Annotated in this window: 38 protein-coding genes and 2 pseudogenes; 16 read left to right on the top strand and 24 right to left on the bottom strand. The window is 67.1% G+C overall.

Annotated elements, in window-relative coordinates:
* Positions 1-786: LysR family transcriptional regulator (locus tag G3N94_RS19625; protein ID WP_205794243.1), on the bottom strand; the 786-nt coding region annotated here is incomplete at its 3' end.
* 165 nt (positions 787-951) lie between these two features.
* Here G3N94_RS19625 and gcl point away from each other — a divergent pair.
* The 4 genes from gcl to lysM all read left to right on the top strand — a co-directional run bounded on the left by gcl (position 952) and on the right by lysM (position 5,514).
* Complete coding sequence (gene gcl, locus G3N94_RS19620; RefSeq protein ID WP_205794242.1) at positions 952-2,727, top strand: glyoxylate carboligase; 1,776 nt, start codon at positions 952-954, stop codon at positions 2,725-2,727.
* Between the two features lie 45 nt (positions 2,728-2,772).
* Positions 2,773-3,582 carry a hydroxypyruvate isomerase gene (gene hyi / locus G3N94_RS19615; RefSeq protein ID WP_205794241.1) on the top strand — a complete coding sequence of 270 codons (810 nt, stop codon included), beginning with the start codon at positions 2,773-2,775 and terminating at the stop codon, positions 3,580-3,582.
* On the top strand, positions 3,470-4,540 hold the full coding sequence (locus G3N94_RS19610; RefSeq protein ID WP_277398558.1) for a 2-hydroxy-3-oxopropionate reductase: 1,071 nt from the start codon (positions 3,470-3,472) through the stop codon (positions 4,538-4,540). Before hyi ends, G3N94_RS19610 begins: the two co-directional genes overlap by 113 nt.
* Positions 4,541-5,043: 503 nt before the next feature.
* Positions 5,044-5,514 carry a peptidoglycan-binding protein LysM gene (lysM, locus tag G3N94_RS19605; protein WP_205794239.1) on the top strand — a complete coding sequence of 157 codons (471 nt, stop codon included), beginning with the start codon at positions 5,044-5,046 and terminating at the stop codon, positions 5,512-5,514.
* Between the two features lie 116 nt (positions 5,515-5,630).
* Here the strand turns inward: lysM and G3N94_RS19600 are convergent, their stop codons facing one another.
* Positions 5,631-6,659, bottom strand: a complete 1,029-nt coding sequence (locus tag G3N94_RS19600) for an asparaginase (protein ID WP_205794238.1) — start codon at positions 6,657-6,659, stop codon at positions 5,631-5,633.
* A gap of 269 nt (positions 6,660-6,928) precedes the next feature.
* Between G3N94_RS19600 and G3N94_RS19595 the strand changes: the two genes are divergently transcribed.
* The 3 genes from G3N94_RS19595 (at position 6,929) to G3N94_RS19585 (ending at position 8,702) form a co-directional block, all read left to right on the top strand.
* Entirely contained in the window at positions 6,929-7,225 is a 297-nt protein-coding gene (locus G3N94_RS19595; protein ID WP_205794237.1) for a PsiF family protein, read from the top strand.
* Positions 7,226-7,459: 234 nt separating this feature from the next.
* Positions 7,460-7,900 carry a hypothetical protein gene (locus G3N94_RS19590; RefSeq protein ID WP_205794236.1) on the top strand — a complete coding sequence of 147 codons (441 nt, stop codon included), beginning with the start codon at positions 7,460-7,462 and terminating at the stop codon, positions 7,898-7,900.
* 214 nt (positions 7,901-8,114) lie between these two features.
* Complete coding sequence (locus tag G3N94_RS19585; protein ID WP_205794235.1) at positions 8,115-8,702, top strand: YSC84-related protein; 588 nt, start codon at positions 8,115-8,117, stop codon at positions 8,700-8,702.
* Positions 8,703-8,846: 144 nt separating this feature from the next.
* Here the strand turns inward: G3N94_RS19585 and G3N94_RS19580 are convergent, their stop codons facing one another.
* From G3N94_RS19580 to mltG, 9 genes are all read right to left on the bottom strand, one after another.
* Positions 8,847-9,911 (bottom strand): glycosyltransferase family 4 protein, encoded by a 1,065-nt coding sequence (locus tag G3N94_RS19580; RefSeq protein ID WP_205794234.1) that lies wholly within the window; start codon positions 9,909-9,911, stop codon positions 8,847-8,849.
* Positions 9,912-10,142: 231 nt separating this feature from the next.
* Positions 10,143-11,321 carry an AAA family ATPase gene (locus tag G3N94_RS19575; RefSeq protein WP_205794233.1) on the bottom strand — a complete coding sequence of 393 codons (1,179 nt, stop codon included), beginning with the start codon at positions 11,319-11,321 and terminating at the stop codon, positions 10,143-10,145.
* A 13-nt stretch (positions 11,322-11,334) separates the two neighbouring features.
* Positions 11,335-12,513 (bottom strand): mechanosensitive ion channel domain-containing protein, encoded by a 1,179-nt coding sequence (locus G3N94_RS19570; protein WP_205794232.1) that lies wholly within the window; start codon positions 12,511-12,513, stop codon positions 11,335-11,337.
* 96 nt (positions 12,514-12,609) lie between these two features.
* Positions 12,610-12,966 (bottom strand): Rap1a/Tai family immunity protein, encoded by a 357-nt coding sequence (locus tag G3N94_RS19565; protein WP_205794231.1) that lies wholly within the window; start codon positions 12,964-12,966, stop codon positions 12,610-12,612.
* A 100-nt stretch (positions 12,967-13,066) separates the two neighbouring features.
* On the bottom strand, positions 13,067-13,786 hold the full coding sequence (locus G3N94_RS19560) for an ankyrin repeat domain-containing protein (protein ID WP_205794230.1): 720 nt from the start codon (positions 13,784-13,786) through the stop codon (positions 13,067-13,069).
* Between the two features lie 45 nt (positions 13,787-13,831).
* A complete protein-coding gene (locus tag G3N94_RS19555; protein WP_205794229.1) occupies positions 13,832-14,611 on the bottom strand; it encodes a TatD family hydrolase in 780 nt (259 codons plus the stop codon).
* 205 nt (positions 14,612-14,816) lie between these two features.
* The gene (locus tag G3N94_RS19550) at positions 14,817-15,845 is read right to left on the bottom strand and encodes a DNA polymerase III subunit delta' (RefSeq protein ID WP_205794228.1); all 1,029 of its coding nucleotides are present in this window, start codon (positions 15,843-15,845) and stop codon (positions 14,817-14,819) included.
* Between the two features lie 58 nt (positions 15,846-15,903).
* Entirely contained in the window at positions 15,904-16,524 is a 621-nt protein-coding gene (gene tmk / locus G3N94_RS19545) for a dTMP kinase (protein ID WP_205794227.1), read from the bottom strand.
* A complete protein-coding gene (gene mltG / locus G3N94_RS19540) occupies positions 16,525-17,544 on the bottom strand; it encodes an endolytic transglycosylase MltG (protein ID WP_205794244.1) in 1,020 nt (339 codons plus the stop codon). It abuts the gene before it with no gap.
* Positions 17,545-18,028: 484 nt separating this feature from the next.
* Here mltG and G3N94_RS19535 point away from each other — a divergent pair, with 484 nt between their 5' ends.
* Positions 18,029-19,066, top strand: coding sequence for a folate-binding protein YgfZ (locus tag G3N94_RS19535; protein ID WP_205794226.1), 1,038 nt, complete (start codon positions 18,029-18,031; stop codon positions 19,064-19,066).
* Positions 19,067-19,142: 76 nt separating this feature from the next.
* Positions 19,143-19,988, top strand: a complete 846-nt coding sequence (locus G3N94_RS19530) for an NRDE family protein (protein ID WP_205794225.1) — start codon at positions 19,143-19,145, stop codon at positions 19,986-19,988.
* A gap of 35 nt (positions 19,989-20,023) precedes the next feature.
* On the opposite strand, the gene G3N94_RS19525 is transcribed toward G3N94_RS19530, so the two are convergent.
* The 10 genes and pseudogenes from G3N94_RS19525 to G3N94_RS19485 form a co-directional block, all read right to left on the bottom strand.
* Positions 20,024-20,464 (bottom strand): GNAT family N-acetyltransferase, encoded by a 441-nt coding sequence (locus G3N94_RS19525; protein WP_205794224.1) that lies wholly within the window; start codon positions 20,462-20,464, stop codon positions 20,024-20,026.
* Positions 20,465-20,504: 40 nt separating this feature from the next.
* Entirely contained in the window at positions 20,505-21,464 is a 960-nt protein-coding gene (locus G3N94_RS19520) for an alpha/beta hydrolase (RefSeq protein WP_205794223.1), read from the bottom strand.
* Positions 21,465-21,528: 64 nt separating this feature from the next.
* Positions 21,529-21,675, bottom strand: a pseudogene (locus tag G3N94_RS42500) (NADP-dependent oxidoreductase); the annotation flags it as partial.
* A gap of 69 nt (positions 21,676-21,744) precedes the next feature.
* Positions 21,745-22,224 carry a PaaI family thioesterase gene (locus tag G3N94_RS19515; protein WP_205794222.1) on the bottom strand — a complete coding sequence of 160 codons (480 nt, stop codon included), beginning with the start codon at positions 22,222-22,224 and terminating at the stop codon, positions 21,745-21,747.
* On the bottom strand, positions 22,221-22,535 hold the full coding sequence (locus tag G3N94_RS19510) for a Dabb family protein (RefSeq protein WP_205794221.1): 315 nt from the start codon (positions 22,533-22,535) through the stop codon (positions 22,221-22,223). The genes G3N94_RS19515 and G3N94_RS19510 overlap by 4 nt, the downstream gene beginning before the upstream one ends.
* A gap of 506 nt (positions 22,536-23,041) precedes the next feature.
* The gene (locus tag G3N94_RS19505; RefSeq protein ID WP_205794220.1) at positions 23,042-24,442 is read right to left on the bottom strand and encodes a sensor domain-containing diguanylate cyclase; all 1,401 of its coding nucleotides are present in this window, start codon (positions 24,440-24,442) and stop codon (positions 23,042-23,044) included.
* A gap of 390 nt (positions 24,443-24,832) precedes the next feature.
* Complete coding sequence (locus G3N94_RS19500; RefSeq protein ID WP_205794219.1) at positions 24,833-26,011, bottom strand: acetyl-CoA C-acyltransferase; 1,179 nt, start codon at positions 26,009-26,011, stop codon at positions 24,833-24,835.
* A gap of 87 nt (positions 26,012-26,098) precedes the next feature.
* Complete coding sequence (gene pncA / locus G3N94_RS19495; protein WP_205794218.1) at positions 26,099-26,731, bottom strand: bifunctional nicotinamidase/pyrazinamidase; 633 nt, start codon at positions 26,729-26,731, stop codon at positions 26,099-26,101.
* Positions 26,732-26,827: 96 nt separating this feature from the next.
* Positions 26,828-28,912, bottom strand: a complete 2,085-nt coding sequence (locus tag G3N94_RS19490) for a 3-hydroxyacyl-CoA dehydrogenase NAD-binding domain-containing protein (RefSeq protein WP_205794217.1) — start codon at positions 28,910-28,912, stop codon at positions 26,828-26,830.
* A 196-nt stretch (positions 28,913-29,108) separates the two neighbouring features.
* Positions 29,109-30,746 carry a 3-(methylthio)propionyl-CoA ligase gene (locus G3N94_RS19485; protein WP_205794216.1) on the bottom strand — a complete coding sequence of 546 codons (1,638 nt, stop codon included), beginning with the start codon at positions 30,744-30,746 and terminating at the stop codon, positions 29,109-29,111.
* 155 nt (positions 30,747-30,901) lie between these two features.
* Here G3N94_RS19485 and G3N94_RS19480 point away from each other — a divergent pair, with 155 nt between their 5' ends.
* The 5 genes from G3N94_RS19480 to G3N94_RS19460 all read left to right on the top strand — a co-directional run bounded on the left by G3N94_RS19480 (position 30,902) and on the right by G3N94_RS19460 (position 34,716).
* The gene (locus tag G3N94_RS19480; RefSeq protein ID WP_205794215.1) at positions 30,902-32,470 is read left to right on the top strand and encodes a protein adenylyltransferase SelO; all 1,569 of its coding nucleotides are present in this window, start codon (positions 30,902-30,904) and stop codon (positions 32,468-32,470) included.
* 38 nt (positions 32,471-32,508) lie between these two features.
* On the top strand, positions 32,509-32,940 hold the full coding sequence (gene msrB, locus G3N94_RS19475; protein WP_205794214.1) for a peptide-methionine (R)-S-oxide reductase MsrB: 432 nt from the start codon (positions 32,509-32,511) through the stop codon (positions 32,938-32,940).
* Between the two features lie 134 nt (positions 32,941-33,074).
* Complete coding sequence (locus tag G3N94_RS19470) at positions 33,075-33,605, top strand: septation protein A (protein WP_205794213.1); 531 nt, start codon at positions 33,075-33,077, stop codon at positions 33,603-33,605.
* 1 nt (position 33,606) lies between these two features.
* On the top strand, positions 33,607-33,927 hold the full coding sequence (locus G3N94_RS19465) for a BolA family protein (protein WP_205794212.1): 321 nt from the start codon (positions 33,607-33,609) through the stop codon (positions 33,925-33,927).
* Between the two features lie 9 nt (positions 33,928-33,936).
* Positions 33,937-34,716 (top strand): peptidylprolyl isomerase, encoded by a 780-nt coding sequence (locus tag G3N94_RS19460; protein ID WP_205794211.1) that lies wholly within the window; start codon positions 33,937-33,939, stop codon positions 34,714-34,716.
* A 69-nt stretch (positions 34,717-34,785) separates the two neighbouring features.
* Here the strand turns inward: G3N94_RS19460 and G3N94_RS19455 are convergent, their stop codons facing one another.
* From G3N94_RS19455 to ltrA, 3 genes are all read right to left on the bottom strand, one after another.
* Positions 34,786-35,322: an N-acetyltransferase gene (locus G3N94_RS19455; RefSeq protein ID WP_205794210.1), complete on the bottom strand. Its 537-nt coding sequence runs from the start codon at positions 35,320-35,322 to the stop codon at positions 34,786-34,788.
* A gap of 4 nt (positions 35,323-35,326) precedes the next feature.
* Entirely contained in the window at positions 35,327-39,391 is a 4,065-nt protein-coding gene (gene purL / locus G3N94_RS19450) for a phosphoribosylformylglycinamidine synthase (protein WP_205794209.1), read from the bottom strand.
* A 150-nt stretch (positions 39,392-39,541) separates the two neighbouring features.
* Positions 39,542-41,242 (bottom strand): group II intron reverse transcriptase/maturase, encoded by a 1,701-nt coding sequence (gene ltrA / locus G3N94_RS19445; RefSeq protein ID WP_205794208.1) that lies wholly within the window; start codon positions 41,240-41,242, stop codon positions 39,542-39,544.
* A 1,306-nt stretch (positions 41,243-42,548) separates the two neighbouring features.
* Here ltrA and G3N94_RS19440 point away from each other — a divergent pair.
* Both G3N94_RS19440 and G3N94_RS19435 read left to right on the top strand, forming a co-directional pair.
* Positions 42,549-43,853 (top strand): FAD-dependent oxidoreductase, encoded by a 1,305-nt coding sequence (locus tag G3N94_RS19440; protein ID WP_205794207.1) that lies wholly within the window; start codon positions 42,549-42,551, stop codon positions 43,851-43,853.
* Between the two features lie 50 nt (positions 43,854-43,903).
* A pseudogene (locus G3N94_RS19435) lies at positions 43,904-44,084 on the top strand (bifunctional ADP-dependent NAD(P)H-hydrate dehydratase/NAD(P)H-hydrate epimerase); the annotation flags it as partial.

Below are 44,084 nucleotides of genomic sequence, written 5' to 3'. Positions count from 1 at the left end.
CGCGTATTCGTCGAGCACGGTCTCGAGTTCGCCCGTTTCGAGCTGCGCGGCAATTTCCCACGTCGAACGCCAGCCGAGCCCGAGACTTTCCGATACCCAGCGGTGCAGCAGTTCGCCGTCGTTGCAGTCGAGATTGCCGGTCACCCGCATCGTCGCGATCTTGCCGTGCCGCTGGAAATACCAGCCGCGGTTCTGGCCGCCCTGCAGGTTGAACGCGAGGCAGTTGTGTGTGAGCAGGTCGTCGAGTGTCTTCGGGCGGCCGTGCCGGCGGAAATACTCCGGCGTGCCGCACACGACGCGCCGGTTCGACGCGAGCTTCACCGCGACGAAGTTCGGATCGACCACGCCGCCGATCCGGATCGACAGGTCGTAGCCTTCACGCACGAGGTCGACGACGCGGTCGGTCAGGTTGAACGACAGCTGCATGTCCGGCTTGTCGGCGAGAAAGCCCGGCGCATGCGGCGCGACGTGCTTGCGGCCGAACGCGGCCGGCGCCGACACGATCAGGTGGCCGCTCACCGAGCGCCGCCCGGCGGCCAGCTCGTTCTCGGCCTGGTCCCATTCGGCGAGCAGCCCGCGGCATCGCTCGAGGAATGCCGCGCCCTCCTCGCTGACGACGAGCCTGCGCGTCGAGCGGTACATCAGCTTCACACCGAGGCGCTGTTCCAGTGCGTCGATGCGCCGGCCGAGCACGACCGGCGACACGCCCTCCTCGAGCGCCGCGGCCGCCAGGCTGCCCGCGTCCGCGACCCGCACGAAGGTCTCGATCTGCTTGAAGCGGTCCATCTCGCGTCTCCTGCATGACGGCCGGGCGACGCCCGACACACCGTCATTCAATACTTTTAGTTTCGAAAAAAGCGACTCCGGCTGATCTTATCAAACCTTTCATGCATCCCTAAAGTGTCTCCAACAGACCGATTCGCAAGATCCGCCATATTCAAGGAGACATTCATGGCCAAGATGAGAGCCGTCGACGCCGCCGTACTCGTGCTCGAGAAGGAAGGCATCCAGACCGCGTTCGGCGTGCCGGGCGCCGCGATCAACCCGTTCTACTCCGCGATGCGCAAGTCGGGCGGCATCAGCCACGTGCTGGCCCGCCACGTCGAGGGCGCGTCGCACATGGCCGAAGGCTACACGCGTGCCGCGCCGGGCAACATCGGCGTGTGCATCGGCACGTCGGGCCCCGCCGGCACCGACATGATCACCGGCCTCTACTCGGCATCGGCCGACTCGATTCCGATTCTCGCGATCACCGGCCAGGCGCCGCGCGCGCGCCTCTACAAGGAAGACTTCCAGGCAGTCGACATCGAGTCGATCGCGAAGCCGGTCACGAAGTGGGCCGTCACCGTGCGCGAACCGGCGCTCGTGCCGCGCGTGTTCCAGCAGGCGTTCCACCTGATGCGCTCGGGCCGTCCGGGCCCGGTGCTGGTCGACCTGCCGATCGACGTGCAGCTCGCCGAAATCGAATTCGACATCGACACCTACGAACCGCTGCCCGTCTACAAGCCCGCGGCGACGCGTGCGCAGATCGAGAAGGCGCTCGCGATGCTCAACGACGCGGACAAGCCGCTGATCGTGTCGGGCGGCGGCGTGCTCAACGCAGCGGCCGAGGACCTGCTCGTCACCTTCGCGGAAACGGTCGGCGTGCCGGTGATCCCGACGCTGATGTCGTGGGGCGCGATTCCGGACGATCACCCGCTGATGGCCGGCATGGTCGGCCTGCAGACGTCGCACCGCTACGGCAACGCGACGATGCTCGCGTCCGACTTCGTGCTCGGCATCGGCAACCGCTGGGCGAACCGCCACACGGGCAGCGTCGACGTCTACACGAAGGGCCGCAAGTTCGTGCACGTCGACATCGAGCCGACCCAGATCGGCCGCGTGTTCGGCCCGGATCTCGGCATCGTGTCCGACGCGAAGGCCGCGCTCGAGCTGTTCGTCGCTGTCGCCCTGGAATGGAAGGCGGCCGGCAAGCTGAAGGATCGCAGCGCGTGGGTCGCCGAATGCCAGGAACGCAAGCGCACGCTGCAGCGCAAGACGCACTTCGACAACGTGCCGGTGAAGCCGCAGCGCGTGTACGAGGAAATGAACAAGGTGTTCGGCCGCGACACGTGCTACGTGAGCACGATCGGCCTGTCGCAGATCGCGGCCGCGCAGTTCCTGCACGTGTTCAAGGCGCGCAACTGGATCAACTGCGGCCAGGCCGGCCCGCTCGGCTGGACGATCCCCGCCGCGCTCGGCGTACGTGCGGCTGATCCGCGGCGCCCGATCGTCGCGCTGTCGGGCGACTACGACTTCCAGTTCATGATCGAGGAGCTCGCCGCCGGCGCGCAGTTCAAGCTGCCGTACGTGCACGTCGTCGTGAACAACTCGTACCTCGGGCTGATCCGCCAGGCGCAGCGCGCGTTCGATATGGACTACTGCGTGCAGCTCGCGTTCGACAACGTCAACGCGCCAGAACTGAACGGCTATGGCGTCGATCACGTGGCCGTCGCAGAAGGCCTCGGCTGCAAGGCGCTGCGCGTGTTCAAGCCGGAAGAGATCGAGCCCGCGCTGAAGCAGGCGCAAGCGCTCGCGGAAGAGTTCAGCGTGCCGGTGATCGTCGAAGTGATCCTCGAGCGCGTGACCAACATCTCGATGGGTACCGAGATCGACGCGATCAACGAGTTCGAGGATCTCGCCGAGAAAGCCGAACACGCGCCGACCGCGATCTCGCTGCTCGACTGACCCGCCACCCATCCTGTCGACTGACCGACCGAAGAGGCTTAGCTCATGCCGAAGTTTGCTGCAAACCTGACCATGCTGTTCAACGAAGTGCCGTTCCTCGACCGCTTCAACGCGGCCGCGGCCGCGGGCTTCGACGCCGTCGAGTTCCTGTTCCCGTATCCGTACGCGAAGGAGGAACTCGCGGAGCGGCTCGAATCGAATCGCCTGCGCCTCGTGCTGCACAACCTGCCGGCCGGCAACTGGGACCAGGGCGAGCGCGGGGTCGCGTGCCTGCCCGATCGCGTCGGCGAGTTCCAGGAAGGCGTCGGCCGCGCGATCGAGTACGCGAAGGCGCTGAAGGTGCCGCAACTGAACTGCCTGGTCGGGATTCCGTCGGCGAGCACGCCGCGCGACACGACCTTCGTCACGATCGTCGACAACCTGCGTTTCGCCGCCGATGCGCTGAAGCGCGAAGGCATCCGCCTGCTCGTCGAGCCGTGCAACAGCTTCGACATTCCGGGCTTCGCACTGAACCGCTCGTCCGAAGGGCTCGACGTGATCCGCGCGGTCGGCTCGGACAACCTGTTCCTGCAGTACGACATCTATCACATGCAGCGCATGGAAGGCGAACTGGCCGCGACGATCGAACGTAACCTCGCGTCGATCGGCCACGTCCAGCTCGCGGACAACCCGGGCCGCAACGAGCCGGGCACCGGCGAGATCAACTACGCGTTCCTGTTCGCATTGCTCGACCGGCTCGGCTATGCCGGCTACGTCGGCTGCGAATACAAGCCTCGCACCACCACGACGGAAGGCCTCGGCTGGCTGCAGAGCGTCGCCGGCTGCGCACCGGGTTCGGCACGCCGCGCGGGCTGACACTCGGCCTTCCCGCAGCTTTCCCGCATACGCCCCTATAGGAGACTTTCACATGGCAACCATCGGTTTCATCGGCCTCGGCATCATGGGCGCGCACATGGCGCGCAACCTGCTCAAGGGCGACCATCAACTCGTCGTGAACGGCGCGTTCCCGATCCCCGACGACCTGCGCGCGAGCGCGAAGGTCGTCGCGAACTCGACTGAAGTCGCGCAGAACGCGGACATCATCATCTCGATGGTGCCGGACACGCCGGACGTACGTAACGTGCTGTTCGCAGACGACGGCGTCGCGAAGGGCCTGACGGCCGGCAAGCTCGTGATCGACATGAGCTCGATCTCGCCGCTCGACACGCAGGAATTCGCGAAGCAGATCAACGCGCTCGGCTGCGACTACCTCGACGCACCGGTGTCCGGCGGCGAAGTCGGCGCGCGCGAAGCGACGCTGACGATCATGGTCGGCGGCCCGCAGAACGCGTTCGAACGTGCGAAGCCGCTGTTCGACGCGATGGGCAAGAACATCACGCTCGTCGGCGACAACGGCGCGGGCCAGACCTGCAAGGTCGCGAACCAGATCATCGTTGCGCTGAACATCGAGGCCGTCGGCGAAGCGCTGCTGTTCGCCGCACGTTCGGGCGCGGATCCGGAGCGCGTGCGCCAGGCGCTGATGGGCGGCTTCGCGGCGTCGCGCATCCTCGAAGTGCACGGCGCGCGGATGACGAAGCGCACGTTCGATCCGGGCTTCCGCATCGAGCTGCACCAGAAGGATCTGAACCTCGCGCTCGACGGCGCGCGCAAGCTCGGCCTCGCGCTGCCGCACACCGCGAGCGCCCAGCAGCTGTTCAGCGTGTGCGCGTCGCACGGCGGCAAGGCATGGGATCACTCGGCGCTCGTGCGTGCGCTCGAGATCATGTCGAACTTCGAGATCGCGGCACCGCAGGCCGACACGAAGGCAGCGTAATCATACGAAGCGCACGCAGCGTACGTAGTCGTACGAAAGCGTCCGAACGCGCACAAAAACGCACGACCAGCCGTCCGCCTGCGCGGGCGGCACGAATCGACGATGCGCTCCGCAGCGACGGATCGCATCGATGCGCGAACGCTTCGCGCATCACGGTGGGGCGCCCCGCCGCGCCACTCATATCGGCGCGGCGGGGCGAAAAGCGCCGCTCTGGGCTGAGAGCGGCGTGGTGGGGTCCGCAGCGGCACCCGGCGACGCCGGGGAAGCCTTGGTCGGTCAGACGTCGTCGTCGGGTGTCCGTCTGTCGGATTTCGCGTCTTACACTTCTTTACCTTCACGCGCGCAATTATTCATGCAATTGACGCCGTGAACGCCTACACTTTCGCCACGCCTTTCGAGAAAACCGCCGCGCTCGCGTACGCCCTTGGCGAAACGCGCCCAGCGCGGTGTTTTTTCGCCACTTCACGGCGCGTTTTCTTTTCAACCACCTAAGGAGTGCAACGATGGGTCTTCTTTCGTTTATCAAAGAGGCGGGTGAAAAATTGCTGGGTCATGCCGACGAGCAAGCGGCAGCCGACCCGAATGCCGCGAACCAGACCGCGGCCGATGCGATCAAGAACTACATCAACGCGCAGGGTCTCGACACGTCGAACCTGACCGTCGCGTTCGACGGCGCGTCGCGCACCGTCACGCTGTCGGGCAGCGTTGCCGACCTCGACACGAAGGCCAAGGTCAAGGTCGCGGCCGGCAACGTGCAGGGCGTCGCGGTCGTCAATGACGACGACCTGCAGCCGGACGATCCGGAAGTCCAGTATCACGACGTCGTGTCCGGCGACAACCTGTGGAAGATTGCCGAGCAGTACTACGGCGACGGCTCGAAGAACACCGTGATCTTCGACGCGAACAAGCCGATGCTGTCGAGCCCGGACCGGATCTACCCGGGCCAGAAGCTCGTGATTCCGCCGCAGTCCTGATCAATCCGGCAGGACCTGTCGAGTCCTCGAACAGGCTGACACCGGTTTGTCACTGAAAGTTGTCAGTGAAGCGCCCGATGCACCGCATCGGGCGTTTTGCATTCAAGCGCGATCGATCAGTACGCGTCGAACAAACGCTGCACGTCGCCGCCCGCGTGAATCCCGTTGGCAAGCGCGAGCATCAGCAGCACGCGTGCCTTGTACGGATTCAGCGATCCCGCGCTCACGAAGCCGAGCGCGTCGTCGTTCGCGGCGCCATTCTTCATCACGTGCCCCGAGCCGACCCGCGACGCGCGAACCACGACGACACCCTGCTTCACCGCATCGGCGAGCGCCGCCTGCAGCGTCGCGTGGATCGAACCGTTGCCGGTGCCCGCGACGACGAGCCCGCGCACGCCGGCCGCGACGAGCGCATCGACCGCCGTGCGCGTGACGCCCGCATAGCTCGCGACGACCTCGACCGGCGGCCATGTGCTGCCGGATGTGTCGATTACCAGTTGCGTATCGCGCGCACGCGCGACGCGACGCGCGAACTCGACGCGGCCGTCCTGCACCCAGCCGAGCGCACCGAGCTCCGGCGAATGGAACGCATCGACCGCGTACGTGCTCGTCTTCACGACGTCGCGCGCACCGTGGATCCGGTTGTTGAACGCGACCAGCACGCCCTGCCCGCGCGCGGCCGGATTCGCGGCGACCGTCACCGCGTTGAGCAGGTTGAGCGGCCCGTCGGACGACAGCGCGGTCGCCGGACGCATCGCCGCCGTCAGCACGACCGGCTTGTCGCCCTGCACGGTCAGGTGCAGCGCATAGGCGGTTTCCTCGAGCGTATCGGTGCCATGCGTGATCACGATGCCGTCGACGGCATCGTCAGCCATCAGCGCGGCGATTCGTGCGGCGAGCGTATTCCACAGCGGCAGCGCGAGATCCTTGCTGTCGATGCTGGCGATCTGCTCGGCGTGGATATCCGCGACCGACGCGAGTGCCGGCACCGCGTCGAGCAGGAAGTTCACGCCGAGCGCGCCGGCCTGATAGCCGGCCGTGCTGGCCGCGTCGGGCGCGGCCCCGGCGATGGTGCCGCCGGTGGCGAGCACGGCGATGCGCGGCAACGCCAGCGACGAAGGGGAAGCCTGATTCGGAGTATTCATGGGCGCGATTGTAATGGCTCGCGATCCGCGGCCGATAGCCCCCGACGCAACGCACGCCGCGTCATGCGCGCGGCTCTCATGGTTTGTCCCGATCGCCTGGCCGCGCCCGCCGTCAACGCACGCCACGCCCGCCACGTTATAGGAAGTGCTGTATCGGTGTTTTCACATTGATTGACCATAATCGGAGCGCGCGGCGCGATGCGTCCCCGCTGGATGCCCTGCTTCGAGACGGCGTCAATAAAACGCAATTCACCCCATGGGAGTGTCAAATGAAAATCCAATCGCTCGTAGCTGCACTGCTCGTCGGCGGCATGCTCGCTTCCCCCGTGTTCGCGGCGAACAGCCAGCAGGACAAGATGAAGGCCTGTAACGCGCAGGCAGCCGGCAAGTCGGGCGACGAACGCAAGGCGTTCATGAAGGACTGCCTGTCGGCCAAGCCGGCAGCGGCAAAGCCGATGACGCAACAGGACAAGATGAAGGCCTGCAACAAGGACGCCGCCGGCAAGAAGGGCGACGAGCGCAAGGCATTCATGAAGGGCTGCCTGAGCAACCAGCCGGCCGCCTGATTTCCGACGCTCCCGCCTCGATGCCGCGCACCGTTCCGACGGGCGCGGCATTTTTGTTTTCGTTGCCCGCGCATCCGGCATCGGAACCATGCGTGCCACGGATACCCGTCATACGGTGCGGCAATTCGCCGCGTTTTCTTCTATGATGGCTGCAACGCGGCCCATCCAAGCAAAAGAAGCGCCATCGGGCCGCCCTCGACACGGACGCACACAGCGCGTCAAACGGAGGCATGGATGGCATGGAGACAACACCGCTGGTTCCGCCGCTGGCTGATCGTGATCGTGTTCTGGGCCGTGCCCGTCGCGATCGTCGCCGTGCGCGAGATCCGCGAGGAGATGGCCTACAACAAGGCGGACCTGCAGCTCGCGCTGACCACGTGGGAACTCACCGATGCGCAGCGCGCCGCCGGCGCCGCTGCGCGCTGCCACGGCACCCCTGACGACGCCCGCGCGGCCGGCTGCCCGGCCGACGTGCTGGCCGCCAACGCGCCGCGCCAGCAGGCCGCGCGCGACGAATACGTGGTGCGCCGCAACACGCTCGCGAGCTACCTGTGGCATGCGTTCGTCGGCTACTGGGTCGTGCCGGCCGCGTTCCTGTTCGCGTGCGGCGTCGTCATCGCGCTGATCCGCCGCGCGCTGCGGCGACCGCCCATCAAGCCGCCGGTAACACATTGACACGTTCGCGCCGCCCGCATCCTGCTGGCTGTCCCGACGCCGCATCGGCGCGCGGGCACCGGCGCATCCGTTGGCCTGCTGCGACACGGCCATCCGATTTGACGCTCTTTTACCTCTGCATGAAAAGCCGTTGTAATCCGCTGTGATATAACTGCCGCCGTGGTCCGCTCCGTGAGCGAGACTCACTCCGAATGTCATCCGATGGAGAAGAACGATGCAAAAACGGAATCTCGTGCTGAAAGCCGCCGCGGCGCTGATCGTCGGCAGCCTTGCGCTCACCGGCTGCACCACGACGCCCGACAAGCCCGACAACGCTGCGACCAATGCGTCGAAGCGCCAGGCGATCGACTCGAGCGTCGATGCGACGCTGTCGCGCCTGTATTCGACGGTCAAGGGTTCGCGTGAGCTCGTCGCGAAGTCGCGCGGCGTGCTGGTGTTCCCGGAAGTGATCCAGGCCGGCTTCATCGTCGGCGGCCAGACCGGCAACGGCGCGCTGCGCGTCGGCGGCGCGACGGTCGGCTACTTCAACACGTCGTCGCTGTCGGTCGGCCTGCAGGCCGGCGCGCAATCGAAGGCGATCGTGTTCCTGTTCATGACGCAGGAATCGCTCGACGAATTCCGTGGCTCGGACGGCTGGGCTGCCGGCGCCGGCGCATCGGTCGCGCTCGTGAAGATGGGCGCGAACGGCGCGGTCGACACGACCACGGCTACCGCACCGGTCCAGGTCATCGTGCTGACGAATGCCGGTCTGATGGGCGACGTGTCGATCAACGGCACGAAGGTCACGAAGCTGAAGATCTGACGCCCCGCTTCCAGCCCGCTGCCCGCCCGCTATCCGCGTGCTGCGCGGGCCGCCTGCATGTGCAAACGGCGATGTCCTCGCGGACATCGCCGTTTTTTTCGCCGGCGCGAAATGTTTCAGGCTCGGTTCAGGCGCTTCAGGCGCTCAGCTCGTCGAATCGATCACCTTGAAGCGCGAACGCTTTTGCGCACGGATCACCGACTGGTAGACGTCGACATACTGCTGCGCCATCCGGTGCGACGTAAAGCGCTCCTCGAAGCGCTGCCGCACGCGCGCGCGCGGCACCAGGTGCAGCCGGTTCACGGCCGCGACCGCGCTGATCTCGTCCTCGACGATGAAACCCGACACGCCCTCGTCCAGCACCTCCGGCACCGAGCCGCGATTGAACGCGATCACCGGCGTGCCGCACGCCATCGCCTCGATCATCACGAGGCCGAACGGCTCCGGCCAGTCGATCGGGAACAGCAACGCATGCGCGCCCGACAGGAATTCCGCCTTCTGGTGATCGGCGATCTCGCCGATGTATTCGACATGCGGCAACGCGAACAGCGGCTTGATCTCGCGGTCGAAATACTCCTGGTCGGCCGCGTCGATCTTCGCGGCGACCTTGATCGGCAGTCCGCATTGCCGCGCGATGCGGATCGCCGTATCGACGCGCTTCTCCGGCGAGATGCGGCCGAGGAACGCGAGATAGCGAGGCTCGACGGGCTGCGGCGTATACAGCGATTCAGGCAGCCCGTGATAGACGGTCGTCAGCCATTTCGCCTGCGGCAGCGGCTGGCGCTGCGCGTTCGAGATCGAGATCACCGGCGCCGTGTTGAACGTGTCGAACACCGGCTGCTGCTCGGGCAGGTCGAGCCGGCCGTGCAGCGTCGTCACGTACGGCACCTCCTGGCGGTTGAAGATCGAGAACGAGTAGTAGTCCATGTGGAAATGGAGCACGTCGAATTCCTTCGCGCGGCGTGCGACCGTTTCCATCAGCAGCATGTGCGGCGCGATCCGGTCGCGGATCGACGAGTCGAGCCGCAGCGCACGCGGCCACACGGGCTCGAGCTTCGCGCGCGTGGTCGAATCGCCGCTCGCGAACAGCGTCACGTCATGCCCGAGGTCGACGAGCGCCTCGGTGAGGTACGACACGACGCGCTCCGTGCCGCCGTAAAGCTTCGGCGGCACCGACTCGGTCAGCGGGGCGATCTGGGCAATTCTCATGTTCCACGTCTCCATGGGGCCGGAACGGTGCCGGCCGAATTTCTCATTATTAGCGATCCGGCAGCGCAGCACCGGCCGTCTTGCATTTTATGGGCGTTGTTACAGGCCGGATACATTCCGGGGTTTGGTTACAGGGTCCGGTTACGGGATCCGGTCATGGAGTCCAGTCGCGCAGTCCGGTTGCGGAGTCCGGTCCGTCCGGCCCCGCACGCAGTGCGTCCCGCCTGCGCGTCAGCGCGCCGGCCATTTCCACGGTGGCAGATCGCGCGTGTCGGCGTCGACGAGCCCGGTCGCGCCGAGCTGCTTGTCGAGCACGAGCGATTCGCAGCCGGCCTCGCGCTCGAGCGTCGCGATCAGCCGCGCCGCGTGCGACACGACGATCACCTGCGAATGCCGCGCCACCTGCGCGATCAGGCGGCCGAGCGCGGGCAGCAGGTCCGGGTGCAGGCTCGTTTCCGGTTCGTTCAGCACCATCAGCGCCGGCGGCCGCGGCGTCAGGAGCGCCGCCGCGAGCAGCAGGTAGCGCAGCGTGCCGTCCGACAGTTCGGCGGCCGCCAGCGGCCGCAGCAGCCCCGGCTGGCGCATCAGCACGTCGAACCGGCCGCGGCCGCCCGGATTGTCGATCTCGACCGACGCGCCGGGGAACGCATCGTCGACTGTCGCGTCGAGCGCCGCGCCGTCGCCGATCTCGCGGATCGTCTGCAGCGCGGCGGCAAGGTCGGCGCCGTCGTCCGCGAGCACCGGCGTATGCGTGCCGATGTGCGATTGCCGTGCGGGTGCTTGCGCATCGGTGCGGAAATGATCGTAGAAGCGCCACGACCGGATCCGCTCGCGCACTGCGATCATTTCCGGCGCACCACGCGGATCGGCGAACTCCGTCATCATGCTGTCGAAGCTCGCGACCGGCTGCGGGACGGTCTGCCAGTCGCCCGACCCGGTGCGCGCGCGGATCTGTGCGCCCTGCCGGTCGACCAGCAGCGTCGACGGCCGCAGCAGCGGCCCGCCCCAGATGCATTCGCGCTTGACGACCGGATCGAGCCTGAACATCGACGCGTCGTTCTTCACCGGCAACCCGAGGTCGATCGCATAGCCGAAATCGTCGCACGCGAAACCGAGTCTCAGGCTCACGGGCCCGTTGCGCACCGTGCCGGTGACGTCCGTGTCGCCGGACAGCATCGATCGCGAGAACCGCTCGGGGCCCGCCCACAGCGTCGACGGCAGGCCGCCTTCGCGCGCGAGCGACGGGATCACGCGGCCCTGCGCGGTATCGGCGAGCAGCCGCAGCGCGCGGTACACACTCGACTTGCCGCTGCCGTTCGGCCCGGTGACGACGTTCAATGCCGCGAGCGGCACGATCAGCTCGCGCAGCGAGCGGTAGTTGGCGATGGCGAGGGTGTGGAGAGCCGTCATGAATCGGTTCGGGTCAGCGTCCGCCGGTGGCCGTCGGATCGGCTGCGGTGTTGGCTGCAGTGTTGGCCGCCGTGCTGGCGGCAGGCGCGTGCGGACGCTCGGCGTGCCGCGCGTCCGCCGAGGACGCATGGGCGTACAGTTCGGTGCGGCTACGTGGCAGGCATTGCGGATAGTGCGCCTGGATATACGCGATAAGCCCTTCGCGCACGCGGCAGCGCAGGTCGAAGCACAGCGACGAATCCGCCGCGCTGACGAGCGCCCGCAACTGCATCGTGCGCTCGGTCGCATCGGTCACCTGAAGCACCTGCACGCGGCCGTCCCATTCGGGCGCACCCTGCACGAGCCGCGCAAGCTCGTCGCGCAGCGGCGCGAGCGGCGTCCGGTAGTCGACCGACAGGAACACCGTGCCGATGATCTCGGCGCTGTTGCGCGTCCAGTTCGCGAACGGGTTCTCGATGAACCACTGCAGCGGCACGACGAGCCGCCGCTGGTCCCACAGACGCACCGACACGTAGGTGCCGGTGATCTCCTCGATGCGCCCCCACTCGCCCTGGATCACGACCACGTCGTCGAGCCGGATCGGCTGCGTCAGCGCGATCTGCAGGCCCGCGATCAGGTTGCCGAGCACCGGGCGCGCGGCGATACCGGCCACGAGGCCCGCGACCCCGGCCGACGCGAGCAGGCTCGCGCCGACCTGGCGCACGTTCGGGAATGTCATCAGCGCGGCGCCGGTGCCGATGATCACGATCAGGATCATCACGGTGCGCGACAGCACGCGCGCCTTCGTATGGATGCTGCGCGCCTGCAGGTTGTCCGCGGTGTCGACCGGATGCGCCTGGATGATCGCCTCGCCCACCGCTGCCGCGAGCCGCACGAGCAGCCAGGTCAGCGCGACGATCGTGCCGACGGCCGCCGCGGCGCGCATCCCGCGCACGAACGACATGCCGTCGTCGGCCTGCACCCACAGGAATTCGAGCGCGAGCAGTGCGAGCGTGACGAGCGATGGCTTGTCGATGTAGCGCAGCACGACGCTCATCATCGGATACGGGCGCGCGATGCGCTTGACGATACGTGCGCCGATCCGGTGCATGGCCGCGCCGACGAGCAACACGACGGCCGACACGGCCAGCGTGCCAAGCCACGAATGCAATGGCGCATCGGCGATGCGCTGCAGTTCCTCGATTGAAATCATCGGCCTGAGCTGCTTTTCGGTTCGGGACGACGCGCGCGTCGCCCGGGATGCGTCAGCAAGGTCCGGGCGCGGCACCCGCCCGGACACGGCGCGAGGTCAGTTGCCGCCCTTGCAGGGAAACGCCTTGCCGAGGCCGAGCGACACCGCGGTGCTTGCGTTATAGTCGGCCAGCTTCGGATTCTCCGCGATGTACTTGCGCACCGCGTCGGTCATCTGTTGCGCCTTGATGTCAGGCGGCAGGCAGAAATACTGGCCGACGCGCGGCCCGGTCGTGCCGCCGATCGCGTCGATGGTGTTGTAGACGCCATCGGCAGCGCCTTCGATGTAGGCCGCGCACGACGCCCGCGACTTGACGTCCGTTTTCGCGCACAGCCGGTCGAGATCCGCGCCCGTGAACGCCGCCGCCGTCAGCGGCACGGCAAACGCCGCGGCACAAAACATAGCCCGCAACATGGTGTTCCTTTTGTCTATACGGCCGGAGCCGCACGCTGCGATGATCGGCGCGGCGGTGCCGGGATGCCGGCCGCACCCAAGCCGGCCGCGCCGAAAACCCTCATTTTGCACTCTTTTGCGCATCCGCCGGCGACGATGCGCCGACGCGCACAGTCCGCTTGGACAGGATCTCCGTCGCGTCCGGCGCCTTGTAGTGCTTCGCGAACTCGAGCGCGGTGATGCCGAGCTGGTTCTTCACCTGAGGATCGGCGCCCTGGTCGAGCAGCAGGTTGACCGTCGTCGCATGGTTGCCGCGCGCCGCCATCATCAGCGGCGTCGTGCCGTTCGGCGACGCGGTGTCGATGTACGCGTCGTGGTCGAGCAGCACCTTGACGACCGCGTCCTGGCCGTTGGTCGCCGCGTAGTGCAGCGGCGCCCAGCCCTTCTTGCTGACTTCCGCGCCCTTGTCGATCAGCAGCTTCACGAGGCCGACGTCGCCGTTCAGCGACGCGAGCATCAGCGCGTTCTCGCCGGCCTTGTCTTCCTTCTCGAGATCGACGTTCGGCGCGGCGGCGAGCGCCGCCGCCACCTTGTCGGACTTCTCGCGTGCGGCGACCACGAGGAGCGGATCGCCGTTCGGCGCGAGCGTGTTCGGATCGAGGCCGTTCTTCAGCTGCTTGCCGATATCGGCGATGTCGTCGAACTTGACCGCCTTGACGATCGCGTCGAGCGATTCCGCGTGCGCGCCGGCAGACGCGAACAGGCCGCCCGCGACGAGCGCGGCGGCGATGAGTGCGGCCGCCGACGCGCGTTTCGGCAGATGTTTGATCGGCTTCGTCATTGTTGTGGGCTCCTTCCCTGGGTTGTCGGCTGCATCGCGCCGCCGTCAGCGGGCGATCTTGAACAGCCGGAAAAAGTTCTGTGTGGTCGCGTCGGCGAGCGCCTCGACGGCGATCCCGCGCTCGGACGCGATAAAGCGTCCGACATGGCTGACGTACGCAGGTTCATTCGGCTTGCCGCGATACGGCACCGGCGCGAGGTACGGCGAGTCGGTCTCGATCAGCAGCCGGTCGAGCGGCACGCGCCGCGCGACGTCCTGCACGTCGGTCGCGTTCTTGAACGTGACGATCCCCGACAGCGAGATATGGAAGTTCTGCGCGAGCGCCTGCTCGGCGACGGCCCACGTCTCGGTGAAGCAGTGCATCACGCCGCCCGGCACTTCCGCGCGCTCCTCGGCCATGATCCGCAGCGTGTCTTCCGACGACGCGCGCGTATGGATGATCAGCGGCTTGGCCGTCGCATGCGCGGCGCGGATGTGCGTGCGGAACCGCTCGCGCTGCCATTCCATGTCGGCGATCGAGCGGCCTTCGAGCCGGTAGTAGTCGAGGCCCGTCTCGCCGATCGCGACGACCTTCGGGTGCGCGGCCAGCTCGACGAGCTCGGCGAGCGTCGGCTCCTGCGCGTCCTCGTGGTCGGGATGGACGCCGACCGACGCATAGACGTTGTCGTGCGCGTCGGCGATCGCGAGCACGTCGGGCAGCGTCTCGAAATCGACGGACACGCACAGCGCGTGCGTGACGTCATGCTCGCGCATGTTCTCGAGCACCGCCGGCAGGCGATCCGCGAGACCCTTGAAATTGATGTGGCAGTGAGAATCGACGAACATCGCGTTTCCTGACGTTTCCTGAAGTTTCCCGATAACGGGTTACGTGGGGCGCCCCGTGCGGGCCGCTCCGGTTGACGGGCGACGCGCGCGGCACGCGGCCGGCCCGCGTGCCGGCGATCGCGGGCAGTTCGCGGGCAGATCGGCGTCGGTCACGTCCCGATCGATATCGGTCATCGCCTATCAACCAATCGAAGCCAATCCTGGCTCACGCGAACATGTCGCGATATCCGAGAAACAGCTCCTCGAATACCAGCCGCGCGTTGAGCGGATGATTCTCGACCATCCGCTGGCGCGTCACGGCCTTCATGAAGCGCGCGAACGCATTCGCGTCGAGCGCGTTCGCGCAGCGCGCCAATGCGGCTGCATGCGCGGGGAAGTAGCGCGGCGCGCCCGCCATCCGCTGCGCAAGCAGATCGTACAGCCAGCGCTGCAGCCAGCCGAGCACGAGCGGCACCGGCAGCTTCTGCAGCGTCTCGCCACATGCGAACGGGTCGCACCCCACGCCGGCCGCGAGCTGGCCGAGCGTGAAATCGCGCAGCGGACGGTTCTCGTCGCTTGCAAGCGCCAGCGCCGCGAGCGGCGCGCCACCCGCCTCGGCGAGCAGCGCCGGCGCGTCGGCGATGCCTTGGGCGGCGAGCCACGCGGCGGCCGCGTCCGGCGCCGGCACCGTCATCGGCCACTGCCGGCATCGGCTGATGATGGTCGGCAGCAGCCGGTCGATGCGCGCCGACACGAGCAGGAACACGACACCCGCCGGCGGCTCCTCGAGCGTCTTCAGCAGCGCGTTCGATGCGGCGACGTTCAGCGCCTCGGCCGGATACAGCACGACGACGCGCGCGCCGCCGCGGTGCGAGCCGACGCCGCAGAAATCCAGCAGCGCGCGCACCTGCTCGATCTTGATTTCCTTGCTCGGCGCGCGGGTCTTCTTGCCGCCGTCGTCCGCGTCCGCGGGCTTCGCGTCGTCCGCCGCGCCAGGCGCTTCGCCGGCAAGCGCTTCCGGCAGCACGATCCGGTAGTCCGGATGGTTGCCCTGCTCGAACCAGTTGCAGGCCGGGCAGGTGCCGCACGGCTCGCCGTTCGCCTGCGGCGTTTCGCACAGGAAGCCCTGCGCGAGATGCTGCGCGAAACGCAGCTTGCCGATCCCGGCCTGGCCGTGCAGCAACAGCGCGTGCGGCCATTGCGCACGCAGCTGCTGCAGGCGGTTCCAGTCGTCGGTTTGCCACGGATAGATCATCTGCTTCCTCTGTTGAGCGTTACAGCGACGCGTTACAGCGACGCGTTACAGCGACACATTACAGCGCGGCGAGCACGCCTTCGAGCTGCTTGCGGATCTCGGGGATCGACTGCGTCGCGTCGACGATCGTGAAACGGTACGGCGCCTCTTCCGCGCGCCGCAGGTATTCGCCGCGGGTGCGCGCGAAGAACGCGTCGGATTCGCTCTCGAACTTGTCGGGCATCCGCGCGGCGCCGCGCCGCTCGCTCGCAACCTGCGGCGCGACGTCGAACAGCACGGTCAGGTCCGGCTGGAAGCCGCCCTGCACCCAGCGCTCGAGCGTCTCGAGCTTGTCGCGCGGCAGCCCGCGGCCGCCGCCCTGGTAGGCGAACGTCGCATCGGTGAAGCGGTCGGACACGACCCAGTCGCCGCGCGCGAGCGCGGGCTCGATCACGAGCGCGAGGTGCTCGCGGCGCGCCGCGAACATCAGCAGCGCCTCGGTCTCGAGGTCCATCGGCTGGTTCAGCAGGATCTCGCGCAGCTTCTCGCCGAGCTGCGTGCCGCCCGGCTCGCGGGTGACGACGACCTGCCTGCCGGCCCCGGCCAGCTTGTCCTGGAGCCGTTCGCAGAACCAGTTCAGGTGGGTGGTCTTCCCCGCCCCGTCGATGCCCTCGAACGTGATGAATTTACCGCGCGCCATCTATTGACCTCGTATGTATTTGTCCACGGCCTTGTTGTGATCGCCGAGCGTGTCGGAAAAGACGCTCGTGCCGTCGCCCTTCGCGACGAAGTACAGCGCGCCCGTCGCCGCCGGATTGATCGCCGCCTGCAACGCGGCCGTGCCCGGCAATGCGATCGGCGTCGGCGGCAGGCCGCGCCGCGTGTACGTATTGTAGGGAGTGTCCGCCTGCAGATCGCGCTTGCGCAGATGGCCGTCGTACGCATCGCCGAGCCCGTAGATCACCGACGGATCGGTCTGCAGCGGCATGCCGATGCGCAGCCGGTTCGCGAACACCGCCGCGACGAACGCACGGTCGGCCGCGTGTCCGGTTTCCTTCTCGACGATCGACGCGATCGTCAGCGCTTCGTAAGGCGTTTTGTACGGGAGGCCCGGCGCGCGCGCGGCCCATGCCTCGTCGAGCCGCGTCTGCATCAGACGAAACGCGCGCCGGTAGATGTTCAGGTCGCTCGTGCCCTTGTCGAACAGATAGGTGTCGGGAAAGAACAGGCCCTCGGCGCTGCCGCGCTGCACCGCGCTGTCGGGCGCGCCGATCGCGCGCAGCAGGTCGGCATCGCTCATCCCGGCCGTCGAATGCGCGAGCGCCGGATTTGCGTCGAGTTCCGCACGCATCCGCTTGAAGGTCCAGCCCTCGATCACCGTCGCGACGTATTCGTTGACGTCGCCGCGCGCAATCTTCTGCAACACTTCGTACGGCGTGATACCGGTCTTGAATTCGTAGTTGCCGGACTTGAGCTGGCTCGACAGACCGAGCACGCGCGTCATGACGACGAAAGCGAACGGCTCGACCGGCACGCCGCCGCGCTTCAGCTGCTGGGCGACGCTCTTCACGCTGCTGCGGGGCTTGATCGTGACGTCGAGCGACGCCGCGCCGAGCAGCAGCGGCCGGGTCGCCCAGTAATACGCGCCGCCCGCGCCGGCTGCGGCCGCGACGATGGCCACCGCCGCGAACGTCGCGGCGGATTTCTTCAATAGGGACAGCACAATAGGCAGTTGACTTTAAAGCAGTAACGCACTGATTTTTAACGAAAAGCCTCGCGCCGATCGGCGTTGGGGCCTGGCCACGCTGGTGGCCTTTCGGGGATGTCGAGCCCTACATTGTATCGGTGTGGGCATGCTTTGGTCACAGCATCTCGGCGCCATCGTCGGCCATCGATTCAATTTCGGATCGCATCACCGGGAGCAAGGCGCCCGCATCGCATGCCAGGAATGCGGCTGCGGGATCGCTGGCGCGCTCCGTAAAGCCATGCGCATCGTGGGGGCAGCCGGGAAGGTCTGCGGGATCGGGCGCGAGCGACTAGAATGGCGTGACCGGCCTTGGCGCGACCGGAGCATGACGCTCCAGCGACGCCAAGGCATTGCAGAATCCGGTCAGCGCCTGACATGAGCATGGATCGCGTCTCGTCAGGGTCCATGCCACACCCGTTCGCGCACGCCGCATACAAATCGACAGTTTCCTCGTTCCATGAGCACACCGTTCGCTACAACGGCCGCCCAGGCCGCCGCCCCCGCCTCGCTCCCTGTATTCCCCCGCCCGTCCGCCGCCGATTTCGACGCGCCGGGCGCGTACATGCCGCTCCCGCAGTTCGGCGTGATCGACGTGGCCGGCGACGACGCCGCGACGTTCCTGCACAGCCAGCTCACCAACGACATCGAGCACCTCGACCCCGCGAGCGCAAGGCTCGCCGGCTACTGTTCGCCGAAGGGGCGCCTGCTCGCGTCGTTTCTCGCGTGGCGCGCGGGTCACGGCGTGCGGCTCCTCGTGTCGAAGGACGTGCAGGCCGCCGCGCAGAAGCGGCTGTCGATGTTCGTGCTGCGCGCGAAGGCGAAGCTGTCGGACGCGAGCGACACGCTCGCCGTGATCGGCTTCGCGGGTGACGTGCGCGGCGCACTGTCGGGTATCTTCGACGCGCTGCCGGACGGCGTGCACGTGAAGGTCGACGGCCCCGCCGGCACGCTGATCCGCGTGCCCGACGCGGCCGGCAAGCGACGCTACCTGTGGATCGGCACGCGCGCCGACGTCGATGCGCGCATCGCCGCGCTCGACGGCAAGCTGCCTGCCGTGTCGCCGGCCGTGTGGGACTGGCTCGACATCCGCGCGGGCGAGGCGCGCATTACGCAGCCGGCCGTCGAGCAGTTCGTGCCGCAGATGGTGAACTTCGACGTGGTTGGTGCGGTGAACTTCCGCAAGGGCTGCTATCCGGGCCAGGAAATCGTCGCGCGCAGCCACTATCGCGGCACGATCAAGCGCCGCACCGCGCTCGCGCATGTCGCGGGCGACACCGACACGGCACGCGCGGGCATCGAGCTGTTCCACAGCGACGACCCGGGCCAGCCGTGCGGGATGATCGTCAACGCGGCGGCCGCACCGGCAGGCGGCGTCGACGCGCTCGTCGAGATCAAGCTCACCGCGCTCGACAGCGGCAGCGTGCATCTCGGCGCGGCCGACGGCCCGACGCTCGCGTTCGTGCCGCTGCCCTACGCGTGGCCGACGGAAGTGTGACCGGCCATCCATTCGTTCGCGCGCTGGCCTGTGCATTGCGGCCGGCGCCTGAAGTTTTCTGCGAGAGATTCGCCCGATGTGTCTGATTGCCTTCGACTGGCAGCCTGATGCCGCCGCCGGTCCCGTCTTTACCCTGACCGCCAACCGCGACGAGTTCTTCCGCCGCACGAGCGCGCCGCTCTCCTGGTGGGAGGAAGTGCCGGGCGTGCTGGCCGGCCGCGACCTCGAAGCCGGCGGCACGTGGCTCGGTGTGTCGCGCGACGGCCGCTTCGCGGCGCTCACGAACTACCGTGCGCCGTTCGACATCCGCGCAGGCGCGCCGACCCGCGGCAAGCTCGTGTCCGATTACCTCGGCGGGCAGCCGGTCGCACCGCTCGACTACCTCGCGCGGCTCGCCGAGCACGCGGCGATGTACAACGGCTTCAACCTGCTCGTCGGCAACTGGAAGCGGCGCGAGCTCGCGTGGTTCTGCAACCGCGCGGCCGAGGGCGAGAGCGGCGTCGCCGCGCCCGCGCTGGTCCCGGCCGGCGTGCACGCGCTGTCGAACGCGCGGCTCGACACGCCCTGGCCGAAAGTGGTGCGCAAGCGCGCCGAACTCGGCACCATGCTGACCGACGACCCGGCGCCGCCGCTCGACGACCTGATCGCGCTGATGCGCGACCCGCACATCGCCGAAGACGACGTGCTGCCGCACACGGGCATCCCGCTCGAACGCGAGCGCGCGCTGTCCGCCGCGTTCATCGAGACGCCCGAATACGGCACGCGCGGCACGACCGCGCTGCGGGTCACGATGAAGGAAGGCGTGCGGCTGACGGTCGACATCAAGGAACGCTGCGACGACGACGGCTCGCATCGCATCGTCCGTCCCGGCGCGTTCGAGCGCACGTTCACGTTCGACATCGACGCGACGCAGGTCCGCTGACGCGGGCGTAGGCCCGCGTTTGCCGCGTCGTCGGCTCAGGGCGCGCGCGTCATCTCGACGTGCGGGATGCCGGCTTCGACGAAGCGCGCTCCGACCGCCGAGAAACCGTGCCGCAGGTAGAACGGCACGGCCGGTTCCTGTGCATAGAGCCGCACGAGCGGATCGCCGCGCCGCCGCGCCTCGTCGAGCAGCGCGTGCAGCACGGCCGACCCGGCGCCCTGCCCGCGCACGTCGGCGAGCACCGCGACGCGGCCGATCGTGGCCGTCGGCAGCAGCCGTCCGGTTGCCACAGCGCGGCGCGCGCCGGTTGCGCGATCGATCCGGTACGCGACCGCGTGGCGCGACAGCGGATCGTCGTCGTCCAGTTCCATTTCCGCCGGAATGCGCTGCTCGCGCACGAACACCGCGTCGCGAATGCGCGCAGCGTCGCCGCCCAGCGTTGCCCAGTCACCCGTTTCCACCACGCAGTCCGCCATGCCCCCTCCGCGCGGCCGAGTCACCGCTAGCTGCCAGCCGTCAGATGTCGTCGAATGCCGCCCGCAGCGCCGCAACCGCGTCCGCATGCGCGGCCCGCACTTCGGGAACGTAGCCGCCCATCTTGAAGAACTCGTGAATCATTCCCGGGTAGCAGGTCAGCGTGACCGGAACACCCGCCGCGCGCAGCTTGCCCGCATACGCGACGCCTTCGTCGCTCAGCGGATCGTACTCGGCGGTCGCGATCCACGCGGGCGCGATGCCCGCGAACGACGGCGCGCCGCGCGTGCCGTCGAGCGGCGCGAAACGCCAGTCGTCGCGATCGGCCGGTTCGCGCAGGTATTGCGAGAAGAACCACTGGATCGTGTCCTGCGACAGCAGGAAGCCGTTCGCGAGCCGCGCATGCGATTCGGTCTGCTGGTGGCCGGTCGCGCCCGGGTAGATCAGCAGCTGGAGCGCGACGCGAAGGCCCGCGTCGCGCGCGAGCACCGCGCAGACGGTCGCGAGCGTACCGCCCGCGCTGTCACCGCCGACCGCGAGCCGCGCCGCGTCGACGCCGAACGCATGCGCCTCTCGATGCAGCCAGCGCAGCGCGTCGTCCGCATCGTTCACGGCGGTCGGAAACTTGTGCTCGGGCGCGAGCCGGTAGTCGACCGACAGCACCGCGCATTGCGCGTCGCGTGCGAACATCCGGCACAGCGCATCGTGCGTGTCGACGCTGCCGACCGTGAAGCCGCCGCCGTGATAGTAGACGAGCGCCGGCAGCGGCTCGGCCAGGCTCGGCTCGATCGGCAGATACAGGCGCGCGCCGATCGAGCGGCCATCGCGCGTCGGCACGACGCAATCCTCGACCGTATGCATCGGCGCGGGCACCACGTCGAGGATCGGCGCGCTCCTCTCGTAGGCGGCGCGCGCCTGCTGCGGCGTCTGGTGGTGGTAGGACGGACGTTTCGCGCGCTCGACCATGTCGAGTATCTGGGCGATCTTCGGATTCAGCGGCATCGGAAATAACGGGCGCCTGCACGGCGCCGCTCACGGACAAGCGTCACATGATGCCATGCCCGCGTCAGACGAGCTGCACGAGCTGCTTGCCGAAGTTGTGGCCCTTCAGCATCCCGACGAACGCTTCGGGCGCACGCTCGAGCCTGTACGCGATCGATACGCGGTAGTGCAGCTGCTTCGTCGCGACGAGCTCGGTCAGCTCCGCGAGCGCGGGCGCATACGATCGCGCGCCGCAAACGAGAACGGCCCTGCCGTACAGGCAGAGCCGCGTATTGCGACCTTACACGTCGCTCGGGCCGGGATGCGCGTCCGGCGCGGTGCGGGTGCGTTGCCGCTTGATGTCGCGGCCCACCGCGAGCCGCCGCATGTACTTGAACGTGCCGAGCGCCTTCGCGACGAAATGGCCGTCGCTGTCACGCACCTCGCCTTCGCAGTACGCCATCGTCGTCGAGCGGTGCATCACGCGCCCGTAGGCGCGCAGTTCGCCGCGGCCCGGCTGCATGAAGTTCACCTTCATCTCGACCGTGACGACGCCGACACCGTCATCGGTCAGGCTGCGCGCGGCCATCGCGAGCGCGACGTCCGCTAGCGTCATCGTCACGCCGCCGTGCGCGATGCTCCACGTGTTCATGTGACGCTCGTCGAGCAGCAGCGCGATCTCGCTCTTGCCGTCCTTCGCTGACACGAGCTGCACGCCGAGCATGTCGACGAACGGGCTCTCGATCGACGGGCCATCGGCCTGTTGTGCTGCGTCGCTCATCGTGCGTCGTCGACCAGATAGTCGATGCACTGGCGCTCTTCGCGCACGGCCGCGACGAACTTCTTCACTTCCTCGTGGACGGGGTGCACCTGGTAAGCGTCGAGCGCGGCCTTGTCCGCGAAGTCGGACACCAGCACGACGTCGTAGGTGGCTTCGAGGCCCGGCGTCGCGACGCCCACGTCGAGATGCAGGATGCCCGGCACGATGTCGCGGCAGGCGTCGAGCTTTTCCTTCAGCTTCAGTGCGTTCTGCGCACGCGTCGCGCCTTCGGCCGATTCCTTCAGCTTCCACATGACAATATGTCTGATCACTTCGTTTGCTCCTTTCGTGATGGTTCGCCATTTTGGCTGCAAACCTTGCCGGCCGGGATTTTCCCTGCAGTTGTGCATTCGCCGGCGTTCGTCCGCTCTCGTCGATCTCGACGCCCGGCCGAAGCAAAAGCGGGTATCGAAGCGATTTCGCGCCGCACGTCCAGCGACGATACCCTCCTTTTCACGACGCCGCCTTCGGCGTCGAGATGCGTGCACGCGACGGCAGGCGCCAAGCCTACCAAACTTGCAGGTTCCGATGGGCTGTATTGCGAAGCTCGACCGGGCGTTACCCGTCTTCGGCGTTCAATTGCCGTCGCGTTGCGCGTGCTGGCAATCCGGCACAAGCTGGTCACCGAAGCCGAAGACGACCGCGAGGAACGGAACGGGGCAGCCCGATCGCGCCGAGGATCACGATCGCGCTCCACTGCTCGCCGGAGCTGCGAATGACGACGCGATCAGCCATCCATCAGATGTCCACTGGAACCGAAGTTGCGAACCGCCGCACCTCACCCCGCCACAACCCGGTTCCGCCCTTCCCGCTTCGCCTGATAGAGCCGCTCGTCGACCGCGCGCAGCAACGCATCGACCGTGCTGCCGTCGATCCCGTATTGCGCAACGCCGACGCTGACCGTCACTTGTACGCGCTTGAAATCGAGCCCGAACGGCGAACTCGCGATCGACGAGCGCACGCGTTCGGCCGTCATCCGTGCCCCCTCGAGCGGCATCTCGGGCAACAGCGCCATGAACTCCTCGCCGCCAACCCGCGCGAGCCCACCCGCCGGCCGGATCGCCTCGAGACACTGCCGCACGACGCCGCGCAGTACCTCGTCGCCGATCTGGTGCCCGTATGCGTCGTTGATGTTCTTGAAGTTGTCGAGGTCGAGCGCGAGCAGGCAGAACGGCGTGCCGTCGCGCTCCGCGCGCTGGATCTCGCGCTCGACCTGCGCGATGAACTGACGGCGGTTCGACGCGCCCGTCAGCGGATCGGTCGCAGCGAGGTATTCGAGCTTCTGGTTGGTGCGGCGCAATTCCTGCAGCGCGCTCTCGGAGCGCGCCATCGATTCCGCGAGGCGGCTCATCAGGTCTTCCTGGCTGTAGATCGCCGAAAACGAACGGGTGGTCTGCAGCGCTTGCACGACGCCGTAGCTGAGCAGGAAGAAGCCGCCCGCGAAGATCGCATGCGCGAGCCACCACATGTGGTTCCACGGCTTGCCGAGGATGAATGCGAGCGACGACAGCGCGAACGCCATGATCGACATCCCGTAGATCACCATCAGCGGCGAGCGGATGCGCCGCGCGAGCAGCACGCCGACGTTGAGCAGCGAAAACACCAGCGCGCCGCCTTCCATCGACAGCCGCGTACCGAGCGCGCCGGCCACCGGCGAATAGGCGATATACGCGACCGCAGCGTCGACCACCATGAAGAACGCGATCCACGGCAGCCAGATGCGCAGGCTCGTGCGCTTGTCGACGCGATCGGACGGCCGCGAATACGACATCAGGCCGACCAGCAGCAGGATCGCCATCACGAGCCGCGATGCTGGCCCGTACAGCAGGAACAGCCAGATGTTGTGATGCGCCATGCCGGTGAACATGCCGTGCAGCGCATAGATCATCGCGAAACCGAGGAAGCCGAGCGTCAGCCAGCGCAACAGCGGCTCGCCGGACGAGCGGTAGCAGACCCACGTCACATAGGTGACAAATGCGCCCTCGAGCGTCGCCGCGGCGATCGCGAGTTCATGAAACACATGACTCTCGTATGTCAGGCGTGGATCGCCGAAGAACCACAGATAGGCAATCAGATAGGCTGGCAGCAACGCGAAGCCGACCAGCAGGCATTTCGCGTAGATTTTGGCGACGGCGCTGACGGCGCGCGGCGGTTCGCCGGCTGAGAAAGTCGTGGTCACTTCGGCCCCCGATCGATCCGTTGCATGGTTCGAATGCGGGGGACGTCCGATCACGATGCGCCGCCCGCTCCAGATGCCGGGCACGTATCGCGGCTGTCGGCGCGACGCGCGACGCGCGATCCGGCCCGTTCTGCCGAAAGACAAATGCCAGAGCCTAGTATAGGTGGGGCGATTCGTTTGACAAGTAAGGGGAAACAGCATCGTCGGGGCGATACCGATTGATTCGCGATCGTATCGGATCGCGCAATGGCGCACATTGCGACGCTGCTGCGCCGGGCTCCGCTCGTTGCGGCCGCCGGCGCGAATTTGACGATCTGGACGACGTGGACGACCGAGACGATTCGGACTGTGTGGCTGGCGTCGCCGCGACGCCCGCCAGCCACGCACAGGTCAGACGATTTCGAACAGGCCGGCTGCACCCTGCCCGCCGCCGATGCACATCGTCACGACCGCGTATTTCACGCCGCGCCGCTTGCCTTCGATCAGCGCGTGGCCCGTCAGGCGCGCACCCGACACGCCGTACGGATGCCCGACCGCGATCGCGCCGCCGTTCACGTTCAGCCGGTCTTCAGGAATCCCCAGCTTGTCGCGGCAGTACAGCACCTGCACCGCGAACGCTTCGTTCAGCTCCCACAGGCCGATGTCCTCGACCTTCAGGCCGGCCTGCTTCAGCAGCTTCGGCACCGCGAACACGGGGCCGATGCCCATTTCGTCCGGCTCGCAGCCGGCGACCGCAAAGCCGCGGAATACGCCGAGCGGCTGCAGGCCTTCCTTCTGCGCGGTGTCGGCGCTCATCACGACGCATGCCGCCGCGCCGTCGGAAAACTGGCTCGCGTTGCCCGCGGTGATCACGCCGCCCGGCACTGCCGAGCGGATCTTCGAGACGCCTTCGAGCGTCGTATCCGGCCGGATCCCTTCGTCGGCCGTGACCGTCACGTCCTTCGTGTAGAGCCGCCCCGTTGCCTTGTCGGCAACGCCGGCACGCACGGTGATCGGTACGATCTCGTCGGCAAAGCGCCCTTCGGCCTGCGCGGCCGCCGCCCTCAGCTGCGACTGCACGCCGTACTCGTCCTGCCGTTCCTTCGAGATCCCGTAGCGCTTCGCGACGTTCTCCGCGGTCTGCAGCATGTTCCAATAGATCTCGGGCTTGTGCTCGAGCAGCCACCCTTCAAACACCATGTGGCGGTTCATCTCGTTCTGCACGCACGAGATCGACTCGACGCCGCCCGCGACGTACACGTCGCCTTCACCTGCGATGATCCGCTGCGCGGCCAGCGCGATCGTCTGCAGTCCGGACGAGCAGAAACGGTTCACCGTCATGCCCGGCACGCTCACGGGCAGCCCTGCACGCAGCGCGATCTGCCGCGCGATGTTGCCGCCCGTCGCGCCCTCCGGGTTCGCACAGCCCATGATCACGTCCTCGACGCGCGCGGGATCGAGCTTCGCGCGCTCGAGCGCGGCGGCGACTGCGTGGCCGCCGAGCGTCGCGCCATGCGTCATGTTGAAGGAGCCACGCCACGATTTCGCGAGCGGCGTGCGCGCGGTCGATACGATTACGGCTTCGGTCATCTAAGTTCTCCTGTCGATCGGATCGCGTGCCTGGCCGCTGATCCTGTCCGATGCAAAGATTCCTGCTTCCTGGATTGAATGAATGCGCTACGCCGCGGGGCGTGCGCCGGCCGCCGTGACTCGCGCCACGCCCGCCGCCTGCAGTTGTTGCCATGCGTTCGCGAGCGAACCGTTCAGGTCGATCGCGCGGCACGCGTCGTCGATCACGGCCGCTTCGAAGCCCGCCGCGCGCGCATCGAGTGCCGACCACGCGACGCAGTAGTCGGTCGCGAGCCCGCAGCACCACACGCGCTTCGCGCCGAGTTCGCGGAGGTAGCCGGCGAGGCCCGTGCGTGTCGTGCGATCGGCCTCGACGAACGCCGAGTAGCTGTCGACCTGCGCGTCGCCGCCCTTGCGGATCACGAGGCGCGCGTGCGGGATGTCGAGGTCGCGATGCAGCGCGGCGCCGTCGGTGTCCTGCACGCAGTGCACGGGCCACAGCACCTGCTCGCCGTACGGCAGCGCGAGCGTCGAGAACGGCTCGCGCCCCGGATGGTTCGCCGCGAACGACACGTGGTCGCGCGGATGCCAGTCCTGCGTCAGCACGACCTGATCGAAGCGCGCGGCGAGCGCGTTGACGACCGGCACGACCGCATCGCCGTCCGGCACCGCGAGCGCGCCACCCGGCATGAAGTCGTACTGCACGTCGATCACGAGCAGCACGTCGTCGGTACGTTTCATCGCGTGTCTCCTGTGTCGGCCTGAGTTAGCGCTTTAGCGCTTACTCAGGCCCCATGCTTCGCGGTCCCACACAACGCTGTCGCACGGACCGCACGGTCAACCGTTGAACCCGCGCCCTTCCTTCGCGAGTTCGGCGATCGACGGCGCGAGCTGCCAAGCGTCGCCATTCGCCGCGGCCGCGTAACGGCGGATTGCCCGCTCGACGTTGTAGAGCCCGACCGTGTCCGCATACAGCATCGGGCCACCACGCCACAGCGGGAAGCCGTAGCCGGTCAGGTACACCATGTCGATGTCGGACGCCTTCGACGCGATCTTTTCCTCGAGGATCTTCGCGCCTTCGTTGGCGAGCGCGAACACGAGCCGCTCGACGATCTCGTCGTCGCCGATCTTGCGCCGCTCGACGCCGCGCTCGTTCGAATACGCGACGACCATCTCGTCGACGAGCGCCGACGGCTTCGCCTTGCGATCGCCCGGCACGTAGTCGTACCAGCCCGCGCCGGTCTTCTGGCCGAAGCGGCCCAGTTCACACAGGCGATCGGCGATCTTCGAGTAATTGAGATCGGGCTTCTCGACATAGCGGCGCTTGCGGATCGCCCAGCCGATGTCGTTGCCGGCGAGGTCGCTCATCCGGAACGGGCCCATCGCGAAACCGAACTTCTCGATCGCACGGTCGACCTGCGCGGGCAGCGCGCCTTCCTCGAGCATGAACAGCGCCTGGCGGATGTACTGCTCGATCATCCGGTTGCCGATGAAGCCGTCGCACACGCCCGACACCACCGCCGTCTTCCGGATCTTCTTCGCGAGCGCCATCACGGTCGCGAGCACGTCCTTCGCGGTTGCCTCGCCACGGACGACTTCGAGCAGCTTCATCACGTTCGCCGGGCTGAAGAAGTGCATGCCGACGACGTCCTGCGGACGCTTCGTGAACGCGGCGATCCGGTTCACGTCGAGCGTCGACGTGTTCGATGCGAGGATCGCGCCCGGCTTCGCGACTTCGTCGAGCTTGCCGAACACCTGCTCCTTCACGCCGAGTTCCTCGAACACGGCCTCGATGATCAGGTCGGCGTCCTTCAGGTCGTCGTAGGACAGCGTCGGCGTGATCAGCGCCATGCGCGCATCGAGCTTCTCCTGCGTGAGCTTGCCCTTCTTCACCTGCGCGTCGTAGTTCTTGCGGATCGTCGCGAGCCCGCGATCGAGCGCGTCCTGCTTCGTTTCGAGCAGCGTGACGGGCAGCCCCGCGTTCACGAAGTTCATCGCGATGCCGCCGCCCATCGTGCCCGCGCCGATCACCGCGACACGGCGGATCTCGCGCACCGGCGTATCGGCCGGCACGTCCGGGATCTTGCTCGCCGCGCGCTCGCCGAAGAACGCGTGCCGCAGCGCGCGGCTTTCCGGCGTCATGATCAGCGCGAGAAAACCGTCGCGCTCCGCGACGAGGCCCTTGTCGAAGCCGTTGAGCACGCCCGCTTCGATCGCATCGATGCACTTGTGCGGCGCCGGAAAATTCGGCGCGGCGGCCTGCGCGGAATTGCGCGCGAACTGGATGAAGCCCGCGGCGTTCTCGTGGACGATCTCGCGGTCGCGCACGCGCGGGTGCGGGCCCGCCTGCGCGCCGGCCTTGTGCGCGAACGCGACGGCCGCGTCGAGCAGCTCGCCTTCGGCCATCTCGTCGAACAGCCCGCTCTTCGCGAGCTGCTCGGACGGCACCGGCGCGCCGGACACGATCATGTTCAACGCGGTCTCGAGCCCGACCGCGCGCGGCAGCCGCTGCGTGCCGCCCGCACCCGGCAACAGGCCGAGCTTCACCTCGGGCAGCGCGATCTGCGCGCCGGGAGCCGCGATCCGGTAGTGTGCGCCGAGCGCAAGCTCGAGCCCGCCACCCATCGCGACGCTGTGAATCGCCGCGACGACCGGCTTCGCGCTCGCTTCCACCGCACGGATCACGGTGTGCAGCGTCGGCTCCTGCAGCGCTTTCGGCGTATTGAATTCGGTGATGTCGGCGCCGCCCGAGAACGCGCGGCCCGCGCCCGTCAGCACGATCGCGGTGATCGCCGGGTCCTGCGTGGCGCGATCGAGCCCTTCCAGGATGCCAGCCCGGGTCGACAGGCCAAGCCCGTTGACGGGCGGATTGTCGAGCGTGATGACGGCCACGCCGTCGCGAGTCGAATAATTCACTGCCATCTGCCTGCCTCCATGCATCGCGCGCCGGGGTGGCTGCGCTTCATTGTGCGCGGTCGAACGGCCGCTTGTCCAAGACGAACGGAGGCAGCATACAACGAAAAAGCACGGTCGTTCAATTTGATTTTTCGTGCGATCCGGGGACGGATCCGTGCATCCCGGAGCGGGCGACCGACGATCGCCGGTCGCCCAACAACCGCTAACAGGTCGCCGTCGGCAGCGCGTAATCGCGGAACATCTCGCGCAGCTTCAGCTTCTGCAGTTTCCCGGTCGCCGTATGCGGCAGCGAGTCGACGAACACGACGTCATCGGGTATCCACCATTTCGCAACCTTGCCGTCATAGAACGCGAGCATCTCGTCGCGGCTCACTTCCGCGCCCGCGCGCTTGACGACGACGAGCAGCGGCCGCTCGGTCCACTTCGGATGCGCGCACGCGATGCACGCGGCTTCGGCGACGGCCGGATGCGCGATCGCGACGTTCTCGATATCGATCGAGCTGATCCACTCGCCGCCGGACTTGATCACGTCCTTGCTGCGGTCGGTGATCTGCAGGAAGCCGTCCGGATCGATCGTCGCGACGTCGCCGGTCGGGAACCAGCCGTCGGCGAGCGGCGACGCGTCGCTCCGGAAGTAGCGGTCGATCACCCACGGGCCGCGCACCTGCAACTCGCCGAACGCGACGCCGTCCCACGGCAGCTCGCGGCCGTCCTCGCCGACGATCCGCATGTCGACGCCGAAGATCACGCGCCCCTGTTTCTCGAGCAGCTGGCGCTGCGCATCGAGCGGACGCTGCGACTGCGCCCAGTTCAGCTTCGCGAGCGTGCCGAGCGGCGACAGCTCGGTCATCCCCCACGCATGAATCACGCGCACGTCGTATTCGTCCTCGAACGTGCGCAGCATCGCGGGCGGACACGCGGAGCCGCCGATCACCGTGCGGTTCAGCGTCGAGAAGCGCACGCCCGCTTCGCGCATGTAGTTGATCAGGCCGAGCCAGACCGTCGGCACGCCCGCGGAAAACGTCACGCGCTCCGCTTCGATCAGCTCGTACAGCGACTTGCCGTCGAGATCCTTGCCGGGCAGCACGAGTTTGCCGCCTGTGAGCGGCACTGAGTACGGCAGGCCCCACGCGTTCACATGGAACATCGGCACGACGGGCAGCACCGCGTCCATCGCCGACAGGTTCATCGCATCCGGCAGCGCGGCGCCGTACGCGTGCAGCACGGTCGACCGATGCGAATACAGCACGCCCTTCGGATTGCCGGTCGTGCCCGACGTGTAGCAGAGCCCCGACGCCTGCTGCTCGTCGAGTCGCGGCCAGTCGTAGCGGCCGTCCTCGGCATCGACGAGCGACTCGTAGCACAGGAACGGCGTCGCGCCGGACGGCAGGTGCGCGGCGTCGGTCATCGCGATCCAGCCCTTCACGTTCGGGCATTGCGGCGCGATCGCGTCGACGAGCGGCGCGAAATTGAGGTCGAAGAACACGTAGCGATCGTCCGCGTGATTGACGATGTACGCGATCTGTTCGGGGAAGAGGCGCGGATTGATCGTGTGGCAGATGGCGCCCATCCCGCTGATCCCGTAATACGCCTCGAGATGCCGGTAGCCGTTCCACGCGAGCGTGCCGATGCGCTCGCCCGCGTCGACGCCGAGCCGCGCGAGCGCCTGTGCGAGCTGCTTCGCGCGCCGTTCGCAATCGCGATACGTGTAGCGGTGCAGATCGCCCTCGATCCGCTTCGACACGATCTCGACATCGCCCGCGTGCCGCGCGGCATGCGTGATCAACGAGGACACCAGGAGCGGCATGTCCATCATCTGGCCCAGCAACGGCTTACCCATCGTCTTGTTCTCCGTGAAGGTGCGAATCGGTGTACAGCCTCGAGCCGGCGCAGGCCCGCTTGCGGCGTGAGCGGGGTTCCGCGCGCGGTGCATGCGGCGCCATGCGGGCGGCGCAGCGCCGCCTTACAATATCGGCTTACCCAGAGGCGCTCAACATGTCGTTTTCCCGAAGCGCAGCCACCTCGGCTGACACCCTCCCCGACCTCGCCGCCACGCTCGGCGCGCCCGCCGACGGCGCGTTCGTGCAGCTCGGCGCCGCGTTTCATACGCGCTTGCCGGCCGCGCCGCTGCCGGCGCCGTACGTGGTCGGTTTCTCCGACGAAGTCGCGACGCTGCTCGGACTGCCGGCGTCGCTCGTCGATCACCCGGAATTCGCCGCGCTGTTCGCCGGCAATCCGACCCGCGACTGGCCCGCGGACGCGATGTCGTACGCATCGGTCTACTCGGGCCACCAGTTCGGCGTATGGGCCGGCCAGCTCGGCGACGGCCGCGCGCTGACGATCGGCGAACTCGCCGGCACCGACGGCCGCCGCTACGAGCTGCAGTTGAAGGGCAGCGGCCGCACACCCTACTCGCGGATGGGCGACGGGCGCGCGGTGCTGCGCTCGTCGATCCGCGAGTACCTGTGCTCCGAGGCGATGCATCACCTCGGCATCCCGACCACGCGCGCACTCGCCGTGATCGGCTCCGACCAGCCGGTGATCCGCGAGGAGATCGAGACGTCGGCGGTCGTCACGCGCGTGTCCGAGAGCTTCGTGCGCTTCGGCCACTTCGAGCACTTCTTCTCGAACGACCGCCCCGACCTGCTGCGCGCGCTCGCCGATCACGTGATCGACCGCTTCTATCCGGCCTGCCGCGAAGCCGACGATCCGTACCTCGCGCTGCTCGAGGCGGCGACGCTGCGCACTGCCGATCTCGTCGCGCAATGGCAGGCGGTCGGCTTCTGCCACGGCGTGATGAATACCGACAACATGTCGATCCTCGGCGTGACGATCGACTACGGCCCGTTCGGCTTCGTCGACGCGTTCGACGCGAACCACATTTGCAACCATTCGGATACGCACGGCCGCTACGCGTACCGGATGCAGCCGCGCATCGCGCACTGGAACTGCTATTGCCTCGCGCAGGCGCTGCTGCCGCTGATCGGGCTGCAGCACGGCATCGCCGACGACGACGCGCGCGCCGAACGTGCGGTCGACGACGCGCAAGCCGCGCTCGCGAAGTTTCCGGAACGCTTCGGCCCCGCGCTCGAACGCGCGATGCGCGCGAAGCTCGGCCTCGAACTCGAGCGCGACGACGACGCGGCGCTCGCGAACCGGCTGCTCGAGGTCATGCATGCGAGCCATGCGGACTTCACGCTGACGTTCCGTCACCTGTCGCAGTTGTCGAAGCACGATGCGAGCCGCGACGCGCCGGTGCGCGACCTGTTCATCGACCGCGATGCGTTCGACGCGTGGGCGAACCTCTACCGCGCGCGCCTGTCCGAGGAAACACGCGACGATGCCGCGCGCGCCGCCGCGATGAATCGCGTGAACCCGAAATACGTGCTGCGCAACCATCTGGCCGAGGTCGCGATCCGGCACGCGAAGGAAAAGGACTTTTCCGAAGTCGAACGCCTCGCGCAGGTGCTGCGCCGGCCGTTCGACGAACAACCCGAATACGCGTCGTATGCCGCGCTTCCGCCCGACTGGGCCGGCTCGCTCGAAGTGAGCTGCTCGTCGTGACGGCCGCGCACCGACCGATCCCTCAGGAGAAACCCGACATGTCCCACGATTCCGACGACAAGTCCTACCCGTACGAAAAAGACGAAGCCGAGCTGCGCCGCCGGCTCACGCCGATGCAGTACGAAGTCACGCAGCACGCGGCGACCGAGCGTGCGTTCACCGGCGCCTATACGGACACCGAAGACTCCGGCATCTACAAGTGCGTCGTCTGCAGCACCCCGCTGTTCGAATCCGGCGCGAAGTTCCACTCCGGCTGCGGCTGGCCCAGCTACTTCAAGCCGATCAACGGCGAGGTCATCGACGAGAAGATCGACTACACGCACGGGATGGTGCGTGTCGAAGTCCGCTGCAATCACTGCGGCGCGCATCTCGGCCACGTGTTCGAGGACGGCCCGCGCGACCAGACCGGTTTGCGGTACTGCATCAATTCGGCTGCGTTAAACTTCGAGTCCCGACCCGAACACGAATAAGCGGCGCCCGGGCGCGAATCGGCCGGCCGCCCCGACGGGGCGACCCCGGTTCGCGGCGGCGCGCTGGCGGGTCCCTACAACGGTGAAAGGCCGCACAAGTCATATCAGCGGCCTTTCACGCAGCTGCGAGCACCATGAAATTCCTGTTCGATCTGTTTCCGATCATCCTGTTTTTCGCCGCCTTCAAGGTCTGGGGCATCTTCACCGCCACCGCCGTCGCGATCGTCGCGACGCTCGCCCAGGTTGCCTGGGTCGCGTTTCGCCACCGCAAGGTCGACACCATGCTGTGGGTCAGCCTCGGCGTGATCGTCGTGTTCGGCGGCGCCACCCTCGTCCTGCATGACGAGAAATTCATTCAATGGAAACCGACTGTGCTGTACTGGCTGTTTGCAACTGGCCTGTTCGCCGCGCGCTATGCGTTCGGCAACAACCTGATCGAAAAGATGATGGGCAAGCAGCTCACGCTGCCGCATCCCGTCTGGGACAAGCTCAACGTCGCGTGGGCACTGTTCTTCGCCGTGCTCGGTGTCGCCAACCTGTACGTCGTGCACAACTTCACCGAATCGCAATGGGTGAACTTCAAGCTGTTCGGCACGACGGGCGCGATGGTCGTATTCATCATCCTGCAGAGCCTGTGGCTCGCGAAATACCTGAAGGACGAGTGACATGACGGACGCCTTCCTCCACGCGTCGCCCGATGCGCGCATCGCGCTGATCGAGGCACGCCTCGCCGCCGCGCTCGCGCCCGTGTCGCTCGCGGTGCGCGACGACAGCGCGCAGCACGCGGGCCACGCCGGCGCGGCCGCCGGCGGCCACTACACGGTCACGATCGTGTCTGCCGCGTTCGCCGGCAAGCCGCGCGTCGCGCGGCACCGGCTGGTGTATGATGCGCTCGCCGATGCGATGCAGCGTGGCATTCATGCGCTCGCGATCGTGGCGTACACGCCCGAAGAATTCAACGCATCTTCAAACCAGTCGTCTCATTAGGAATTCCCGATGATCCTGAAATCCCCCCGCCTGTGGGCCGCAGCGGCCGCTCTCGCAGCGGCGCCGGCATTCGCCCAGAACATCGCCGTCGTCAACGGCACGCCGATTCCGAAATCGCGCGCCGACGCCATGGTTGCCCAACTGGTCCAGCAAGGCCAGGCCGACAGCCCGCAACTGCAGCAGGCCGTGCGCCAGGAACTCGTGAACCGCGAAATCCTGATGCAGGAAGCGATCCGTCGCGGCATCCCGAACCGTCCGGACGTGAAGGCGCAGATCGCCGTCGCTCAGCAGACCGTCGTGCTGCGCTCGATGATCGAGGATTTCCTGAAGACGAACCAGCCGACCGACGCCGACGTGAAGGCGCGCTACGACCAGCTCGTGTCGGGCGTGTCGAACCGCGAATACCACCTGCACCACATCCTCGTCGACAACGAGCAGCAGGCGAAGGACCTGATCGCGAAGATCAAGGGCGGCGCGAAGTTCGAGGATCTCGCGAAGCAGTACTCGAAGGATCCGGGCTCGGGCAAGAACGGCGGCGACCTCGACTGGTCCGATCCGAAGGCGTACGTGCCGGAATTCGCGGCGGCCGCGCAGAAGCTGCAGAAAGGCCAGATGACCGACGAGCCGGTGAAGACCCAGTTCGGCTGGCACATCATCCGCGTCGACGACATCCGCAACACCGCACCGCCGCCGCTCGACCAGGTCAAGGCGCAAATCGCACAGCAACTGGTGCAGCAGAAGCTGCAGGCGTTCGAGGAAGGCCTGCGCCAGAAGGCGAAAGTGCAGTAACGCGAACCGCGTTCGCATATGCAAAGGCCGCTCACCTGAGCGGCCTTTTTCATTGCGGCTGAGCGTCGCTTACGCGACGTGGAATGCGTCGTGGTAGCGGACCGTGCCCGACGGCCGCGGCGCCGCCGCGTCGAACGACAGCGCCAGCAGATACTCGGCCGGCACGCCCGGAAACTCGATGTCGCCGGTCAACGCGAAACCGAAGCGCGTGTAGTACGCAGGCTCGCCGAGCAGCACGCAGCCGCGCGCGCCGAGCCGGCGCAGCGCATCGAGGCCCGTGCGCACGAGCCCCGCGCCGATGCTCTGGCGCCGGCAGTCGGGCAGCACCGCGAGCGGCGCGAGCCCGTACCAGCCTTCGCTCGCCGCGCCGATCGTCACCGGCGAAAACGCGACGTGACCGACGATGCGCCCGTCGCGCTCCGCGACCAGCGACACGCTCAGCGCACCGTCCGCGCGCAGCACATCGACGATGTGCCGCTCGAACTGCCCGCCCCGCGGCTCGCCCGCAAACGCGGCGACGATCACGCGGGCAATCGCGTCGGCGTCGCCTTTGCGCTCGTCGCGCAGCGTGACGACGTCGGCCGACGCAGGCGGGTCGAACATCATCCCGTCAGCCGATCCAGCGGCGTGCGTTGCGGAACACGCGCAGCCACGGGCTCGCCTCGCCCCAGCCTTCCGGGTGCCAGCTCATCGTAACCGTGCGGTGCACGCGCTCCATGTGCGGCATCAGCACCGAGAAGCGGCCGTCGGCGGTCGTCACCGACGTGATGCCGGCCGGCGACCCGTTCGGGTTGAACGGATAGCCCTCGGTCGCGTTGCCGCGATGGTCGACAAAGCGCATCGCGACCGCGACGTTGTTGATGTCGCCCTGCTGCGAGAAGTCCGCATAGCCTTCGCCGTGCGCGACCGCGACCGGAATCCGCGAGCCTTCCATGCCCGCGAAGAAGATCGACGGCGACTGCTGCACCTCGACGAACGAGAAGCGCGCCTCGAACTGTTCGGACTTGTTGCGCGTGAACTTCGGCCACGCTTCGGCGCCCGGGATCATCGATGCGAGGCTCGACAGCATCTGGCAGCCGTTGCAGATGCCGAGCGCGAACGTGTCCTGCCGCGCGAAGAATGCCGAGAACATGTCGGACAGGTTCGCGTTGAAGCGGACCGTCTTCGCCCAGCCTTCGCCCGCGCCCAGCACGTCGCCGTACGAGAAGCCGCCGCACGCGACCGCGCCCGCGAAGTCCGCGAGCGTCGCGCGGCCGGCCAGCAGGTCGCTCATGTGCACGTCGTGCGCATCGAAGCCCGCGCGATCGAACGCGTATGCGGTTTCGAGATGCGAGTTCACGCCCTGCTCGCGCAGGATCGCGACGCGCGGACGCGCGCCCGTCGCAATGAACGGCGCGGCAATGTCGTCGGCCGGATCGAACGTCAGCACCGGCGTGATGCCCGGGTCGGCCGCGTCGAGCAGTGCGTCGTATTCGGCATCCGCGCAGGCCGGGTTGTCGCGCAGCCGCGCGATGCGCCAGCTCACCTCGCCCCATGCGCGATGCAGTTCGGCACGCGGCGCGTCGAAAATCTTCTTCGCGTCGCGGTACACCTCGATCACGTCGCGCTCGTTGACCGTACCGATCACGTGCGAGCATGCCGACAGGCCGAACTCGCGCAGCGCGCCGAGCACCGTGTCGCGCTCTGCCGCGCGCACCTGCACGACGGCGCCGAGTTCCTCCGAGAACAGCGCGCGCAGCGTGCGGTCTTCGCGGCGGCCGCTCGTCTGCTTCGCCCAGTCCTTCGCGTCGCCGTAATCGGATTCGTGATTCTCGTCGAGCGTCAGCATGTCGACGTTCAGTGACACGCCTGCGTGCCCCGCGAACGCCATTTCGCAGACCGTCGCCCACAGGCCGCCGTCCGAGCGGTCGTGGTACGCGAGTAGCTTGCCTTGCGCATTCAGCGACTGGATCGCGTTGAAGAAGCGCTTCAGGTCTTCCGGATCGTCGACGTCCGGCGTCTCGTTGCCGACCTGCTGCGTGACCTGCGCGAAGATGCTGCCGGCCATCCGGTTCTTGCCGCGGCCGAGGTCGATCGCGATCAGCACGCTGTCGCCCGCGTCGGCGACGCGCTGCAGTTGCGGCGTCAGGTGACGGCGCACGTCCTCGACCGGCGCGAACGCGGAGATGATCAGCGACACCGGCGAAACCACTTCCTTCGCGACGCCCTGCTCGTCCCACTTCGTCTTCATCGACAGCGAATCCTTGCCGACCGGAATGCCGATGCCGAGCGCCGGGCACAGTTCCATGCCGATCGCCTTCACCGTGTCGAACAGCGCGGCGTCTTCGCCGGCGGTGCCGCACGCGGCCATCCAGTTCGCGGACAGCTTCAGCTTGTCGAGCGACGCGATCGGCGCGCTCGCGATGTTGGTGATCGCCTCGCCGACCGACATGCGGCCCGATGCGGGTGCGTCGATCACCGCGAGCGGCGTGCGCTCGGCCATCGTCATCGCTTCGCCCTTGAAGCCCGCGTAGTCGAGCGCCGTCACCGCGCAGTCGGCCACCGGCACCTGCCACGGGCCGACCATCTGGTCGCGCACCGACGTGCCGCCGACCGAACGGTCGCCGATCGTGATCAGGAACGACTTGCTCGCGACCGTCGGGTGCTTCAGCACGTCGACCGCCACCTGCGCGAGCGCGATGCCCGTCACGTCGACCGGCGCACGCTCGGTGCTCACGCGCGTGACGTCGCGGTGCATGCGCGGCGGCTTGCCGAGCAGCACTTCCATCGGCATGTCGACCGGATATTCGTCGACGCCGGTCGCCTCGTCGTCGACGAGCTGCAGCTGGCGCTCGTCGGTCGCGACGCCGACCACCGAGAACGGGCAGCGCTCGCGCGCGCAGATCGCCTCGAAGCGCGGCAGGTCGGCCGGCGCGATCGCCAGCACGTAGCGCTCCTGCGCTTCGTTCGACCAGATCTCGCGCGGCGACAGGCCCGACTCCTCGAGCGCGACCTTGCGCAGCTCGAAGCGCGCACCCTTGCCCGCGCCGTCGACGATCTCGGGGAACGCGTTCGACAGGCCGCCCGCGCCGACGTCGTGAATGCTCAGGATCGGGTTCTGGTCGCCGAGCTGCCAGCAGCCGTTGATCACTTCCTGCGCACGGCGCTCGATTTCCGGGTTGCCGCGCTGCACCGAGTCGAAGTCGAGTTCGGCCGTGTTCGCGCCGGTCGCCATCGAGCTCGCCGCGCCGCCGCCCATGCCGATCCGCATGCCGGGGCCGCCGATCTGGATCAGCAGGGAACCTGCCGGCACGTCGTGCTTGTGCGTGTGCGCGTCGGAGATGTTGCCGAGGCCACCCGCGATCATGATCGGCTTGTGATAGCCGCGCACCTGGCCGCCGACGTTCTGCTCGTACACGCGGAAGTAGCCGCCGAGGTTCGGGCGGCCGAATTCGTTGTTGAACGCGGCGCCGCCGAGCGGGCCGTCGATCATGATCTGCAGCGGCGACGCGATGCGGTCCGGGCGGCCGTACGGGCCGTGCGGCTCGTTCGGGTTGCGTTCGCCGACCGGCTGCGCGGCGTCGCGCGCGTTTTCCCACGTCTGGCGCGCGTCGGGCAGGTCGAGGTTCGACACCGTGAAGCCCGTCAGGCCGGCCTTCGGCCGCGCGCCGCGGCCCGTCGCGCCTTCGTCGCGGATCTCGCCGCCCGCGCCGGTCGCCGCGCCCGGGAACGGCGAGATCGCCGTCGGGTGATTGTGCGTCTCGACCTTCATCAGCGTGTGCGTAAGCTCGGTGTGGCGGCCGTAGCGTTCACCGGGCTCACCGGCCGCGCCCGCGTTGCGCGGGAACCAGCGCTCGGCTTCGGCGCCCACCATGATCGACGAGTTGTCCGAATACGCGACGATCGTGCCTTGCGGGCTCAGCTTCTCGGTATTGCGGATCATCGCGAACAGCGACATGTCCTGCGCGTCGCCGTCGATCGTCCACTGTGCGTTGAAGATCTTGTGGCGGCAGTGCTCGCTGTTCGCCTGCGCGAACATCATCAGCTCGACGTCGGTCGGGTTGCGCTCGAGCTTGCGGAACGCGTCGACGAGGTAGTCGATCTCGTCGTCGGCAAGCGCGAGGCCCAGCTCGGCGTTCGCGCGCTCGAGCGCGCCGCGGCCCTGCGCGAGCACGTCGACGGTTGCGAGCGGCTTGGCCGGCAGTTCGTCGAACAGGTGCTTCGCGTCGTCGCGCGCGGCCACGACGCTGTCGGTCATCCGGTCGTGCAGCGCGGCCGCGACCGCGGCGCGCGCGTCGTCGGACAGCGCCTTCTTGCCGCCGAGCAGGCCCGACTTCAGCGTGACCGTGAATTCGATGCCGCGCTCGATGCGGCGCACGTGCGTGAGGCCGCAGTGCTGCGCGATGTCGGTCGCCTTGCTCGCCCACGGCGACACAGTGCCGAAGCGCGGCAGCACGACGAACGTTTCGGTGCTTCCCTTATCGGCCGCCGGCTCGAACGGCGCGCCATAGTGCATCAGCGCGTCGATGCGCGCGCTGTCGTCGGCCGACAGCGGCTCACTGGCGTTGACGAAGTGCAGGAACTGGCCGCGCACCGCGACGATGTTGGCGTCGATCTGCCTGAGCGTGTCGAGCAGACGGGTCTGACGGAAATCGGAAAGGGCCGAAGCGCCGGGAAAACACGAGAAGTGAGCCATGGGCTGGACTGACGTCGATGAGTCGCGCAAGGTGGCGACGTGGGGCGAAAGGTAGGGTAGCCCCCCTTCCTTACGGAAGAAGGGCCCCCTAAGAACCGTACGTGCGAGTTTCCCCGCATACGGCTCAAGCCTACAAGAGCAAAATCTGGCCTACGGCCAGACCGGCTTAGTTACTGCAATTTTACCGGCGTGCACCTGCCGATGACAGTCCGGATGTAGCAAAACCCGGTTGGAGAGAGAGTCCGATCCGCCATGCATCCGATATTCCAGATGATGATCGTGCCAACCCGTCTCGTCCGTCAGGGCACTGCCGCAATGCGCACAACAGCCGCTTTGTGACATGTACAGCGAGGCCCATTGCTTCCGATAGCGCATCGAATTCCACATACGCTCCTGCCGCAACTCTTCGCCGTACTGCTCCATCGTGGGATCGAAGGGATTGAAGTCCCCTCTCACCTTCTTGTGCCTTCTGATTTCCGTACCGCTGAGTTGGTACATCTCCAGAAGGCCCTTACTGCCGTCTTCGCGCACCGTGGGCGCCGCGAACACCCAATTACGGTTTCCGACCGTGTGAAAGTACTTCCTCTTCACCCAGTCTTTACCCTTGTTTGGATGCCGCCGTTTCGACCACCGCCAGAGCCTCCTGACCACGAGATGCTCCATGCGGGTGTACGCCTGCTTGGCAACTACGGGGCTGTGATACTGCGCCCATCCTCGTAGCATCGGGTTCAGCAGAAGGATCAAGCTCTCCTGCTTCGCCGCCTTGTTACCGCTGATTGTTTCCTCGACCTTGCGATAGAACGTCTTTACGTTCTTCTTGCTCGGTTTGATGAGCAGCGTTCCCGAGTACTTCCGGAAATTCCACCCAAGGAAATCGAAACCGTCGTTGATGTGGACGATCCGCGTCTTTTCCTCGGAAAGTTGCAGTCCTCGTTGTGCGAGGAAGGCTTCCACCCAAGGTCTGACATCGTTTTCTAGCACCTCTTGCGAAGTGCCGGTGATCACGAAGTCGTCGGCGTACCGCACCACTCTCACCTTCAGCTTCTTGGCTCGAACAATCCCGAACGTGGCATTCAGATGCCCCGCAAGTTCTCGTTCAAGCCCATTCAGCGTCACATTGGCCAACGTCGGGGAAATGATGCCTCCCTGTGGCGTACCGGCCTCAGTCGCCTGTAGCTGCCCTTCGTAAATCAGGCCAGCCTTCAACCACTTCCGGAGAATCCCCTTGTCCATTGGGACGTGGTTCACCAGCCAGTCATGGTTGATGTAGTCGAAGCAGCCTTTGATGTCTGCCTCCAGAACCCATTGGGCCGAAGCTTTCTGAGCCAAAGAGACAAACAACTGCGACATGGCGTCGGCCGTTGAGCGGTTGATCCGAAACCCATATGAGTTCGGGTCGCTCGTCGATTCCGACACCGGCTCCAGGGCCAGCAAGTACAAGGCTTGCATCGCCCTGTCCCGCATGGTCGGTATGCCCAGAGGGCGTAACTTCCCATTAGCCTTGGGGATAAAGACCCTCCGTAATGGCAGAGGCTTGTATCCGCGCCGCTTCAACCTGCCGACAGCTTCCCATCGGCTCTCAGGCGTGTCCCACAGTTCGCGATCGACTCCAGCCGTTCGCGCACCTTGGTTTTGCGTAACACGTCGTACCGCGTACAACTTCGCGGACAACGTGCGGGTCAGCATCCGTTGCAGGGCTTTCACCCTGCGCCAGTCACCTTCCCGCGTCGCCTTCGCAATTCGAATCTGCATCCCTCTCACGTTCCGTTCCACGCGGCGCCAATCAACGTCGTGCCAGTGGTTCGGCGCATGGGAAAGCGCAGACCCACCCTTACGGGTAGATACTTTCATGCTGCTCTCCTGCTCAAAGAAGTGAATCCCTTCGCGGAAAGCAACACGCCCCTTGCGGGAGCGTTTTGCTCCCACAAGGGAAAAGAACAACACTGATGGCTAAGAAACCACCAGCAATCACTATTTCAGCTTGAGGGTTAGTCAGCCGTCTTGCGACGGTAGACCAGACGGAAGTCTGCCCGCTTTCGCGTGGGGTGATGTCTCAACCCCTATCCGAGCCATTACAGCCCGGCATTCGCTTTTTCCGTCCTCCCATACCCGCACGGCCAACAACATCCCTTGCGGTCTGCCTGCCGAGCCAATGGCCCGGCAGCCATACGGGCTTACCACGTTCCCGGCGTGTCACACGACTGGTTTAGGTCCTGCCTCTTCCCCGGCGGTCCGATGACGACGTAACCCGAACCTTCAGCGGGTTATCCGACCGCGCACCTTTTGGTCGATGCCTAACAGCAGCTTTGGCACCACAATTATTACGAGGTTTATCAGCAGTTCACTTACGTTGACCCTGCCAGTCAGCCTAGCTCCTCGATCCGATTGCTGCTCCGAATCTCCACGTGGCGATCTCACGATCGCCACGCGCCCGATACATCCGGGGGCTTCATTGTCGGGAGAGCTTCACACCCCACCGTTACCAGTGACGCATGTCTCCCTAGGCTACTGCTGGTCGTACAACAGGTTCACTATCTCCCGACCACTGAGAGATTGAACAATGACACACCGAGCTTTCGCTCGTCTCAAGCTTCGAAACCCCAAGCCACGCATGTCTTGAGGAATTGCATACAACACCCCACCGAGTCGGCGGAGGTGAAGCCGCTGACTGGGCGGGTCCTGACGGTAATCAGGCCAATGCAATGCGATGTCCAGTTGAATGCAGCACACCGAACATCGCCTATGGCGACACCCGGAGTACCCAACCGGGTTCGCTTCGTTACCAATAAAAAGTACAGCGCTTGTGGGCAGTTGCACTCGGAAGCTCGCGCTTCTTCGTGATGCACCGCGGTGTACTTCTCGCAGCCGGTCAAGGTTTCCCCTCCAGACACTGCTAGTCGATGTCCCTTACGTTGGGACTACCCGGACACGAGCGTGCGTGTCGCACGAAGGCCGTAATTATACCCGGAAGTCCGCTGCCCAAGCCCCGTCCGGTCGGCACGCGCGCACGACGACGCCAGGCCGGCCGTTTTGCGCTCGCTTGGCGCTCGTTTTGCACTGTTTGGCGCTATCATTTGCGGTTCACCGGGCCGAGCGCGGCCCGTCACGCGAATCACCCATCGGGCGGCCGAGCCGCCGCCCGCCATCGAAGCAATCCATGGATGTCATCGTCATCGGCGGCGGAATCAGCGGCGTCGCCACCGCCTACCAGCTGCGCGCGGCCGGCCATCGCGTCTGCGTCGTCGAACGTCACGCAACCGTCGCGCAAGGCGCGACCTACGGCGATGGCGGCACGCTGCTGCCGAGCCCGCTCGACGTCTGGTTCGGGCCGACCTTCATGCGCCAGCGCCAGCCGCGCGACAGCGGCATCGTCTACAAGCCCGGGCTGAACGGCCAGGTGCGCCGCTTCGTGAAGCGTCTCGGCGCGTTGCGCGAGCCCGAAGCGTTCGCGGCCCAGTATGCGCGGCTGCGTCCGCTGATCGACGCGTCGCGCGACGCGCTCGCCGACATCGAAGCCCGCTTCGAACTCGAATTCGAACAGAAGGCCGGCGTGCTGCACGTCGTGCGCGACGCGCGCGACTGGGACGCCGCGCAACCCGCACTCGAACTGCTGCGCACGCTCGAGCTGCCGCACCGTACGCTGACGTCCGCCGAATGCGCGGCATACGAGCCGTCGGTGCCCGCCGAGCCGGAATTCGCCGGCGGCGTGCTGCTCGATACCGAGCGCACCGGGAACTGCCCGCTGTTCGCGAAGCTCGTCAAGCAGGTGCTCGACGAACACGACGTGCAGTTCCGCTTCGGCGCCGAAGTTGCCGCGATCCGCGTCGACTCGGGCCGCGCCGCGGTCGAGCTCGTCCCGCCGTCCGGCGACCGGCGCGCGCCGAACGCGCGCGAAGTCGACGTGATCTCGGCCGACGCGATCGTCGTCGCCGCGGGCGCCGGCAGCCTCGCGCTGCTCGAGCGGCTCGGCTTCCAGGTGCCGCTGCATCCGGTGCGCGTCCATACGCTGACCGCCCCGGTCGCTTACGAGGAGCATGCGCCGCACCTGACCGTCGTCGATTCGATCAAGCGGATCACGATGACGCGCACCCACCAGCGGCTGCGGGTCGGCGGCGGCGCGGTGCTGCAGAGCCTGCAGGACACCGCCCGGCCGCTCGCCGAACCGCTGTCGGAGACCGCGCTCGCGCTGCTCGGGCAGGCCGTCCACGACTGGGTGCCCGGCGCGGCGAAAATCTCGGCCGCGCTGTCGTGGCAAGGCACGCAACTGCTGTCGCCGGACGGCATGCCTGTCGTTGGTCCGACCCCGCATCCGCGCGTGTTCGTCAATTTCGGACACGGTCCCGCAGGCTGGGGGCTCGCGTGCGGGTCTGCTAAAGTGGTGGCGGATTACCTCGGCGGCGACGTGCAGCGCTGGCCCGCCGACACGCTCGCCGCACTGCGCACCGAGCGCTTCACGACCTGACCGGCCGCGCGGGCTTGCCTGGCGGCCCTCCTCCCCCGTCTCCCGCCGCCATGACCGTCACCCGCCCGCTTTCCGCCCCCGCCCCGATCGCGCTGTTGCGCGTCGCCGACTTGCGTGCCGCCGAAACCGCCGCGGCCGCGACGCTGCCGCCGCATGCGCTGATGGGCCGTGCAGGCGCCGCCGCCGCGCGCTGGCTGTCAGAGCGCGTCGCCGACGACGATCGCCCGGTGA

It is taken from the genome of Burkholderia sp. Ac-20353 (genome assembly GCF_017104785.1).
Lineage (GTDB): Bacteria > Pseudomonadota > Gammaproteobacteria > Burkholderiales > Burkholderiaceae > Burkholderia.
Note: the sequence above shows the minus strand (reverse complement) of the source record. Positions and strands in the feature narration are given on the sequence as shown.

Excerpts from the sequence above, each read along its gene's own strand:
- G3N94_RS19595 (WP_205794237.1), top strand. The coding sequence starts at position 6,929 with ATGAAAATCCAATCGCTCGTAGCTGCACTGCTCGTCGGCGGCATGCTC.
- tmk (WP_205794227.1), bottom strand. The coding sequence starts at position 16,524 with ATGGCGCGCGGTAAATTCATCACGTTCGAGGGCATCGACGGGGCGGGG.
- G3N94_RS19585 (WP_205794235.1), top strand. The coding sequence starts at position 8,115 with ATGCAAAAACGGAATCTCGTGCTGAAAGCCGCCGCGGCGCTGATCGTC.
- G3N94_RS19490 (WP_205794217.1), bottom strand. The coding sequence starts at position 28,912 with ATGGCAGTGAATTATTCGACTCGCGACGGCGTGGCCGTCATCACGCTC.
- G3N94_RS19555 (WP_205794229.1), bottom strand. The coding sequence starts at position 14,611 with ATGTTCGTCGATTCTCACTGCCACATCAATTTCAAGGGTCTCGCGGAT.
- G3N94_RS19590 (WP_205794236.1), top strand. The coding sequence starts at position 7,460 with ATGGCATGGAGACAACACCGCTGGTTCCGCCGCTGGCTGATCGTGATC.
- G3N94_RS19500 (WP_205794219.1), bottom strand. The coding sequence starts at position 26,011 with ATGACCGAAGCCGTAATCGTATCGACCGCGCGCACGCCGCTCGCGAAA.
- G3N94_RS19560 (WP_205794230.1), bottom strand. The coding sequence starts at position 13,786 with ATGACGAAGCCGATCAAACATCTGCCGAAACGCGCGTCGGCGGCCGCA.
- G3N94_RS19455 (WP_205794210.1), bottom strand. The coding sequence starts at position 35,322 with ATGATGTTCGACCCGCCTGCGTCGGCCGACGTCGTCACGCTGCGCGAC.
- G3N94_RS19485 (WP_205794216.1), bottom strand. The coding sequence starts at position 30,746 with ATGGGTAAGCCGTTGCTGGGCCAGATGATGGACATGCCGCTCCTGGTG.
- gcl (WP_205794242.1), top strand. The coding sequence starts at position 952 with ATGGCCAAGATGAGAGCCGTCGACGCCGCCGTACTCGTGCTCGAGAAG.
- G3N94_RS19520 (WP_205794223.1), bottom strand. The coding sequence starts at position 21,464 with ATGCCGCTGAATCCGAAGATCGCCCAGATACTCGACATGGTCGAGCGC.
- G3N94_RS19525 (WP_205794224.1), bottom strand. The coding sequence starts at position 20,464 with ATGGCGGACTGCGTGGTGGAAACGGGTGACTGGGCAACGCTGGGCGGC.
- G3N94_RS19460 (WP_205794211.1), top strand. The coding sequence starts at position 33,937 with ATGATCCTGAAATCCCCCCGCCTGTGGGCCGCAGCGGCCGCTCTCGCA.
- pncA (WP_205794218.1), bottom strand. The coding sequence starts at position 26,731 with ATGAAACGTACCGACGACGTGCTGCTCGTGATCGACGTGCAGTACGAC.
- G3N94_RS19470 (WP_205794213.1), top strand. The coding sequence starts at position 33,075 with ATGAAATTCCTGTTCGATCTGTTTCCGATCATCCTGTTTTTCGCCGCC.
- G3N94_RS19515 (WP_205794222.1), bottom strand. The coding sequence starts at position 22,224 with ATGAGCGACGCAGCACAACAGGCCGATGGCCCGTCGATCGAGAGCCCG.
- G3N94_RS19570 (WP_205794232.1), bottom strand. The coding sequence starts at position 12,513 with ATGATTTCAATCGAGGAACTGCAGCGCATCGCCGATGCGCCATTGCAT.
- purL (WP_205794209.1), bottom strand. The coding sequence starts at position 39,391 with ATGGCTCACTTCTCGTGTTTTCCCGGCGCTTCGGCCCTTTCCGATTTC.
- ltrA (WP_205794208.1), bottom strand. The coding sequence starts at position 41,242 with ATGAAAGTATCTACCCGTAAGGGTGGGTCTGCGCTTTCCCATGCGCCG.
- lysM (WP_205794239.1), top strand. The coding sequence starts at position 5,044 with ATGGGTCTTCTTTCGTTTATCAAAGAGGCGGGTGAAAAATTGCTGGGT.
- G3N94_RS19600 (WP_205794238.1), bottom strand. The coding sequence starts at position 6,659 with ATGAATACTCCGAATCAGGCTTCCCCTTCGTCGCTGGCGTTGCCGCGC.
- G3N94_RS19480 (WP_205794215.1), top strand. The coding sequence starts at position 30,902 with ATGTCGTTTTCCCGAAGCGCAGCCACCTCGGCTGACACCCTCCCCGAC.
- G3N94_RS19535 (WP_205794226.1), top strand. The coding sequence starts at position 18,029 with ATGAGCACACCGTTCGCTACAACGGCCGCCCAGGCCGCCGCCCCCGCC.
- G3N94_RS19580 (WP_205794234.1), bottom strand. The coding sequence starts at position 9,911 with ATGAGAATTGCCCAGATCGCCCCGCTGACCGAGTCGGTGCCGCCGAAG.
- G3N94_RS19610 (WP_277398558.1), top strand. The coding sequence starts at position 3,470 with ATGCCGGCTACGTCGGCTGCGAATACAAGCCTCGCACCACCACGACGG.
- G3N94_RS19530 (WP_205794225.1), top strand. The coding sequence starts at position 19,143 with ATGTGTCTGATTGCCTTCGACTGGCAGCCTGATGCCGCCGCCGGTCCC.
- hyi (WP_205794241.1), top strand. The coding sequence starts at position 2,773 with ATGCCGAAGTTTGCTGCAAACCTGACCATGCTGTTCAACGAAGTGCCG.
- G3N94_RS19550 (WP_205794228.1), bottom strand. The coding sequence starts at position 15,845 with ATGATCTATCCGTGGCAAACCGACGACTGGAACCGCCTGCAGCAGCTG.
- msrB (WP_205794214.1), top strand. The coding sequence starts at position 32,509 with ATGTCCCACGATTCCGACGACAAGTCCTACCCGTACGAAAAAGACGAA.
- G3N94_RS19465 (WP_205794212.1), top strand. The coding sequence starts at position 33,607 with ATGACGGACGCCTTCCTCCACGCGTCGCCCGATGCGCGCATCGCGCTG.
- G3N94_RS19440 (WP_205794207.1), top strand. The coding sequence starts at position 42,549 with ATGGATGTCATCGTCATCGGCGGCGGAATCAGCGGCGTCGCCACCGCC.
- G3N94_RS19565 (WP_205794231.1), bottom strand. The coding sequence starts at position 12,966 with ATGTTGCGGGCTATGTTTTGTGCCGCGGCGTTTGCCGTGCCGCTGACG.
- G3N94_RS19575 (WP_205794233.1), bottom strand. The coding sequence starts at position 11,321 with ATGACGGCTCTCCACACCCTCGCCATCGCCAACTACCGCTCGCTGCGC.